This window comes from Egbenema bharatensis FJBBOT/2019 (assembly GCF_048077055.1).
GTDB lineage: Bacteria > Cyanobacteriota > Cyanobacteriia > Elainellales > Elainellaceae > Egbenema > Egbenema bharatensis.
The window spans coordinates 7,048,993-7,106,663 of the sequence record NZ_CP182236.1; the positions used below are offsets into that span (position 1 = coordinate 7,048,993).

Sequence of the window (57,671 nt, forward strand, 5' to 3'; positions counted from 1 at the left end):
GATTTTCCGTCCGGTTAAGCCAGAATCACCCTGAGGCCCCCCGATGACAAACTTCCCGGTAGGATTCACCAAGAACCGCGTGCGATCGTCTGGTTTCACCGAAATATCGGAGAAGATGGGAAGAACCACGTGCTCCCACAGATCCGCCTTGATTTTGTCCTGGACAGCTTGAGGATCCGTAATATCGCCGATCGTGGCAGTATGCTGAGTGGAAACCAGGATGGTGTCAATCCCAACGGGCTTACCATCTTCGTAGATCACGGTAACCTGAGTCTTACCGTCAGGACGCAGATAGGGCAATTGGGCTGTTTTACGGACAACGGACAACTGACGAGAAATCCGATGGGACAGGCTGATGGGAAGTGGCATCAATTCCGGCGTTTCATCGCAGGCAAATCCAAACATCAATCCCTGATCGCCTGCCCCAATCTTATCTAGTGCTTCATCACTGGATTGCTCACGTCTTTCGTAGGCTGAATCAACCCCCTGAGCAATATCAGGAGACTGTTGATCCAGGGCAAGCAGGACTGTACAACTGGTGGCAGAGAAACCATTATCAGAATCGGTGTAACCAATGTCTGCAATTTTGTTCCGTGCCAGATCAACATAGTTCACCTGGGCTTTGGAGGAAATTTCACCTGTAATCAGAACTAGACCCGTGTTCACTACGACTTCCGCCGCAACACGACTAGATGGATCTTGAGTGAGCAGTGCGTCCAGAATCGTATCTGAGATCTGATCGCAAATTTTGTCAGGATGGCCTTCCGTAACGGACTCAGAAGTGAAGAGGTAACGACGAGACAAGGATATTGACCTCTCTATACTAGATGGGCATTAAAAAATATTGGGGTTAAGAATGGAGATTAGCATATTTTTGCTCTCGATCGGTGAAATTCGATCGATTAAAGCAAGTCTTTACTCGGTTTTTACAGTCTAAGTCTCGCCGGATCAATTAACAGTTTGGCTAGCCATTGGTTTAGTTCAAATCACCCTCTCCCCGGCGCACTTTTTACCCTGACAGTGAATGAATGATTCAATCATCCTGGCATGAATCTTGAAACACCAATGAATATTCAAGGGGCAAAAATTTCGTTTTCAGAATAAATAAATGGCAGTCAGTCTAACACTTGAATCTCAGATAAATGACGGACGATCGCATCGGCATCGGAGACTTTAACCGATTGAGTCCAGCCACCCGTCACTGCAACACAGCCCGCCATGCCCGCTTGATGGGCAAGCTGAACATCTAATTGCGAATCTCCCACCATCAGTGTCGTCTCAGGAGTTGCTCCGAGGGAGGCAAAGAGCTGTTCGAGGAGGATTGGATCTGCCTTACTCGTGTATGCTTCGCTTCCCAGAGAGCAGTGAATCCATGACTCCAGACCATAGTGCTGGGCAAAGTCTTGCACATTGCTGGTGCTATCGGAGGACAAAATTCCCACTTTAAGACCCAGTTCAGACACATGCTGCAACAGGTCAACCACTCCTTCCAGGGGAGGGGTTTCTTCCGCTTTGCGAGGGACATACTGATCCGCTTCAGCGAAGGCCGATCGCGCAATTTCCAGGGACTCTACCCAGCCTCGACCCGTTTCAGCAATATAGGCGGCGGCGGCAATTTCATTGTCCAGGCGTGTCCCGACGGCCATCAGCCCAGCGGGATGGAGTTGATCCTGCTCGACCCCAAACGCCATTAATAACGGCTCCTGCACCCCTGGAATCTGAGCATCAATCAAGCGCGATCGACGTTGGGCTAAATTCCGAAGAAAAGCCTCAGAATTTGCCAGGGTGCCATCTTTATCAAAGACGATCGCCCAAATTTCATGAAATTTCTGATTTCCGCAGCAAACTGTTGCCAAGGGAAAACTCCTCGCTACTCACAACTTAGCCCATTTGCAGACAACCCTACCAACCGGAGACCCTCAGCTTACAGCAAAAAGGAGGGCAGCCCCTCCTTTCTACCTTACCGCCTCTGCAAGCGGTTCAATCCCATCAGGCGATCGCACAAATCAGGCTACTCGTCTTCTGCCGAGATATCTGCACCATCATCATCTGTTGCAGCGACTCCAACTTCAACCTCCTCAGTTGCCGAAATATCTTCGCCCTGAAGCTGTTGCAGCATTTTCTCCCGGTACTTCTCCGCCATCTCTTCCGCCTTGTCATAGACAACCTGCGGATTTTTGACCATATCACCCGGTTCCGGTTCCAACTGTTTAGTTGATAGCGAGATCCGACCTCGTTCTGCATCCAGATCGATGATCATCACCTTCACTTCATCATTAACATTGAAAACACTGTGGGGCGTATCGATATGATCGTGGGAAATTTCCGAAATGTGGAGCAGACCACTGACACCACCGATATCAATAAATGCACCGTAGGGCTTCAGTCCGCGCACGGTTCCAATCACAACCTCGCCCACCTCTAAGCGGTTCATCTTCCGCTCAACCAGAGCCCGACGATGACTCAAGACCAGTCGATTGCGATCTTCATCGACCTCCAAAAACTTCAACGGCAGTTCTTCGCCCACTAAGTCTTCCTTCGGTTTGCGAGTGCTAATGTGGGAACCCGGAATAAATCCTCTTAACCCTTCAATGCGAACTAAGGCACCACCTCGGTTGGTCGCAAACACATTCGAGCGAACCGTAGCATCCTCAGCTTGAAGCTGACGCACTCGTTCCCAAGCCCGCATATATTCAATGCGCCGGATCGAGAGGGTAAGCTGCCCATCTTCATTCTCATCCGTCAGGATGAAGAATTCACGGGTTTCATTGGACTGCAAAACCTCTTCAGGGCTATCAATCCGGTTGATTGACATTTCCTGAATGGGAATGTACGCCGCCGTTTTAGCGCCAATGTCAATCAGAGCACCCCTTGGTTCAATACTGAAAACTGTCCCGGCCACGATATCTCCGGGACTAAAGTGGTAGTCGTACTGATCAAGGAGAGCAGCGAAATCTTCGTGGGTAAAGCCAATGTCTTTTATTTCCTGATTGACCATGCGATGTGTTTCCTGGTGGTTATCTCCATAGTAGTAGTGGTCTGGTTGCAGCGCGTTAGCCCTGGACAAACCAATTAGCACCGCTAACTAGTGCATGACCAGATGCTTAACAAGTTCCATTGTAAGAGATATAAATCTCAGATAGTACTAGACCCTAAGAGAACTATCATAGCTCAATTCGGTTTTTGAGCCAATCTCCTCTAGGGAAGTTGCAAGATTGCTCAAATTAATTATGAGAAGTGGGGAATCGGGAAGAGGCTGCCGCTGTGAGCTTGGGCAGTAGGGAATGGGGGAAATGGGAGAAAAACTAAGATACTGGGAGTAGGGCATCTAGTAGAAGCGAGCGTGAATTGAGCAACCGTAGCGCGGGCATCTTGCCCGCGCAGGCTGGAAGCCTGCACTACGAAAGGTGGGCGTATTGCTGCCGAGGTCTACTAGCTTTATCTGCTGGGCAGATCACTGGGCTTGCCATCCCCTAATGATTGGACATGGAAGGAATCGCTTCTCGATCGCCACTCACCTGGCTGGTTACTCGATCGGTAGGAGGTTCTGTCCTCCCTTCATTAGAAGAACCGAGAGCAGACTCCTGGAGATGATTGAGGATTTCGACAAAATCTTTGATGCCTTTGAATTGCTTATGAACCGAGGCAAAGCGGATGTAGGCGACTTCATTCAAGGACTGTAGATGCTTCAGAACCAGTTCGCCAATTTCAGTGCTAAATACTTCCCGCACAGCCTGCTGTTGCAGTTCGGCTTCAATTTCTTCCGCAATATTTTCTAGCTGCGTTTGGGAAATCCCGGTTTTTTCACAGGCAATATTCAATCCCTTCAACAGTTTAGAACGATCAAATGATTCTCGATCGCCATCGCGTTTAATCACGGTAATCGGTACAAACTCGATCCGCTCGTAGGTTGTAAATCGACGACTACATCGGAGGCATTCGCGTCGCCGCCTAACACTTTGACCAGACTCAGCCGATCGTGACTCCAAAACCCGGTTATCGGGAAATTGGCAGAATGGACATCGCATAGCAAACGCCCTCCGGGTGAATTACTGTCCGCTGCAAATTGGCTTACCTGATGGCGAAATCCCTGACAAAGATAAAACTGAGTCACAGGAGAACAAAAGAACTGTGAAATCCCAATTCAGGCGAAACAAATCTTACGCATAAAGGAAACCTAATGTCATCATACTGCAATTACAAATGCAAAATTACAAATGCGAAAACCTGGGTGTCTAAAGAACTGGTTCGACAAAAAGCTGAAACCAGAAACAATAGGCTAACCCAGGCTTGATTATGATCTCATTTGATCGGTCTTGCTTTGATCAGTCTTTCTTGATCCGGGGGGGTTCCCGGAAAGCGATCGCAAAAAACAATACGCCGATCGCCAATGTTAAAACCAGAATGTAAGCAACGCTTTCCATGAATCGAGATTCCTCCTAATCTGGCACTCCTTAAGTTTACTGATAAAGGGAGGCACTGGTCTAACAGGGTTTTACTGCTGCCAGACCCTATGCCGCCACCGAGCAACCTATCCAAATCCGGGTTAGAGCTTTAGATAGGGTACAAAGCCAGGATGCTAGATTGCTTCAGATCGCCGAGTGGATCGGTCACCCACTTTCTGATAGAAGCCCCATTCCACCTGCTCCTCTGACAGATCGGGGTCAATCCCGGCAAACACATCACGGAACAGGGTTCGAGAACCATGCCAGATATGTCCAAAGAAGAAGAGCAGCGCGAACACCGCATGACCGTAAGTGAACCAACCCCGAGGGCTAGTGCGGAATACCCCATCTGACTCCAGCGTTTCCTGGTCAAATTCAAAGGGTTCACCCAACTGAGCCTTACGAGCGTACCGCTTCACCACGGCAGGGTCGGTAAAGGTTTGACCATCCAATGCTCCACCAAAGAAGGAGGCAGTCACGCCAACTTGCTCAAAGCTGTACTTCGATTCAGCCCGACGGAAAGGAATGTCAGCCCGAACAATGCCATCTTTGTCGGTAAGAACGACGGGGAAGGTTTCAAAGAAGTTAGGCATCCGACGAACGAATAGCTCGCGTCCCTCAGCATCCTTGAAGACAGGATGACCCAACCATTCCGTGGCAATGCCATCGCCGCTAACCATCGGACCGACGCGGAACAAACCACCTTTGGCAGGGTTATTGCCAATGTAGTCGTAGAAGGCCAGTTTCTCAGGAATGTTAGACCATGCTTCGGCGTAGCTGGCCCCATCAGCAACCTGAGACTGAACTCGACGTTCAATTTCCTGCTGGAAGTAGCTACTATCCCACTGGTAGCGGGTTGGCCCAAACAACTCGATCGGCGTTGCAGCACTACCGTACCACATGGTTCCGGCTACGACGAAGGCAGCAAAGAACACCGCCGCGATACTGCTGGAAAGAACTGTTTCAATGTTCCCCATCCGCAGGGCCCGATAGAGCCGTTCCGGTGGACGAACAGTGAGATGGAAAAGACCCGCAATAATTCCGACGATACCTGCCGCAATATGGTGAGCTACAATACCGCCCGGATTATACGGATCAAATCCTTCCGGACCCAGGCAGGAGCAACGGGTTGAACACTCCCGGTCAACCCATAGGGATCGGACACCCACATTCCAGGGCCAAATAGACCTGTCAGGTGGAATGCACCAAAACCGAAGCAGAGCAAACCAGACAAAAATAAATGGATTCCGAACATCTTGGGCAAATCTAGGGCAGGTTCGCCAGTCCGAGGATCTCTAAAGAGTTCCAGATCCCAGTAAACCCAGTGCCAGCAAGCTGCCAGAAATAGTAAACCAGACAGGATAATATGAGCGGCTGCAACACCCTCAAACGACCAGAATCCGGGGTCAACGCCAGTTTCACCCGTGACGCTCCAACCACCCCAAGAACCCGTTACGCCTAAACGTGCCATGAAGGGCAGAACGAACATACCCTGCCGCCACATGGGGTTTAAAACGGGGTCACTGGGGTCGTAAATGGCTAGCTCGTACAGTGCCATTGAGCCGGCCCAACCTGCTACAAGGGCAGTATGCATCAGGTGTACAGCGATCAGCCGTCCTGGGTCATTCAGAACTACTGTGTGTACTCGATACCAGGGTAGTCCCATCGACTACGCTCCTCCTATTTCGATATATTTCAACGCTTCCTTCAGCCTTTTCTAAAAGTGTCTGATACTGGTAAGCCTACCAGATTAGAGACACCGAGCAGTAGCTATCGTCTCCTGTCGTTCTTACCCCAGATTCCGATCGCACGAGGAATCAGAATTATGAGGAAAGAGCAAAGTATAGTTTAGACAGTTTGACAATAAGCTTGTAAAAATGAAAGTGTATAAAGAAGTGTAACCAGTGCAAGAATTGTTTGCAAGATGACTCAGACAGGCTCTCAGCAAGAATCTCAGATGGACACAAAGCCAGAAAACCAGGAAACCGAACAGGAGGCGACTCCTCAGCCCACTGCCTTCCCTTGTATTAAGTTTGTTAAAGAAGGTAAAGAAGTGTTTGCCGCTGATGGAGCAAACCTGCGGCTCAAAGCATTGGAAAATCAGATCGACCTGTATACGCTGGTCGGCAAAATGATGAACTGTGGCGGTTATGGGCAATGCGGCACCTGTATCGTCGAGGTAACCGAAGGGATGGACAATCTTTCTCCTCGAACCGATGCCGAAAACCGCAAACTGAAGAAAAAGCCTGACAACTATCGTCTGGCCTGTCAAACCTTAGTGCATGGGCCAGTCAGCGTTGTGACAAAGCCTGGATAGGTGCTTTTTGGGCAGCGATCGCATGAACTGTGTAGATTGGGGTGTATTCTTGATCCTGTGACTCGTTTCTGTGCCTGTGTTGAAGAGGTAGCTAATGGAAGTTAACAATCTGGGTTTTGTTGCAACAATTTTGTTTGTTCTTGTTCCTGCCGTATTCCTGCTAATTCTTTATATTCAGACTGCAAGCCGGGAAGGGGGCAGTAACTAGCTCACCCGTTCAGGACGTTCAAGCTTAAAATTCACGGGCTTAAAATTCCCAATGTGAAATTGAGTGCATAGCCTCGCGCTAGCACTCTTCATTATTTCAAAATTGTTTCAAACAATTTCAAGTTGATTGGATATCTAATCGGTCTTGAGTTGGTGAAATGAGAATTTGGATGAAAAGCTGAATAAGCTGATTCCCTGTAGGCTAGGGTTTCGGATGGGCGAACTAATTAGATGGGTAAATCAATTAGATCAGTTCATCAGAAGGCAACCCTGCTTCAGGGAATCTAAGTTATGGAGTGACTGAGTTACTATATGGCTGCTTCATACTTGGGAGCATAGGACTGGAGCAATGAACTCATTTGACTGAGTAATTCATCTCCGGTGTTTTTGCCGATCGCCTGTCGTTCGGGGAAGAAGTCGGGTTGATCCAGGTTCCGTCCGATCGCTTCGTTCACCTTTTGGGCAATCAATGCCTGGAGTTCCTCTTTTGCTTTGTTCCGCTGATACTCTGCTCCTTCCTCCGTAGTGGCATAGAGGGGAGGCAGGCGATTCAGAGCATAGGCAGCAATATCCCCCAAGTCCAGGGTGCAATCGCTCGTTGCTTCAATTTCAGCCGCGCGGGCGATCGACTCTGTCAGCACCAGTTCTTCCATGACGTTAATGAACTGCTTTCGGGGCACTGCGACGACTTCGCCAGTGAGTAAGGCTCCCATTAAGCGATCGAGTGCCATGTATTCTTCGATCGACAGTTCGGAAGCGGTATCGCAGATCCGCCCCACCTCAGCTTCCATTGCTGGCGTTAAGTAACCATCCTGAAGAGCTTGTTCAACAATTCTCTCAATACTCATAAGGCATCTCTATATCCGGGTCTTGTACCTCCCATAGTGAGATGGGAGTTGAGAAATTAGGATTACTAGCAAAGTGCTGAGGGCTGAGGACTGAGGACTGAGGACTGAGGACTGAGGACTGAGGACTAAGTTGGAAGGTTCTCAAAGCCTGCCGTTCAGCGTCAGATGGATTCAGGTTCAGCAGGCACCTGCTATATCTTGTCTCTAGTATTCCCACGATCGGGCAAAAATCACTCGATCGCTCCATATCGCCAGGGAACCGGATCAACACACTGTCCGTGAACGTATAGCCCCCAATGTAAATGGGCCCCCGTCACGCCGCCTGTGGCTCCTACGGCTCCAATGCGCTGCCCGGCCTGCACAAAATCTCCTTCCTGGACATCAATGCGGCTGAGATGCAGAAAGATGCTGGTGACTCCCTGACCATGATCAATGCCGATCGTATTGCCATGTAGCTCGAAGCCATTCTCCACTCGTCCCACCAATGCCACCCGACCTGCAGCGGGAGCTACGATCGGATCCCCGGTGGGTGCGGCATAGTCTACGCCCCGATGGAAATAGTCTTCGGCAAACTCACCGTTGTAGTAGCGTCGAACGCCATAGACGGTAGTAATTTCTCCAGGACTGGGCCGTAGAAAGGCTCCGTTCCAATGCCGTTCAGGAGTGACAATTTGCTTAAATTCATCCACCCGATCGAACTCATAGTCTGTTCCTAAACTGCCTACTCCGCTAATCCATAAGCTTTGAGTCGGAAAAGAGCGATCGCGCAGTTGGAGGGCAACGGTTTCTGAATGGCTGCCTGCATTCACCTGAAGATTAATCCCTCCGGCCCGATCGAGTGGCGTAGTGGGAACCAGGGCCCGATAGCGGTTTGGACTGAGGGAAAAGGCGGGATAAGTGGTTTGGTTCAGGGTGACAGAGGGACTGTCTCCGGTGGTTCCATCTGTTTGAATCAGAACGGTGATCGTATCGCCCAATTGGGGGTTGGTCGGCTGGACTTGTACCTGAAAGGCGTGAGCCGGAGTACTTAAAACGGTCAGTAGGGTTGCAATGGCCAGACAAACACTGAGCAATATTGAAGAAATTCCTAAGCGACGACGCATTCCTTTCCTGATCTGAGCCAGCTGGAAAAATGGAGAGCGATTGGACGATCGAAACGGGTGTAGTTTAACCATGAGCAGTCACCATGCCATGAACCAGGTCATCAATAAGGATCAACTTGAAGGATCAACTTGGTCAGCTAGAGTAACACTGATGGGCTGAAAAGCCAAATTTTCCAGGGAGAGCATCATGATGTCCAACGAGGTGAACAGGGATTCAGCAGGTTCTCCGGTGGTCATTGACTACACCCATGACCCCGATATTTTGCAAATTTTTCCGCAGGGTTCCCATCTATACAGCCATCGGGTAGTGGGAGAAGATTGGCAATTTGGTGACTACTATGAGCCGCCATTTGCCATTCCTGAAAGTTGTGCGAAACAACATCTTGTCATCATCTACACCGAAGTTCCAGAAAATACGCAGTTAGAGGAAATTACAGAAGGACACCGAGCCGTTACTCAGCCCCAACCAGGAGATGTGAGCCTGATTCCTGCGATGGTCAGGCAGAGTGCTTGCTGGAATCAACCCCACCGCTACATCACACTGAGTCTTAACCCCGATGGCTTTGCTCGGCGATCGCCTGAGTTGGTTGCATCCCACAGGATTGAACTTCTGCCTCACTCGATCGCTCCTGATCCACTGATTCACCACATTGGTCTTGCGCTGAAAAATGAATTTGAGTCAGAGAGATCCGGTGGGCAACTTTATATTGATTCGCTGATGACGACACTCTTCATGCATCTCCTGCGACACTATTCCCAACAAACGGGTAGACCTCCGGCACTCTCAGAAAAATATTCCAGAGGTTTGTCTGCCCGAAACCTTCAGCAGGTGGTGGACTACATTCATCATCATCTGAGCCAAGATTTAAGCCTGGCTGAACTGGCAGCCCTTGTGCATCTAAGCCCCAGCTATTTTGCCAGCCAGTTTAAACAAGCAACCGGACTAGCTCCCCATCAATACGTGATTCAAACCAGGGTCGCCCAGGCTAGACAACTGCTGCTGACAAGGGAATTGTCGATCGCCGAAATTGCTCATAGCCTGGGTTTTGCCCACCAGAGCCACCTCAATCTTCACTTCAAACGAACCTTTGGCGTAACACCCAAAAGATTTTTGCAAGAACAGTAAGAATTTGCCAAAAATCAAAATTTTCTGCAAGAAACAACTGGGTTGAATCCGGTTTGATGAGTGTTGTTCTACTCCAGACATCCAGTTGAGCAAGATATGCACACGATCGCAATTGTTTATTTCTCCGGGTTTGGTCATACCCACCTCATGGCTCAATCCATTGCAGCAGGCGCAAAGCAATTAACCAACACGATCGCCAAACTGATCCGAATCACGGGCGAACAAATTATTGAAGGTCGATGGCACGACGACACCATTCTGATGACCCTCAATGAAGCAGACGCAATCATTTTTGGTTCCCCCACTTACATGGGAGGTGTGGCTGGTGAATTTAAGGCATTTTTAGACGGAGCCAGCCAGGTTTGGCTCCAGCAAGGTTGGAAAGATAAGTTGGCGGGTGGTTTCACTCACTCTGGTTCCCCCGCGGGCGATAACCAGAGTACGTTACTTTACCTGGCGATCAACGCAGCCCAGCATGGCATGATCTGGGTCAGTTCGGGCGAACTGCCGATGCAGTCAAACGGGGTAAACCGCTTGGGATCTTCTCTGGGGGCGATCGGTCAAACCACACCGGACTTTACTCAGGAAGCCAGCCTTGACTCAGGCGATCGGCTTACTGCTCACCATTACGGTCATCGGATTGCCACTGCTGCCCATCGATGGCACAACCGCTAATATCCATTCTCCAAGAAAGGGCGTTTTGCAAAACGCCCCTACAAGATTTTCGTTCTAATTTTGGGGACTGATATAAGGGGACTGATATAAATTGTCATCTTGATTGGGCCACCATACTTTTTCCCACAGCTCCTCCATACTTCAGATCCATACTTTCCTGCAAAGACAAACACAAAGTTGCGCTCTATGGTTGGTATGGGTTAACAAAATTGTTGATTCAGCTCAAATTCAACTACTTGCAATCTAAAAATCTTTCTACATTTTTCGTAAAGTGAGGCTTGAACTATGCGGTTTTTTAATGCTGTTAGCATTACTGGAGCTATTCTATCGACTGCTCTCATGGGAGGGCATTTACTGGCAGAGGAAATTTGGTTGGAAAGAGAAGCTTTCTTTAATTGGGAAGAGGTTTCCGATGCTTTAAGTCATCCTGAAGTGAGAAATTCTGTGGCATTAGAACCCTGGTACATTAACACCTATCCCATTATCCGCAGAGGCGATCTGGTTACTTTTGAAGCTGCCAGCCCCGATGGGCAATATGTACAGTTTTTTGGAAATTGTGAAACCACTCATATCACACCGCAGTTTATCGGAGAGTTTCTGAGTCCCACTCGCATTCGTTATTACCCTTCTCAATTGGATTGGCGACTGGCAACCGATTGGCGATCGGGCTTACTCAATTTTGCTTGCAATGCAACACAACAACCTTATTAATTGTTGAATTTAATTGTTGAAATATTCGTGTATTTCGTTAGTTAAACCTCGCATTTTGGAGCATTGATATGGACATTGAAGCGATCGCTCAACAACATCATTTAGGTCAGTTAGTTAGCACCCATTCCTGGCATAAACGATCTAACCGAAACCTATTAATTTTAGTGATTTTGTTCTTTCCGTTCGTTCTCATTGGCTCTGTTATGTTTCTTGGCATTCCACTCTTTATCTCTCTCTACCTGCTAATTCGGCAAATTCGTCGGCTGACAACTTCCAAGCAGGTCATTTACCTATTTGAACACGGATTAATTGATCATCGTCACCGCCAACCCACTGTAATTCGGTACAGCGATGTGGACACATTACAGTTTGCGATCGAGCAGCTTCGGGCAAGTTATCGGGAAGAATACAGCATCAAAACGCAGCAGGGAAAAACCTGGCAAGTCTTCCATACAGTTGACGGGATTCGCACCATTGGTGATGTCTTGCAGCAGAAGGTGTTAGAAGCACAACTCCCACGAGCGATCGCCCAACTCCGCCAGGGTGAACTCATCAAATTTCAGAAGGTGCAACTCAGCCACCAGGGAATTCACAGGGGTCGTCGTTTCTTGTCCTGGTCAGAGGTTGAACAGATCGGTATTCAAACTGTGCAACTCCGCAAAGGCCAGCGCACATCTTACTTTTCCCGGCTCTGCATCTGGAAAAAAGATCAATCCCGCCTGTGGGACTACTTTTTGCGAAATCGCTTTCCTAACCTTGCTTTGTTTCTAACGCTGGCAAACGTTGCTCAAAAAGGTCAGGTTCCAACCGATCTGTTAAAAGATCACCTACCCGATTATCCCGTCCCTACTGAATTACCGCCTATTGACAGTCATTCAGCCCTTTAGTTAGGTTCAGCAGAACGATCGCATATTCCCATCACCCATTACCCATCACCCATTACCTATTACCTAATTACCCATCCCCCATCCCTCATCCCCCCATCCCCCCAATTTCCCCCCAGAACTCAAAAACTCGATATGCTAAAGATTACGAGAGTTTAAATTTTTTCTCATTTTTTCCACTCTTCATTAAGAATCGCTGTGCAAGAAGACTTTCGGTTAATCGTTGATTTGGTGATTGTCCTGGCCGCAGCCGCTGGGGGAGGATTTCTGGCCGCTCTGCTGAAGCAGCCTGTTTTGTTGGGCTACCTGCTGGGTGGGGCGATCGTTGGCCCTACGGGGTTGGGGTTGGTGAAGGAACTGGTGCAGGTGGAAACCCTGGCGCAGTTAGGGGCTGCCTTTTTGCTGTTTGCCCTGGGGGTGGAGTTTTCCTTTGCTGAACTGAAGAAAGTGCAGCGGATTAGCTTGGGGGGTGGGTCACTTCAAATTCTCTCAACCATTTTAATTACGGCCCTGGTTTCGATCGCCGTTGGTTGGGTTCTATCTCCGGCACAGGGGGTATTTTTGGGAGCGATTCTGTCCCTCTCCTCTACGGCAGTGGTACTGAAGTGCTTGATGGAGCGCAACGAAACTGAAACTTCCCACGGTCGGGTGATGCTCGGTATTTTGATTGTGCAGGATCTGGCCCTGGGGTTAATGCTGGCGGTGTTACCGGCGCTGGATCGTCCCTCAGAGGAAATTGGGATTGCGATCGGGTTAGCCCTACTGAAAACGGCATTATTGGCTGTCGGGGCGATCGTTGTGGGGATTTGGGTGATTCCCCATTTGCTGCGATCATTAGCCCGAACGGAAAGCCGAGAGCTATTTTTGTTAGGTGTGGTGGCTCTATGTCTGGGAATTGCCCTCCTGACCGAGCATTTGGGATTGTCGATTGAAATGGGGGCGTTCATCGCGGGTTTAATGATCTCCGAGGTGGAATACGCAGATCAAACCCTGACCTATGTAGAGCCAATTCGGGATATTTTTGCCAGTTTATTTTTTGCAGCGATCGGAATGCTGATCGATCCAGGCTTCATCTGGAATAATTTAGAGCTGATTTTAGGATTAGTGGCGATCGTCTTTATTGGTAAGTTTTTATTAATTACCCCCTTAGTGCGACTGTTTGGCTACCCCCTGAAAACCTCGCTGATTGTGGGATTGGGGTTGGCGCAGATTGGGGAATTTTCCTTTGTGTTGGCGAGTAAGGGGCAGGTTTTGGGGCTGGTTTCCCGGCGGGTCTACTTGCTGATTTTGGGTACCACCGCTGTGACGCTGGTGGTCACGCCCTTTGTTCTCCGCTTTATTCCTCAGTTTTTCACCTGGGCCGATACAGTTCCCTGGTTAAAGAGTGTCCTGGAAGGATCAGACTTACCCCAGGAAATGGCAGAGAATTTGCCGTCTAAAAATCATTTTGTGGTTTGCGGCTATGGTCGGGTTGGGCGAAATATTGTGCAGTTACTCCAGGCACATGGACAACCCTTAGTGGTCATCGATCAGTCTGAGCAGACCATTCAACAACTCCGCGAGTCAGGCATTCCTTATGTTTATGGCAATGCTGCCAGTTTACACGTCATGGAAGCAGCGGGTGTTCCTGAAGCTAAAGGGTTGGCCATTGCCCTGCCAGACCCAATGAGTACCCGACTTTGCCTGAAGCGGGCCCTGGAACTGGCTCCTGATCTGGATACCGTGGTGCGGGCGATGCAGGATCGGGATATTGAGCTGCTGTATCAGTTGGGGGCGCGGGAGGTTGTACAGCCAGAGTTTGAAGCGAGCCTGGAGTTATCGACCCATTTGTTGGCGGGTTTGGGGGTTCCTCTGCCCATCATTCACCGAGAAGTCCAGCAAATTCGCAATTCTCGCTATCAAGATCTCCGGCCCGAACGCTTACCGGCTCAGGTGTCACGGGAACTGGCGGCTGCGGCTCAGGATATGAACAGCAAGTGGTTCAACCTGCCGGATGGATCGCCCTTAGTTGGCATGACCCTGGAAGAAACGGATCTGCGTCGCCTCACGGGGGTTAGCTTGATGGCGATCAAACGATCGGCAGGGGAAGAAATTGACTATCCCGACTCGCAGAGATTCCTGGAAGCAGGCGATCGACTGCTGATTGTGGGGGAACCCGATGAGCTTTCAGCCTTCAAGGAATTAGCGAAGGGTGAGGCAGCGGTTCCTACGGAAAATGCCTCCTGTCAATGGCTGCTGGTGCCCGAACATAGCCCGGTCAGCGGTAAAACCCTGGCCGAGTTACATATTCGCCGTCAGTTTGGAGTCCTGATTCAAGCCATCCGCCGGGAAGGTAAGTTCATCCGATTCCCGGATGGCAATAGTGACCTCCAGGCAGGCGATCGGCTGTTGCTGTGCGGTAATTTTCATGCCCTGAACCAGGCCAGCCAATGGATTGCGCCAGAAGTGCGTCCAGAAGTGCGTCCAGAAATGTCAGGGATCGCATCAGTCGTTTCAACCGTTGGATCAGGGGTTCCAGAACTGGGATCGGATTTATCTGAGGCGAAAATATCAGTGAATCGGGATACCAGAGAGGAGCATGGAATTGAGGCTAGTGGAGTTGAAACCAGTGGAGAAGCAAACACCAGGACTGCGATCGGTATACATCACGGACTCGCTAACGGTCATGGATTGACCAACGGCAACGGGAATTCATCCCAGCATTGACAGACTGAGCCACCAAATTCAGGATTGTGGATCAAATAACCTTTAATCATTTTGGTTGACTGGGCGGGCAAGATGCCCACCCCACAAGAATTTCAGGTTATTACATTTGTATTGCTAAGGATCGTGGATCAAATAGCCTGTAATTATCCTAGTTGACTGGGCGGGCAAGATGCCCACCCCACAAGAGTTTTAGGTTGTTAAATGTGCATGCTTGAGCAAACAGACTGAGCCAGTTTGATTATCCCAACGTCACATCCAGAAACATCATCAGCACAAATCCAGACATTACGCCGATCGTCCCTGCTTTTTCATAGCCCAGCCGATTTGATTCCGGGATAATTTCATCACAGATGACGAATAGCATAGCTCCCGCCGCAAATCCCATGGCGATCGGCAGAACGGGTTGAGCGATGGTAATGGCAATTGCGCCAGTGATCCCCCCCACCAGTTCCACCAAACCCGTCAGCGCGCTGATGGTAATGGACTGCCGTCTGGAATAACCCTCAGAAAGCAGAGAAAGGGATACCACCAGCCCTTCGGGAATGTTCTGTAAAAAAATGCCTGCGGTTAAAGCAATGCCATTGGCAATATTTTCTCCCCCAAAGCCAACCCCAACCGCTAACCCCTCTGGGAAATTATGGATGGCGATCGCAATCACAAACAGCCAGACCCGCTTCAGGTTGATTACATCAGACCCTTCTCTGCCCTTGAAAAAATGTTCGTGGGGAAAATACTGGTGACTGAGCCAGAGAAATACCCCACCCAAAATAATCCCCGTAGTGACGATCAGCGCGGCGGTCACCGTATTTCCCAACGCATCATCTGCGGCTTCAAGTCCTGGAATAATCAGGGAAAAGGCAGTGGCCGCCAGCATCACCCCCGCACCAAACCCCAACATTACCCCTTGAACATTCTGAGTAATGCGCTTAATAAATAACGTGGGAAGTGCCCCTAAGCCTGTGCCAAGGCTGGCAATCAGACTGCCGAGAATGCCAAGGTAAATACTGGAAGCAGGCATAGGATGAAATCAGAGAAAAGGTAGGTAGAAACTATAGAAAACCGATCGTGGCAGGAAACTGGACGGGATGCAATAAGAAAACTATCCGGGAAAATGCTCGCTGTTACTCCGGCTGTTACTCCGAAGGACTGGCTGAGAGCGGTTGATACTGCCGACCACGCCATTGGGTTGGGGTACGGAGGGAAGAGAGAAAAATTCGGTAAACCGCCAGTGGATCAGCAAACAGAGCCAGCCAGAATGTCCATGCCGATCGGGCTTGGGTGAAGTCATAGGAAGAGGCGATCGCCCACTGTAAAGCAAACCGAATCAACACCAGGAAGCCATTCAAGCCTAGCGCCAGGCGGATGGGTAAAGTGGCCGCTCCCCCCAGGATCAGGTAAACGGCAATCCCCAGGGTTACGAGCAAAGGCAGTCCCTGCACGGCGATCAAAAATCCCAGATCACCCCACTTCTGAGGAGTCGAACAGGCATCTTTTAAATCCAGCGATCGTCCCCACTCCTGCCAGGTTTCTTTCATGCCTTCATACATCCGCACCTTCAACAGGTTTGCCCCATCCAGAAAGCCCACCTTCGCCCCTGAGCGGGCTGCATTTCGAGCCAGCGTCACATCATCACAAAAGGAACGGCGCGCACTGGTGTAACCGTCCAACTGGGTTAACAGCGATCGACGGCAGAGAAAACACTGCCCATTGGCCATAACGCGATCGGCTCCATCGGCAGCACTGCCCGCTGCGCCAAACCGATAAATCAGGGTAATTAACAAGGCTGGCTGCAACCAGAATTCACCCAACTCCTTAAGAATAAATTGAGGAGCCAGGGAGATCAGATCATAGCCACCCTGCTGGGCGGTTTGGATTAAACTGGCCACCAAACCTGGTTGGGGCTGGGTATCGGCATCAATTCCTAGAATCCACTCACTGTCCGGTGAACTGTGTAAAAATCCAGTGTGTAAGGCCCAGGGACGACCCACCCATCCCGAAGGCAGGGGATCATCGGTCAGAACCCGAAAGCGGGGATCGTGGGTTTGCATCGCCTTGACCCGATCCACCGTACCATCCTGCGATCGGCTGTCTACAATGATGATTTCTCGCACTTCATAGCCCTGCCGACTTAAACCCTCCAGACAAGGAGAAATGCGAGCCGCCTCATTTAGCGTAGGCACAATTACGCTGACCCTGCCGAGTAGATCCGGGGTAGGCGATCGAGTCTGTAAAGGAGGCTGACGACCAGGTGCTTGCAGCAACCGGGATAGCAAAATTGCCGTAGCCGGTAATTGAACCAATAGCAGCAGCAGTGCGACCTCCTCCATCCCGTTGCATTTCTCCTAACCTGTTTTGTGAGTTAACCTATTTTGCGAGTTTTTAAATTCCGTCAGTTTCAGCCCTGGTAAGGCTCAAAACGAGTTGCGGAACGATCGGCACAACTAACTTTTTGTGACCACCACGGGCGCAGCAGGATTTGGCGTTTCTATCGCTGCACCATTATTCCCATGCGCCAAACCATCCTGCACCGAGGAGTCAAATGGCTCCAGCGTCTGAGATTGCTTAAGTTTCCAGCAAACGATCGCCGGAATCACTCCTAACACAATTCCTAAGGCAATCGGCACCCAGAAGCCGGCACCGATGCTCATCACCATTGCGAAAGTAAAATTGCCCAAATAGACAATCAGGGGGAAGTTCAGTTGATCCGGCCGCAGGACGATGGGTTGTCCTCGCCATAACAGAGCCGCAACCGTCATAAATACCATGCCCGTCCCCAACCATCCAGCAAAATTTTGATAGGGCATGCCGAAGAAAGCACCGGGCTGATGCCAGTACCAGAAGGGTAGGGCCGTCTGACTCATGGCTGGATCCAAGACAAAATCCCAGGAAGTTAAAAGCAACGCGCCCAAACCGATCGCCCCAACGTGCCACAAGCCGCCCCGCCGGGAAAACACCGCTCCTAAGCCTGCCCTGGCCAGTAAGTAGGAGGACAATCCCAGGTAAAACCACGATAGGGGAATTGTGAAGGGAACCAGTCCCGCAATTTTATAACCCAGTCCACTGAGATAGTTATAGTGCCCAAAGGGAAAACCCGTACTTGTTCCCAGCAGTTCGCTACTCAGGGAGATCAGCACCGCAGGCAGCATGAACGCCAGCCAGTTGCGTATCCCCAGGGTTCGATAGGCGTAGATCGCCACTGCCACAGTTCCCAGGACAATGTAGACGACTCCACCACCCGCCATACTCCAGCGAAAGAGAGTTTGCCCAGCCGGTACGAACGACAAAAACTCAGGGTGAGGCATGACTAGCAATAGCCCTGCCAATCCGAACGCCATGGATACTAAATGTCCAATCAAGCAAAAGCGTTCTATTTTTTCCAACCGCTCCATCACAAACTCTCCAGAGTGCCTAAGTGCCAGAAATCAGCGCAGGATGCAGAGTTACTCGATCCCAATCAGTAACTCGATCCCACTACAGACTACTGCAAAATTATAAGTTTTGTAAACGCAGGCGTGGGGCTTCGGTCTGCACCAAACTGCCCCAAATGTGACGCAGTTCTATAGACTATAGACTGCTACTGGATACACACATTAACGCAACAAACTAGAACTGTGGCGATCGTATATACCGTTGTTGGCTGGATTGGACTGCTGCTGCTCCTGGCTGGAGCGATTTTCCTGGTCTTGGAAATGCAGTTTCGTCGTCGTCCAGGGAATCGATTAGAGTTAACCCTCGGCGAGTGGGATCTGGCAACCTATGAGCCGGATCACTATTTGCTGGTGGGTGAATTGGAGCTAATCAACCAGACCAAACGTCTGGAGGTGATGGTTCCTGAACTGTGGGCGGAGGTCACGCTCCTCTCTAAAGCCAGCCTGGATCAGGTGCAAACTACCGTCCAGGTTACGCCCCGCCATCCGGATGCCCCGGCCGGCCAGATGGCTACTGGTTTGGCTATATCGTTAAACGCAAACCCACCCGCCTGGAAATTTCGGTCAACATTACTGGAAAAGACCTATCGCCCCTGGAGTCTGCCTGGCTGCGAGTGCACTACATCACCTACGGCCCCCAGGGACGCATTCCCAAGGTACGGCACATCATCGTGCCCTTAAAGTTCCCAGTTCCAGAGGAAACCCATCGCTGGCGACCCGCCATTAAGGCAGATGTGCTGCCCGTGCGGACGCATTTACTGACTCATCTGGATAATCCCGTTGAGGTCGTAAAACGCTATGCCCTGCCCCAATCCCAACCCGGAGACATTATCACGATCGGTGAAACGCCCGTCGCCCTGATGCAGGGTCGCTTCCGCCATCCCACGGATATCCGTCCCGGCTGGTTGGCCCGGCGGCTGTGCTACTACTTCATGCCCACTTCTAGCCTGGCGACGGCCTGCGGACTCCAGGCATTAGTGGATGTCGTTGGGGCCTGGCGCGTGCTGTTTGCCTTTCTGGGAGGGGCGGTGGGCAAAAAGCTGTTGGGAAAACCGGGAATGTTTTATGTGCTGGCGGGAGAACAGGCTCGTCTGATTGATGATGTCACCGGAACCCTACCGCCCTATGATCAATTTATTGTCTTAGGGCCGGAAAATCCGCAGCAGGTGGTGGATGAAATTTATCAAGAAACGGGGTTAGCCGCAGCGATCGTAGACGCAAACGATCTGAAAGCAGTTAAGATATTGGCAGCGACTCCAGGCACATCCCTGGAGCTTTTAGAGCAGGCACTGATTAGCAACCCAGCAGGCAATGCTGATGAGCAAACCCCCCTTGTGCTGATTCGCCCAACTCCCACAGCGTAGTTCAACCGTGAGTTCTATGACCTCAGTGTCCCCGCAAACCTCAACGACCGTCACCGTTCGTCCTGTGCAATATCGGGATCTCGATGAACTGGCTCGCCTGACCGCAACCGACGCAGGCTCGGAAGAGAGTGGAAATTTGGTAGACCTGGGGCGGCAAATTCGCCAGATTCGACGCTGGTACCGGCCATTCCGAGTCCTGAGTATTTTCCCCAACCCCCTTCAGCATTTCTTCGGCACCTACGTGGCGGAGCAGGCGGGACGACTTTGTGGACTGATTCAAGTCTCCCCCTTTAACCGGACTCGGAGTACCTGGCGAGTGGATCATGTGCTCGTGGGTGATCCCTTGGCAACCAATCCGGAGCAGCCCCTATCAATGGATATTGGGTCACAGCTCCTGCGTTACTGCTTTCAAGCCATCTGGGAAGCGCGAACCTGGCTGATTGAAGTCAATGTCAACGATAAGGCGACCCTGGCCCTATATCGGCACAACGGCTTCCAGACCCTGGCTAAAATGACCTATTGGGAAATTGCTCCAGAGCAGTTGCAGAACCTGGCGGAGCGAGAGCCAGATTTACCGAACCTGTTGCCCGTGAGTAATGCGGATGCCAGTTTGTTGCACCAGCTAGATACGGTGTCTATGCCGCCCCTGGTTCGGCAGGTTTTCGATCGCCATGTGATTGACTTTAAAACCAATCTGCTTGGCTCGATGATGGGCAGCCTGAAGCGATGGGTCAGCCATACGGATGTTGCCTGTGGCTATGTGTTTGAACCCCAGCGTAAAGCGGCGATCGGCTACTTTCGAATTGCCCTGAACCGCAACAGCGCGAAACCGCACACGGCTCAACTCACCGTACATCCAGCCTATACCTGGCTCTATCCCGAACTGCTGGCCCAAATGGCCCGAGCTGCCAAAGACTATCCCAGCCAATCCTTGCAACTGCTCTCAGCCGACTATCAACCTGAGCGGGAAGAATATTTAGAGCAAATTGGTGCGACTCGGATTGAACATACGCTGATGATGTCTCGCTCAGTGTGGCACAAGCTTCGAGAGTCGAAGTTTGCCCTGGATGGACTCCAACTTTCGGAGGTATTGCAGGGACTTCAGCCTGCCCGCAAGCCCGTTCCGGGTCGCTTTACCCTGCATCCGCCTCTGGAGAACCGCAATGGAGTCACAAAACTCCCACCCCCCGAAAATGAGGATAGCTGATTTTTACCCTGATCCTGACCTCAGCCTATGACTTCATCTCGCATTTCCGCCCTCGGTTTAGATATTGGCAGAAAGCGGATTGGAGTCGCTGGCTGTGATGGGACGGGCTTAATTGCTACGGGCTTAATGACGCTGGAACGCCGATCGTTTGCTCAGGATGTGGAAATCTTGCGCCAACTGGTGGAGGAACGCCAGGTTGAACTGCTGGTGGTGGGATTACCGTATACCATGGGTGGCGAACTGGGATCTCAGGCAAAACAGGTGCAGAAATTGGCCAATCGCTTGAGCCACGCCTTGCAACTTCCGCTAGAGTACGTGGATGAGCGATTGACTTCAGTTCAAGCCGAGCAATTGATCCAATCCGAGCGGCGTTCTCCCTCCCGCCACAAGTCTTTAATCGATCGCAAGGCAGCAGCGATCATTTTGCAGCGGTGGCTAGATGAGCGACGGTTAGAGGCGCAGCGTCGGGAAACTTTGACCGATTGCCATTAAAATCTGCCTTAAGGCAGACTCAGGCTGAAAAATGCGCAGTGCAAGTCGCAGAGTGAAGTATGATTGGCAGTGGTATATCGGTAGTAGGTTATTTTGCCATTAATATAGAGCCGATTGTGCCTGCATAGAGGCATTCCGAAAGAGTGTAGGAAAAAAGCGTAGGAAAAACGTAGGAATATTTGGGAATGGATAGGACAACAATGGAAGGTGATGCACAAACCGTTAGCTTGATTGACGAAGAGGGACGATCGCTGCTTTGTTACGTTGAGCAAACCATCCGGGCCAAAGGCAAAGAATATGTCCTTCTGCTTCCGGTCGATACACCGATCGAAATTTTTGCCTGGGCGGAAGATGATGAAAGTGATGACGAATTGCTAATGGACATTGACGAAGGCGAGTTGGAGGAAGTATTCTCCACAGCCAGAGCTGTCCTGGCAGAGCAGGATTTGATGTTGCACCATACCGCCCTCACGCTGACGGCAAGCGGTGACTTACCGGAAATTAACGAGGACGATATCATTTCCCTGGACATTGAAGAGGGGGATGATGAACCCATGAACATGGAGCAATTTCAGCAACTCGCCTCTTTTTTCCATGAAGAGCAAGAATACGTCGTTTGTACTCCCCTGGATCCGCTTTTGTTTTTTGCCCAGATGACTCCTAGCGGTCAGCCTGAACTGCTTTCGCCTGAAGATTTCCAAGTCTTGATGGCACTGGACGAATTTCAAGAAGTGCGGGCGCAGTTGGAACAGCAGGCAGAACTGATGGATGACGAACTAGAGTAATCTCAAAATCCCTCTAGCCCCCTTATTCAGCAATGACAGCATTTTCACGTATTTCTAAGTGGTTTTTCTACCTGATCCTGCTTCCTGCCACCATCGGCGTTTGTGGTTGGCAGGGTTGGGCCTGGTGGAGTTGGGCCAGTGCTCCGGTTGCTTCGGAGCAAGAAGTTAGCCCGACCGCAGACGGAACTGTACAGCTCCAAATTCCCCCTGGCAGCACGGCCCAGGAAATTGGCGAAAACCTGAAGGCGATCGGCCTAATTCGCTCCACGACGGCCTGGAACCTGTGGACACGCTGGGAAACCTTACGCGATCGCAACGGCAGTTTCCAGGCGGGAACCTACGAGATCTCGCCAACGGAGGCATTGTCTGACATTGCCGGTAAGATTTGGAGCGGTTCGATCGTCGAGCGCAGCTTCACCATCCCAGAAGGGTGGTCAATTCGGGAAATGGCAATCTATTTTGAAAACCAGGGCTTCTTCTCGGCTGAGGAGTTTGTCGCGGCAACTGAGCAAATTCCAACCGAAGCATTTCCCTGGCTCTCGCCCGACTTACCTCATTTAGAAGGCTTTCTTTATCCTGACACCTACAAAGTTGCAGAAGACACCAGCCCCACTGCGATCGTGAATCAGATGCTGGCCCGGTTTGAGCAGGTGGCACTCCCGATTTATGAACAGGGACAGGCACAAACGCCCTATAGCTTCCTGGAGTGGGTGACGTTGGCCAGCATCGTCGAAAAAGAAACCGTGATTGACGATGAACGCCCAGAAATTGCAGGGGTGTTTGCCCGGAGGTTAAGGGATGGCATTCCCCTTGGGGCTGATCCGACCGTGGAATATGCCCTGGGGATTCGTCAGACCGAGGATCAACCCCTGACCTTTGCCCAGGTGCGAATCCCGTCACCGTACAATACATATATCAATGCAGGGTTGCCCCCTACCCCGATCGCCAGTCCAGGCGTTTCCAGTCTGGAGGTTTCGCTGGAACCACCGGATACAGATTATCTTTACTTTGTGGCCCGGTACGATGGCACCCATGTGTTTAGCCGCACCCTGGCAGAACACGAAGCAGCGCAAGCCGCCATCCATGATGGACGATCGGCCCAAAGTGAATCCCGATCGGAAACCACAAACTAGCTACTTCCAGGCTGCCAGAACCGGATAGCTGTTGGATGATTTCTGGAAAACAGCACTGAGTTGAGTTGATTCGCTAGATTAGAGTTAGTTTCCACTATTAAGAAGGGAAAAATCATAACAGACCTCAGGCAGATTGAATGTGCTGCCTCCTTTCGTTTTTTTTACCCATACCACCAAATTGCTATGCCTTGGGCAAACTTGCTGCAACCCGACCTGATCTTAGGTAGTTCAATTCTCGACCTGACTCCAGAGCGACTTCAGGAAAACAACCTGAAGGGACTGGTGTTAGATGTAGATGACACTCTAGTTCCGGTTTCTATGACTGAAGCCTCACCAGAACTGCGGGAATGGGTGAACGCCGTCCGACCAACGGTTAATCTGTGGCTAGTGAGTAACAACATTAGCCAAGTGCGGATCAGTCGGATTGCCAAGTCACTCAATGCCCCCTACATTCTGGGGGCTGGAAAACCATCCCGGCGAAAGCTCCGGCAAGCGGTGACGGCAATGGGGCTGCCAGCGCATCAAGTCGCAATGGTGGGCGATCGATTGTTCACGGACGTTTTAGCTGGCAATCGGCTGGGTATGTTTACCATCCTGGTGGAGCCGATGGTGAATCCCGCCAGGGTCAGTCATCGCCATGTACTGCGAGATTTTGAAGTTTGGCTCTCCCAAAGTCTGGGGGCAACGTTACCCTTCGAGCAACAAAACGCAACAAATCCAGACAAACTTTAACCCGGAGCAATAAATATAAAAAAAGAATTAAGGAAACCAATGCATTTGTTTTTTGTGGATAGGATTGAGTTTAGATTGAATGGGGTCAGCCAATATAAAGACCCTAGACGTTAAATCACGATAGACACATGGCAAAGTGCTAGTTCTCACCAATAGAGGGCTGGCATTTTGCTTTTAAAGAAGAATTTGCCTTTGAAGAAGAATAAGGATCTGCGCTTCCTATGTCCCAAACGATCGTGGTCAAAATTGGTACTTCGAGTCTGACGAAATCAGATACAGGTTTTCTGGCGTTGGCGACGATCGCTCAACTGGTAGAAACCCTCAGCCAGCTTCGTCAGCAGGGACATCATGTGGTTCTGGTGTCTTCCGGGGCGGTAGGGGTGGGTTGTGCCCGGTTGGGACTGACGGAACGCCCCCGAACCATTTCTATGAAGCAGGCGGTGGCGGCGGTGGGGCAGGGACGGCTGATGCGTGTGTATGACGACCTGTTTAGCTCCCTCCAACAACCGATCGCCCAGGTACTCCTGACCCGCAGTGACTTAGTTCAGCGCAGTCGCTACGTCAATGCCTATCGCACCTTTCGGCAATTGCTCCATCTGGGGGTAATTCCCATCGTGAACGAGAACGATACCCTGGCAGTGGATGAGCTGAAGTTTGGGGATAATGACACCCTCTCAGCGATGGTGGCCAGCCTGGTCGAGGCGGACTGGCTGTTTTTGCTCACAGATGTCGATCGGCTCTATTCCGCAGACCCGCGCTACAATCCCGATGCCCAACCGATTCTGGAAGTCGAAAAGATTGAACACCTAGCGGAACTGAATATTGAAGTGGGCGATCGGGGTACTGCCTGGGGGACGGGGGGCATGGTGACAAAAATTGCAGCGGCTCGGATTGCCACTACTGCCGGAATTCGCACTGTGATTACTGAGGGTAAATCACCGCAGAATATGCTCAAAATTCTGCAAGGGGAATCCCTGGGCACTCAGTTTGCGCCACTGCCCCATGCTGTTAATGCACGCAAACGCTGGATCGCTCACGGCTTGGTTCCCGCTGGAAAGCTGTATCTGGATCAGGGAGCTGTTAAAGCAATTCGGCAAGCCGGGCGATCGTTGCTGGCCGCAGGCATTACCGAAATTGAAGGAGAATTTCAAAGCCAGGATGCGGTGCAACTATGCGATGAACGGGGGCAGGAAATTGCGCGGGGAATTGTCAACTATAACAGTCTGGATTTGCAAAAAATCCTGGGCTGTCATTCAGACAAGATTCCTGAAATCCTGGGTCATGCCGGAGCTGATACCGTGGTTCACCGAGATAATCTGGTTTTGAGCAGTTGATTTCCCTGCTATGCTTAGATTCTCAGTCGTTGGACAAACGCCTCGTGTTCTGGTGAACGGATCCCCTCCTGCACCGTAGCCAGCACCTTTGTCATATCTCCATCTAGCAGTGCTGTTACTGCCAGCCATAAACCCGGAAATCCTTCACTCCGAATAATGTCCACATTGGTTTCCTGTGCAATGTATTCCCCCCCTCGCAGCACAAACCAGTCGAGTTTCTGGTCAAGCACCTGCCAAACAATGTATTCTTGCACTCCATTGCGGCGGTAAGCGTTTTTCTTGTCATACAAATCATAGGCAGCACTGCTAGCCGCCACCTCTGCCACCAATTCAGGTGCCCCTTCAATATAGCCATCACTGCTCAGACGGGATTGCCCCCCTACTGCATCACTAATCAACAGGACGGCATCCGGTTGGGGTTCGTTATCCAGATCAAGCCGCACTGTTGGGTTATCTCCCATCCGCACCCCCCCGGTCATAGCCTGGTAAACTCCGAGCCAAGTGATGAGTTGTCCGTGCGGTTCAGCATGGGGTTCAAAACGCAGCGGCGATGGCACGTAAACCACTCCTTCAATCAGTTCAGCTTTCTTAAGATGGGGCATAGCATGATAGCGCCGCTCAAACTCTTGCCGTGTCAGCCGATCGCCGCTTTCCAGAGGAGGCAGTGACCCATTTGCAGAACTAGATTGTGCATGACTCGATCGTGCCTTCACCATCGCCACATTCCTGGAATCACCAGATACTGTTATTGTAACAAACCTGATCTTTAATTTCGATCGATTAGAATTGATGGGGGATTGCAGTCCAAGCTGAACAAAATGAGAGCAGATCAGGGGGAGAATACCCAGAATGAGAGCAGGATTTTTGCTGCATAGGGACGAATATCCCGAAAAATCAGGAAATGGGCTGCGATCGACTCAACCTAACGCGATAGAGCGTAAGAATTTTTAACAAAAACGCTCATCAAATCAGTCTACTGTAACAATTTAGGTGCATTTTTTGCTGTTTGTAAGCACTGCTTCACTCGATCGGTTCTTTTATCTGAGCTACCCCTCAGAAGTACCTCAGTGAACGGTCTGCGCCATGCAATTGTACGTTGTGTGACAGTGCGCCATGTAACGATCGGCTGGTTTTTAAATCCGGTTGACTTTCAAATAACGAAACAAGTGTTGGGACGTTAAGTAGGACTTTTAGTATGACCAGTAATCTAGCAACCAAGCTGCGAGAGGGCACCAAGAAAGCTCACACTGCTGCTGAAAATATGGGTTTCATCAAATGCTTCCTGAAGGGCGTGGTTGAAAAGACCTCCTATCGGAAGCTGGCTTCCAACTTCTATTTCGTTTATTCCGCAATGGAAGAGGAAATGGAGCGTCACAAGCAGCACCCTGTTGTTTCTAAAATTTACTTTCCTGAGTTGCATCGCAAAGGGACTCTAGAACAGGATTTGGCTTACTACTATGGCAGCAACTGGCGGGAACAGATTGCGCCTTCTCCTGCCTGCGAACTCTATGTCAATCGGATTCGGGAGATTTCTAATACAGCTCCTGAACTACTAAGTGGCCCATTCCTATACGCGCTACATTGGCGATCTGTCCGGCGGACAAATTCTCAAGAACATTGCGCAACGGGCGATGAACCTGTCTGAGGGTGAAGGGACTGCCTTCTATGAGTTTGACGCGATTCCCGATGAGAAAGCCTTTAAGGTAAAGTATCGGCAAAACCTGGATGAAATGCCGATCGACGATGCCACTGCCGATCGGATTGTGGATGAAGCCAATGATGCCTTTGGGTTGAACATGAAGATGTTCCAGGAGTTAGAAGGCAACTTAATCAAGGCGATCGGTCAAATGCTGTTCAACACGCTGACGCGGCGGCGGGTACGGGGCAGCACGGATACTGGATTGGCGGCGACGGCTGAATAGGAGACGCGGATTTTTTCGAGGGCTGGGATTTGGGGTTGTTGGTCTACCGTTTAATGGCTGCAAGATGCGGTGATTAAAGCGTAAGGCTGGCGATCGGAAATCCTGGCCCTCGTTGTTTTTTATAGGAACAAAAGCCTGGGTAGAAATAGAAAGGGTGGGCAGTGCCCACCCTTCTTTCGTAGTGCAGGCTTCCAGCCTGCGCGGGCAAGATGCCCGCTCTACGGTTGCTATGGGTCGTGGATTAAATAACCTGTGATCATTCTGCCTTGTTGACTGGGCGGGCAAGACTTCGGCTTGAGCTCAGTCGAAACGCTGCCCACCCCACAAGAATTCTAAATGATTAAATTCGTATTCCTGAATTCATGCCCGCTTCTATTACGCGAACGCTTCTACTACGCGAAGTAGATCACCATTGCTATGGTAAAAATCACCAATACGATCGCCTGAATTCGGTAGTTCAGCCACCAGGGAGTGCCTTCCAGCTCTTCCGACTCTTCCCGCCAGGTTCGGTCTGACCAGGTAATATCAGCGATCGCCTGACGATCGGGAGCCGGGGTCATGAGGGTGACTCCCACCAGCAGGGCAACGCTAAACAGCAGGATCAATCCGGTGGCATAGAGAAACTGGAGATCGTAAAGTTCCATAATTTCGCCAACTACGAACATGGCAATGCTTACCGGAATCCCAACTGCCAGGGTGACAAATGCGGCATGGCGAGTCGTGCGTCGCCAGAGTAAGCCACCCAGGAAGACGGTGACGACGGGCATGGTGATGTGACCCAGGAAGGACTGGAAGTATTCTACGATCGTCGGGAAATTGGCGATTTGGGGAGCCCAGATCACGGCCAACACCATAAACACACCGATCGTGACTCGTCCGTAAAACAGGAGTCGGCGTTCGCTCAGGTCGGGTTTGAGTTGGCGGACAAAATCATTGGTGACGAGGGATGATGCACCGTTGAGGGCAGAGTCTAAGGTAGACATCAGAGCTGCTACTAATGCCGCCAGTACCAGTCCCCGTAGTCCCACGGGCAACAGGTCAAAGGCCATCACCGCCAGACCATATCGGGATCGGGGAGATCAGGATAGAGCGATCGACCCATTGTGCCAGGTAAAATCAGCAGGAACAGGAGCGGCAGTTGCAATAGTCCGCAGAACAAAGCACCCCATCGTCCGTGATTAACGTTACGGGCAGACAGGACTTTTTGTACCACCACATGGTTGGTAATCCAGTAGTAAATCCCTAACCACAACACGCCGCTAAAGATGCCGGGCCAGGGCAAGAAATCATCATCCGCTGGCTTGAATACCGTGAAACCATCGGGGGGAGCTGCATCAACGATCGCCTGCCAGGAACCCAACTGAGCCATCCCAACAAAAAAGATAACGCCGCCTGCAGTCAGCAATAGAATTCCCTGGATGGTATCTGTCACCATGACAGCAGACAGCCCGCCCAGAAGCACATAAATACCACCCAAAACTGCGATCGTCACAATTAACCAGAAAAGAGCAATATCGGGAAACAACAGTTGCAGTGTGATTGCTCCGGCATACATTGCTCCCGCAGAGTCAATGAACATAGCCGTGAATATAGTAAATGCCGAGAATAGAACCCGCGATCGACCGTCATATCGCTTTTCTAAAAACTCCGGCATTGTTGAAACTTTAGAATGCAAATAGTATGGCAAGATGAATACAGCAAAGAAACACAGTACTAATGTTGCCATCCATTCATAGTTCCAGACGCTAATCCCGTCATCGTATCCGGCTCCTGCCAGTCCTACATAAGATGTACCGGATAGATTCGCTGCCATTAACGCGAACCCAATTAAGAACCAATTACTACCCCTTCCTCCTAAGAAAAAACTCTCCTGATCTTCTTTTTTTCGCCCAATCCAGAACCCGATCGCCAACACGCCAATCACATAGGCAATCAAAATTCCCAGATCTAAGCCTGTTAGTTCAAATTGAATATTTGCCTCTTCCATTTTTTAAAAACCATGATGGGAATAAAAAAAACTGCAAAGCCAGACGATCGCTGACTTGCTGCAAATGACAAGACGATCGCCTTCTGTTATGTGTGATACATAAGCTGGATATTGGGTATCCTATTAGCCTAGCTAATACCTCTACATCCCCCTCTCGAAGGAGTGTCTCCTTAGCTTCATCTACCTATGGAAAGAATCTAGAGTTTTAAGTACGCAAATTACTTTTTTCCATCATTATTTGCCGAACCTTCAGCTTTTGTTAAGCCACGCCCCCCAAACAGCCTTGATATAATTTGGGCAACCTATAGAGTAGGGCAGCATTAATCATGGCAACTGTAGCAGTACTAGAGTTCATGCAAAAGACCGCTGAAAATGAAGCTTTACGGCAGCAGCTAGAAGCCCTATTAGGGGTTGGTGATGGCAATATTAGCAGTGAAGCTGAATTGGATGCAGAAGAGTCAGTGGCGCTGGAAGAACGTGCTCCACTGGTAGCAGAATTTGCAGCAAAGAATGGTTACGATTTTTCGGTAGACGATTTACTCACCGTTGTGAATGCGTTTCAAAAGCATCAGTCTGGTGAAATGTCGGATGAGGATTTTGCTGAGTTAATTGGCACGGCGATCGTCGATGAAGGGGGGGATATGAATCCCAAAGTCGCCAATCCGTTGAACCGGTTGGGTCGGTATTTGTCGAAGACGTATTTGGGATATTGAGTTAAAGGGGGTCGGGGGTTTGGGATCACGAATCCGGACTTCTCACCTGAAATGGCGAACAGGGATCATGGTGGATGGCGATCGGTCTGTATGGATCCCCGTTGAGTTAAGGGCGATTCGCGATTCGCCCCTACTGACCTGATGATCCCCCGACCGCTCCTATCCCCATCCCGCTTGTTTCACCAACTTCATGAAGTTTCGCTTGGCTTTGTAGGTGCGTTGCAGATGGGCAACCCACTGTTCAAACTCCTGGGCGCGATCGAGTCGTACCATCAGCTCGCGGGACTTGCGGAGGAATTCAACGGCATCCGCGTAGGCCTGATTATTGGTTTGTTGAATCAGGGGTTCAACCTGTTTCTGATAGATCGGCAGAACCTCTTCAGGATGATCTGCTTTACGCAGTTCGGCCAGTTTGAACCACAGTTTTTGACTACATCCGCCTGCCTGCGCTTCAATCCATGCCTGTTCTGGGTTCCCTTCCCACAGGAAAATTTCCACCAGGGTGGAGTGGTCGTGCAAGGAGTATCCGTAACTGGTTCGCTGCTGTTTACCGGAAGCAACCTGTTCTCGGACATAGGACAAGGCCCGATCGCGCCACTCAGCCCAATCATGGTGCTTTTCAGCCTGTTCTTTAAGCCGTTGATAGCTTCCCAGGTGAGCCATCTGTTTAAAGGCATTCCAGATTAAATCGATCGCTTGATCAAACCGTCCGCGTCGTTCGTATTCTTCAACCAGAAATTCTCGGAGTTGGGCATCGGGGCGATCGGGAAACGTCTGCATTCCCTGCTCTGCCCATTCCAGCGCCTGATCCGGCTCTCCGGTTTGCTGATAGAGTTTGGCGATCGCCAGATAATTGGCAGGGCGGGAGAGATCGCGTTTTTTGATGGCAATCAAAGCTTCCAGATCCTGAGACTGTTGCGCCAAATTTTCCATCATCCGCGTCAACTGCCACCGGGCACTGGAAAAGCTGGCGCGAGACTGACTGGCATTAAGCGGCGGGAGTTTTTCCCATTCTGCCTCTACCAATTGACGGTAGCGATCGATGCCCCGTTTGCCCAGGACTGCGGCATAGGTGTTGATAGCACTATCAAACATTCCAAAACCGGATTGCATCTCCCCCTCAAACAAGCGTTCTGCCAGGGTTTCGGGATCGGGTTTTACCTCCAGACAAGCCCTATAGTGTAACTCCTGCAACTGCTCCATCAGGGGAGTCATATGTCCATCGGAATCGTCCACTGAGTTGAGGGACTCTTCAAACAGCGGGAAGGTATACTCGCACAGCTCCATCACCTCCTGAGCATAGCCTGCTTCTAGCAAGTCTTCCAGGGAGTCGAAGGCAGTTGAAACGCCCTCGGCATAGCTGTAGGCTTCGTAATAACCAATAAAACTCCCCGGACGAATTGCATTGCGGAGGGCCCGTTCAAAGGTTTTGATATTAATGCGCTCAGCCCGAGTGGCTGCTTTCATAATCAACGCTTCCTGCCACTGGGCATCGTCCATTGCCCGATCGATCACCATTTTGACCAGATCGTCTTTATTTAACCCCTTGAGATAGGTTGCCACATCCTCCATCGTGGTCATACGAGACGATCGCTTTCGGGGAACGGGTGCCGCCACATCCCCTTCTGCTAAATCAGCAATGACCTCTGGATTTCGCAACCAGGTTAAACCCACTGCCACACAATGCTTACAGCAGGCTCCTTCCGCTCCCAGGGGACAGGTGCAATCATAGTCCAGCTCCTCCCCTTCCACCCAGAGTTGCACCCGATACTCCTCAGTTCCCGCCACCTGAGCCGTCAGCACCCCATCGTATTCTGCCAGTGAGCCAACTTGTCCTCGGCGGAAATAGTCCTCACCGCGCTGGAAGTAGAGATCACCCGCCAGATCCAGCAATCGATCGCGGGTCAGAATGTCAGCCAGTGGTGATGCCATACGCCAATCTGGAGAGGGACTGCATAGAATAGGGAAATGATAGCAACTCTTTGGATAGGTGAAGGCAATTTGCCCTTGCCCTGATCCTGGAACGGGCGAATCGCAATTCGCCCCTACCCCCCCTCGATCGCCTACAATCAACCTTGTCGTATCTCTATTTGAACTAACCCACTCTTACGAACCCATGTCTCAGTCAGCACCCGCCGAAAAAATCCACCTGCCGAAGACCAGCGAATCTGAGCAACTCAAAAAGATCCGCCACACCACCTCCCATGTCATGGCGATGGCGGTTCAGAAGCTATTTCCCAAGGCGCAAGTGACGATCGGCCCCTGGATTGAGAATGGCTTCTACTATGACTTTGATAGCCCAGAACCCTTTACCGAGAAGGATCTGAAAGCCATTAAGAAAGAAATGGCGAAGATTATCCGGCGGAAGTTGCCCGTGGTTCGGGAAGAGGTGACGCGGCAGGAAGCAGAGCACCGGATTCAGTCGATCAAAGAGCCGTATAAGCTGGAAATTCTCTCAGACATTAAGGGCGATCCCATCACGATCTACCACCTGGGGGAAGAATGGTGGGATCTGTGTGCCGGGCCGCACCTGGAAAATACGAGCGAGCTGAACCCCGATGCGATCGACCTGGAAAATGTCGCCGGAGCCTACTGGCGCGGGGATGAAACCAAGGCCCAACTCCAGCGAATTTATGGCACGGCCTGGGAAACTCCGGAGCAATTAGCGGAATACAAACGCCGTAAGGAAGAAGCCCTGCGTCGGGATCATCGTCGCCTGGGGAAAGAGTTGGGGCTGTTCATTTTTGCGGATCCGGTGGGCCGGGGTTGCCCCTGTGGACTCCTAAAGGAACGGTGCTGCGATCGACCCTGGAGGATTTCCTGAAGCAGGAACAGCTAAAGCGGGGCTATCTTCCTGTGGTTACGCCGCATATTGCCCGGATTGATTTGTTTAAGATTTCTGGCCACTGGCAGAAGTATCAGGAAGATATGTTTCCGATGATGGCGGAGGATGATCAGTCCCGTCTATCGGAGCAGGGCTTTGTCTTGAAGCCGATGAACTGCCCATTCCACATCCAGATCTACAAGAGTCAGTTGCGCTCCTACCGCGAGTTACCGATTCGATTAGCGGAATTCGGCACCGTTTATCGCTATGAGCAATCGGGCGAGTTGGGCGGCTTAACGCGCGTGCGGGGCTTCACCGTGGATGACTCCCACCTGTTCGTGACACCAGAGCAGTTGGAGACGGAATTCCTTAAGGTGGTAGACCTGATCCTGTCGGTCTTCAACAGCCTGCGACTAAAGAACTTTAAGGCCCGTCTCAGCTTCCGCGATCCAGACTCCGACAAATACATTGGCTCCGATGAGGCCTGGAACAAGGCGGAGGCAGCCATCCGTAATGCAGTGGAAACCCTGGAGATGGAACACTTCCTCGGTATTGGGGAAGCCGCTTTCTACGCCCCAAGCTGGACTTCATCTTCCAGGATGCCCTGGAGCGGGAATGGCAACTGGGAACGGTGCAGGTGGATTACAACTTGCCCGAACGGTTTGAGCTGGAGTATGTTGCAGAAGGCGGTAGCCGCGAACGACCCGTGATGATCCATCGGGCCCCCTTTGGCTCCCTGGAACGGTTGATCGGGATTCTGATCGAAGAATATGCCGGAGATTTCCCGCTGTGGCTGGCTCCCGTCCAGATTCGGCTGCTGTGCGTCACGGAGGATCAAATGTCCTTTGCGATGCAAACCGCAGAAAAAATGCGGCTTCTAGGGATTCGGGTGGAGGTCGATCGCAGTGGAGAACGCCTCGGTAAAATGATCCGCAACGCTGAGAAGGAAAAAATCCCGGTGATGGCGGTGATTGGGCCAAAGAGCTGGAGGCAAACGCTCTGAGCATTCGGACGCGGGCTTCTGGTGAACTGGGAGCGATTCCAGTCGATGAAGTGATCAACCGCATGCAGGAAGCGGTGACAAATTACGCTGACTTTTAATGGGGCAGGGCGGGGCACTAAAGCCTTTGAACCCACCCCTACCCCTCCCAGGAGGGGATTTTCGGACAGTTTGGAGGGGGCTGGAGTCCCCTAAAACCCTTCCAGGGGATTTCGGACATTCCCCTCTTGGGAGGGGCAAGGGGTGGGTCGCTCGCCCAACATGGCGTTATAAGTTCCTGAATCGTTATGAAACTAAAAATATTTTGCCTGGGCGGAGTGCTGGTGCTCTTGCTGGCGGGGTGTGGCACCCTTAACCGCTCCCAACCCACTGCCTCCCCCCAATCTACCGCCGATGTCCTGTCTGATCCGATCGCCCAGGAGTCTCTCAGGGCTTTAGACACAAATGAATCTCCTGGGTTTTCTACCCATGCTGAGTCTTCTGAGTCTCAACCCTCACCGAATCCAACCACTCCGGCAGTCATTGATACGGATCTGAACCCAACCCCGCGATCGAACGATGAAGCCCTGACCCTGGAGCGCGATTACGAACCGACTTCACCGCTGCCCAGCACGGGACAGGTGACCATCCGCGACAACATTCGGAATGTCTCCCTCGATCGCCTGATTGCCGACTGTCCCACGGATACTGGCCCCTATGCCCTGGCAGAAAGTACGAATTACATCGTGCAAATCTGTTCCGCTGAATTTGATCCCTGGATGCCGAAATACTATCTGGGACGCACCAAAGCAGACGGCAGTGAGATTTGGCTGACGAACGAGGATCAGGACACCGCTCGCCAACTGATCTTCCCCAACGGCGACTACACCTATGTGCTCTACCGCGATAGTGCCCGGCCCGATGAAACGAACGCCTACCTGGAGATTCATACACCAGAGGGTAAGGTTTACGCCGAAGCATTAATCTATTTGTACGAACGCAGCGATCGACCTTTTTGAGAGAATTTTGGATTTTAGATTTCCCTTTTCATACTTCCCTCTTCCCTCTTCCCTCTTCCCTCTTCCCTCTTCCCTCTTCCCTCTTCCCTCTTCCCTTGCCGATCCAGTAGACAACTTGAAATTTTGCCTCGGTTCAGAGGGGGAAAGTCATAATAATGGCGAGTTCTCTCCAAAATTGTTGGTTCTTCGTGCTTGGACTTTCATCCTGCCCTTGTTGTGATTTTTTCTAAACCATGCAGACTTCATCTCCCCGGATAACTGATCCCGTCAATGATATTCTGCGCCAGGGTGCTCGATCGTTAGATGCCATTTTTGCGCCCCAAACCGTTGCTGTGATTGGAGCGACGGAGCGATCGGGCAGTGTGGGGCGAACCGTGTTATGGAATTTAATTCAAAGTCCTTTTGGTGGAACGGTCTATCCCGTCAATCCCCACCGGCATAGCGTGTTGGGCATCAAAGCCTATCCCCGCATTAGCGATGTACCAGAGTTAGTTGACCTGGCGATCGTAGTGACACCTGCCGCAACGGTGCCGAATGTGATCCGCGATTGTGTGGAGGCGGGGGTGAAGGGGGCCATTATTATTTCGGCTGGATTTAGGGAAATTGGCGCGGCAGGCATTGCCCTGGAACAACAGGTTTTAGCTGAAGCGCGACGGGGCAGGATGCGGATTATTGGCCCAACTGCCTGGGGATCATGAGTCCTCACACCGGGTTAAATGCCACCTTTGCCAGTACCACGGCCCAACCGGGAAACGTTGCCTTTATCAGTCAGAGTGGGGCCCTTTGTACTTCCATTCTGGACTGGAGTTTGCGAGAAAACGTCGGCTTCAGTGCCTTTGTCTCGATCGGTTCCATGCTGGATGTGAACTGGGGAGATTTGATTGACTACCTGGGAGCTGATCCCCACACCCAGAGCATTGTGATTTATATGGAGTCGATCGGGGAGGCGCGATCGTTTCTCTCGGCGGCGCGGGAGGTGGCTCTGACGAAGCCGATTATTGTGATTAAAGCCGGACGAACGGCGGCGGCCGCCCAGGCCGCAGCGTCCCATACAGGGGCACTGGCCAGTAGCGATGATGTCCTGGATGCCGCCTTCCGGCGATGCGGCGTGTTGCGGGTGAATCGGATCGACGACCTGTTCAACATGGCAGAGGTGTTGTCCAAGGAACCCCGACCCAGGGGACGACGGTTGACCATCTTAACCAACGCGGGTGGTCCCGGTGTGATTGCTACGGATGCCTTGATGGGCGGTGGCGGTGAACTGGCTGAACTTTCAGAACCCACGATCGCTGCCCTAAATGAAATTCTGCCGCCCCACTGGAGTCACCATAACCCGGTGGATATTTTGGGGGATGCCGACCCCGATCGCTATGCCCAGGCGATCGACATCATCGCCCAAGATCCCAATAGTGATGGCTTGCTGGTGATCCTTACCCCCCAGTCCATGACCGATCCCACTGCCACGGCTATGAAACTGACGGATTGGGTTCAGTCTCAGGCAGCCGCAAAGGCTAAAAATCCTCAGTTCGTGTCCTTTACGGCCTCAACCCCTCGTGTTCAACCCCACACCAAGACCCTGCTGGCCAGTTGGATGGGGGGGCGGGAAGTGGCAGAGGGGGAAGCGGTTTTGAACCAGGCGGGAATCTTCACCTTTCCCTTTCCAGACACTGCCGCTCAGGTCTTCAACTATATGTGGCACTATAGCTACAACCTGCGGGGATTGTATGAAACACCGTCCTTATCGGGCGTAGAAGACCAGGAAAATCGCCAACTGGCCGAGCAGTTGATTCAGTCGGTGCGATCGGCGGGGCGAACCCTCCTGACAGAGTACGAATCCAAGCGGTTGTTGTCTGCCTACGGTATTCCAGTGGTGGATACGCGAGTGGCGGTGACTGAGGATCGGGCGGTGGAATTGGCGGATGAAATTGGCTATCCAGTCGTCTTAAAGCTGTTCTCCCAAACCATTACTCATAAGACCGATGTGGGGGGAGTGCGACTGAACCTGCCGGATCCGGAAACGGTGCGAAAAGCCTATCGGGCGATCGAAGGTTCAGTGTCTCAAAAGGTTGGCGTGGAGCATTTTGGCGGAGTCACGGTGCAACCCATGCTGAAGTTGGCAGGCTATGAGCTAATCATCGGCAGCAGTTTTGATCCGCAATTTGGCTCGGTGCTGCTGTTTGGGACAGGGGGACAACTGCCTGTCGGGGGTCAAGCCCAACTCGCGCCTGCAATTCCTGCACTCGTGCCGTTGCTTCAACCAACTGCGACTGAGCTTGGGCAATTTGCTGTTCCAGGGTTGCAATGATATTGACCGCCGCAGAAGCCTCCTCCTCCAGAACAATAATATTGTTTTGCTCCCGAAAGCGTCGCAGTGCCCGATCTGCTTCCTGAACCGCGGACTCAGTTCGGGGTAGTTGAGAAGCGATGAATTCCCGTGCCGCTGCGGTTTCCGCCCGGTTAGACTGCACATTCTCCTGGAGATAAATCTCCATCAAGCGATTCACGACTGAAGCAGCTAACTCAGGATCCTCCGATTTGTAAGCAATTCTTAGAACATCTGTTCCCGGTATTCCCCGAACTTCAAGGTTTCGATTTAAGTCTTCCGGTTTTAACAAAGCCCCCTCATCATCCCGCAAACTCAGAGAATTAATGGTTTCCTGAAGGATTGGCGTAGAACTAACGATCTGGGCCTGGGTGTCCAGAGGATTGTTGTTAAGCCCTAAAGCTTCAAGTCGTCCGATTTCTTCTGCTAATCCTGTCAATGCAGAAGTCCGGTTTGATCTGAACAACAGTTGCCCAGCCGCTTGATAAGTTGGCCTGCGAGAAAGTGCATAGAGTGATGCAAGCGTCAAAACAGCTCCAAAGACACCCAATGCTGGCAGCCAGCGACGCTTAATGACTAACCAATATTTTTGCAGATCAATTTCTTCAATGTAGTCTCTAGACTCCATAGATACCGACCTCAATTCAGAGGGTAACTAAATATACTGATTTCGGAGTCAAACTCAGTTCAACTCACATAAGCTCTGAGAGCAAGCATTGACCTGCTGCAAACAACTCTTGCCTGTCAACGAAACGAAAGAGCTAGTCAAATAACCGCACTTTGCATAACACACCTGATTTAATCAGCAGTATAGGGGCAGCCTCGACATAAACTCAATTAAAATCGTGATAGATTCTGTAAATTTTGTGTGAATTTCTCCGTGTAATCCGCGAACTTTCCCTTATGTCATCTTCATCCTCATCCACCTCCTGTTCACCCTTGAATGTCCCCCAAACCTGGACGTGGCGCGGTTTTCCCATCTGCTACCAACACCAAGGAGAAACAGGAACACCGATCGTCTTAATCCACGGTTTTGGGGCATCCTGGGGTCATTGGCGCAAAAATATTCCCGGCTTGTCAGAGAATTTTCGGGTGTATGCGATCGATCTAATTGGCTTCGGTGGATCAGCAAAGCCTGTGCCTGGAAAAAGTAGCATAAGTTACACCTTTGAAACCTGGGGACAGCAAATTAGTGATTTTTGTCGAGAGGTGGTGGGGGAACCCGTCTTTTTAGTGGGAAATTCGATCGGCTGTATCGCGGCGATGCAGGCGGCGGTGGATTCTCCTGAGGGGGTGCAGGGTGTTGTATTGATTAATTGTTCCTTGCGGTTGTTGCATGATCGAAGACGCAGTCAGTTACCGTGGTATCGCAGTGCAGGTGCGCCAGTCTTGCAGAGTCTTTTGGGTATTCGCTGGCTGGGACATACGTTTTTCAAAATGATCGCCAAACCGAAGACTGTGCGGAAGATTCTACTTCAAGCTTATAAAAATCCGGAAGCTGTGACGGATGAGCTGGTCAATCTGATTCTCAATCCTGCTGCGGATCCCGGTGCAGTGGATGTCTTTTTGGCATTCACCCGGTATTCCCAGGGGCCCTTACCTGAAGATTTACTGGAGCAACTGACCTGTCCAGTCCTCATCCTCTGGGGGACGGATGATCCGTGGGAACCGATCGCCCTGGGACGAGAGTTGGCAGAGTTTTCCTGTGTGCAAGACTTTGTTCCGTTGGCAGGGGCGGGTCATTGTCCGCAGGATGAAATCCCCGATCAGGTCAATGCGCTAGTACAAAACTGGATCGTCCAACAAGTCCACTCCCGTTCTCAATCCTAGCTGTCCTGCACATCACTGCTAAAATTTTGCAAAATATGTACAGGCTAAACTGTTCTTAACGATCAGACTGTATATCTTGACGATGAGGAACTTTTTACGGTGACTTGCGTATGCAGCTTTACACCCACCGCACTAAGATTGTCGCTACTATTGGCCCCGCCAGTCGATCGCCCGATATATTGAAGCAAATGGTGCGGGCTGGCATGAACGTCGCCCGGCTCAACTTTTCCCACGGCAGCTACGAGGATCATGCCCAAACTGTTGCCATGATTCGTCAGGTGTCTGAAGAGTTAGCCATGCCTGTGACAATTCTGCAAGACTTGCAAGGACCAAGATCCGCGTTGGCGAAATGCTGAACGGTGGACTGCCCTTGGATGAAGGAGATGTACTGTCTCTCGTCCCCACCCATGCGTTTGATCATCAGCCGAATACGGTTTCGATCGACTACCCCTATCTATCGGAGGAAGCGATTCCGGGTACGCAAATTCTGTTAGATGATGGCTTGCTGGAGCTAAATGTCAAGGAAGTGGAAGGCGACACAGTGCATTGCCAGGTGGTCAAGGGGGGGCTGTTAAAGAGCCGGAAGGGAGTCAATTTGCCGACGCTGAACTTGCGATTACCCTCCATGACGGAAAAGGATGTGGATGATCTGAAGTTCGGATTGGCGCAGGGGGTGGATTGGATTTCCTTGAGCTTTGTCCGACGCGGTGAAGATGTGCGGGCCCTGCGAGCATTGCTGGCGGAACAGGGTAAATCGGAAACGCCCGTGCTGGCAAAAATTGAAAAACCCCAGGCGATCGAAAACCTGGAGGAGATTCTACCCGAATGCGATGGAATCATGGTGGCCCGGGGGGATTTAGGTGTGGAGTTGCCCCCAGAGCGGGTTCCTATGCTGCAAAAGCACATCATTCGTCGCTGTAATCAGATCGGCATTCCCGTCATTACCGCCACTCAAATGCTGGAGAGCATGATCCAGAATTCTCGTCCGACGCGGGCAGAAGCCAGTGATGTGGCCAATGCGATCGTTGATGGAACGGATGCCATTATGCTGTCGGGAGAATCAGCAGTGGGCGGTTATCCAGTGCAGTCCGTCGCCATGATGGCCCGAATTGCGACTGAAGTAGAGAAGGGACTACGGTTTGTTAATAATCCGCCGGCCAAATCCGACGAAACCCATGCCCTCAGCGAGGCTCTGAATGCGATCGACGACACGCTCAATTTGCGCTTAATTGTTGCCTTTACCAGTACGGGATACACTGCTCGCCTGGCTGCGGCAGAACGCCCCAGAGCAACGGTCGTTGCCATTACGCCGAATCCAAAGGTGTATCACCAACTGAACCTGGTTTGGGGAGTCAAGCCCTTACTGATCGAGCGCGAAGTGGATACCTTTGAGGAAGCCGTCCAGCAAGCAGAACTCTACTTAGTTGAACATCAGCTTGCCATCCCCGGCGATCGCATTTTAATTATGGGAGGAATCCCGATGCGAACCGCAGGCGGAACTAACTTTTTGAAAGTTCATACGATGGGGTAGACCCCGGATGGAAAACCGAATGGCACTGACATCAGCAATTATGAATCCTGAACCCTTGATTGCTCGGAGGGCGGGCATTGTCCACCCGCCTTAGGATCGTGGATCAAATAACCTGTAATCATTCTGCCTTGTTGACTGGGCGGGCAAGATGCCCACCCCACAAGAATTTCAGGTTATTAAATTTGCATTCCTTAATATAGTGCCATTCGGAGCAAGTCTATTGGTGCATCAAGTCTATCCCTTCACCTGTCCACTCGTCGCCAGCACCCGCGCACTCACACCGAACACACGCAGTAACCCTTCAGAATCTGAGTGGTTATAATCGCCCACCCCTTCCATCGAAGCATTCTCTTCAGAATAGAGAATGTGGGGCACATCCGTTGCGCCAACAAAGGAGAGGGTTCCCTTGTAGAGCGAAATGGTAATAGTTCCCGTGGCCAGTTCTGCCGTACAGTCGATCGCCTGCCGGGCCATGTGGGTTGCCAGATCGTACCAGTAGCCCTGGTAAATTTGCTTGGCGATCAGCAGAGAAAGCTGATCATAAAACTCGCGGGCGCGGCGATCGAGAATCAGTTGCAGCAGGTAAGCATAGCAGGTTCCCAGGATTTCTACCCCCGGACTTTCGTAAACTCCGCGAGACTTGATCCCCACAAAACGGTTCTCCACCAGATGCGTCCCAATTCCAATCCCGTACTCTCCGCCGATCGCATTTACCTGCTCGAAGACTGCCACCAGATCTAACGGTTGACCATTCACCGCCACCGGACGACCCTTTTCAAACCGAATGGATAATTCCTTTGCCTGATCCGGCGCATCGGCTGGATAGCAGCCCATGATCGGTTTAACAAATTGGGCTGGAGTGGTGAGGGATTCCAGCATCCCAGATTCGTGGGTCAGTCCCAGCAGGTTGGCATCGGTGGAGTAGGGCTTATCCTTGGAGGCGGTAATCGATAGCCCTTTCTCCTGGCAAAAGTCAATCATTTCCGTCCGTCCAGGGAACCGCGCTAAAAAGGATTCATCTCGCCAGGGGGCATAGACCTCAAACTCAGGGGCCAGCATGTTGGTGATCAGTTGGAACCGCACCTGATCATTACCGCGACCCGTGGCTCCATGACTGAAGATAGTCAGTCCTCGCTCCTGCATCGCTGCAATCATGGCTTTGGACAGCACACAGCGCGCAATCCCCGTCGTATTCCAGTAGCGACCTTCGTAGCACGCCTGCGCTTGAATCACATCCACGCCAATCTCCGCGATCGCCTCCCGACAGGGCAACAGGACAAAATCCACTGCTCCCGCCTGCAACATCCGTTCTCGGATCGCCTCCACATCGTCCTCATCGGGCTGCCCCAAATCTGCCGTGAAGCAGACCACATTCACCCCCTGATCCGTCAACCATCGGGTAATGGTGCAGCTATCCAACCCCCCCGACCCGGCAAAGGCGATCGTTTTTCCCTTGAGATCTTGCGCTTTCATAGGCCAATTCTCCTGTAACCGTCCGCTGGCTTTTCTGATGTCAAAGCTTCATTATCTAACCAAACTTGAACCAATCCTGTTGGCAGTTCTACAGATTTTGTTCAAGCTTCGTGAGAATGCGGAGTAGACAGGTTTTGCAGTTTTGTAGGTGGGCATTGCCCACCTTACCCATCGAATCATCCAGCCGTCAGGCTCATATCCGTATCCAGGCTCATATCCGCATCCACATCGGCTTTCATGCCCTCCACAAACTGCTCTGTAGAAAGAATCTCCCACCGATTCTCACTCTCCAACTTCAGGACATGCTCGTGGTAGCGCAGCAGGCTGGCCCGATGGCCGACGCTGACATAGATGGCAGCCGTTTCTCTAATTTTCTGGTAGACCAGTAGCTCGTTTTTCAGATCTAACGCGCTCGTTGCTTCATCCAAAATCGCGTAGCGGGGACGGGTCAGCAGCATCCGGGCGATCGCCAACCGCTGTTGTTCTCCCAGGGAGAGAAGATTACTCCAGTCCAGTTCCGTATCAAAGCCAGAAACGCGATCGGGTAGATCGGCCAGGTTGACCTGCTCCAGAACCTGCATGAAGGTATCATTATCCACTTGAGCATCCGTATTGGGATATAGCAACTGTTCCCGCAGGGTTCCCAGAATCATGTAGGGCCGCTGGGGCAAAAACAGCATTTCGCTTGATTCAGGACAAACAATTTTGCCAGTTCCCGCTTTCCAGAGTCCGGCGATCGCCCGCAGCAGGGAGCTTTTCCCTACGCCACTTTGACCCACAATTAGCAGCCCCTCTCCCGGTTGCAGAGACATGGACAGGTCTTGAACCAGGGTACGCTGGCGGTTGGGAGTCAGCAGGGTCAGGTTTTCGATCGCCAGGCGAGAGTCAGTTTCAGCATCGATCGTGGGGAGAGCAGTATCGGTGACGGGATCGCGCTGGGGTTGTTCGTCCGCCAGAGTATCGAGAGCCTCAGAGAAAGCAGCCAGTCGGCGAATGCCTGCCGCGAAGGCACTGAGGGATTCAAACTGCACCACGATCACCGATACGGCACTCAAGACCTGGCTAAAGGCACTGTTCGCCTGGGTGACTACTCCAAACTCCACCTGTTCGGCAAAGTATAGGGGAGCCATCACCAGAAACGGCAGGACGATAATCAGATAGTCGTAGCCCGTGGTGAAGAAATTCAGGTTTCGCTGCCAGCCAATCAAGAAATCAAAGTTGCGAATCGCCTCAGAAAAGCGACGTTTCACCTGATTAGATTCCTGTCCTTCCCCTCGGTAAAAGGCGATCGACTCGGCATTGTCCCGGACATGAACCAGTCCGTAGCGGAAGTCGGCTTCTCGTCGTAGCTGGTTGTAGTTCAAGCCAATCAACCGTTTCCCAAACCAGACTGTCCCGATGGTTCCCACGGCTGCGTAGGCAATCAGCACCAGCACCAATGGCACCGAAATCGACCAGAGAATGCCCGAAAAGGCGATCAGTTGACTGGTGGAAAACACAATCAACGTCAGAAACCGCAGACTGTCTACCGTGAAGGCGCGAATATCTTCGGAAATCCGCTGGTCGGGGTTGTCGATCGCACTGATGGCATTCACATCATAATAGGCGCGGTTGTGGAAATAGCGATCGAGAAAGTATTTCGTCAACCATTGTCGCCAGTACAGTCCCAGCTTGTCGCGCACATAGACATAAAATACGCTGACTGGAATTGCCACCACAAACACGCCAAAATAAATCCAGACCATCCGGTAAAACTCTGGCACGTTGCGCTCAGACAGGGCAGTGAAAAAATCGCGTCCAACGAAATTCAGTACCGCGTTCATGGCGGTAAAGGAGATGAGCAAAACCAGCAGCAGGGCCAACACTCCCCGCGCTTTCCACCGTTCCTCCGAAAACCAGTACAGCTTGGCGATCGCCCAGAATTGCCTCAACAGGCGGCGATCGACACGGCTAAAACGTTCAACAACAGGACGATCGGCTCGACTCATGGCAGCATGAAGTTAAAGAAAATAAAAATCATGGTGCAATGGTAACAGAGCCAGCAGGGGGCAGTGGTTGCGATTCCTCCAGACGTAACCCGGGATACCTTCCGCCTTCCGCTTTCTAGCTTTAAACTGCTTCATCCAGGACTCGAATTCGCAATACCTCATTCCTCATCAATGGTTCAATCTGAGATTCAGAGACAACTAAAACTGCGATCGTCTCCCCAATGGCATTGAACACTTCCAGGCTATATCCATCCTCCCCCTGAGTCACAGGATGGTGCTCCACAACGGTAGCAATATCCCCGCGATGTAGGTGATATTTTGGAAAATCTTCCTGCAAAGCTACTTTTGTAAACAACTCGAACGCCATCACTCCCTCTCCTTGTCTGGTCATTAAGCCTGAATCAATGACTTGCGAGCCTTGATTTCCAAATACACCAATAGCGCATTCACATCAGCAGGGTTAACCCCCCCCGTACGAGCTGCCTGACCGATCGTCAGAGGTCTAACCTTGGCTAACTTCTCGCGGGCTTCCTTGGAAAGGGTATCGATCGCAGCATAGTCCAGATCAGATGGAAGGGGACGATTGGCATGGCGGGCAATTTGATCGATCTGATTTTGCTGCCGTTGCAGATAGCCAGCGTACTTGATGTCGATTTCCGCACCTTCCCGCTCGGCTCGGTTTAAATCGGGTTGACCTAACCCGTGGCGATCGAGGTGTTCGTAGTGGAATCCTGGACGACGGAGTAAATCCGCCAGGGTAATGGATCCCTTAATGGCTTGATTCGTTTCCGCCGCAATCTGAACGCCGATCGGATCTCGTTCTTTAATGCGTGTCGTATGCAATCGCTCTTTTTCTGCTGCAATATTCGCCTGCTTGTGTTGGAACAACTCCCAACGGCGATCGTCAATCAATCCGATTTCTCGCCCCAGGGGAGTCAATCGCTGATCGGCATTATCCGATCGCAAGAGCAATCGGTATTCCGATCGAGAGGTCAGCATACGGTAGGGTTCCCGCAGATCTTTGGTGCAGAGATCATCCAAGAGCGTTCCGATATAACTCTGCTCTCGTGGAAAAATAATCATCTCCTGACTCTTCGCCAACCGTGCCGCATTGATTCCGGCGACAATCCCCTGGGCTGCGGCTTCCTCATATCCCGTTGTGCCGTTAATCTGTCCAGCACAGAATAGCCCTTCAATCTTTTTGGTCATCATCGTCGGATAACACTGGGTCGCAGGCAAATAATCATACTCCACGGCATAGGCAGGACGCAGCATGACGCAGTTCTCCATCCCTGGCAGCGATCGCAGCATTTGCAGTTGTAGATTTTCAGGCAAACCCGTAGAGAACCCCTGAATGTAAAGCTCAGGAATATCTCGTCCTTCTGGTTCAATAAAAATTTGGTGGGATTCCTTATCGGCAAACCGGACAATCTTATCTTCAATGCTGGGGCAGTAGCGCGGCCCCTTGGCATCCACCCAGCCACCATAGACTGGAGACAAATGCAAATTTTCCCGTATGAGCCGATGGGTTTCTGCCGTAGTGCGAGTGAGATAACAGGGCATCTGTTCCCGCTCCACCCAAACCTCTGGATCAAAACTAAACCAGCGAGTGTCTACATCCCCAGGCTGTTCCTCCATCTGACTGTAATCCACCGATCGCCGATCTACCCTGGCTGGCGTTCCCGTCTTCAGGCGACCCGTTTCAAAGCCCAGGCGGTTTAGCGTTTCAGTTAATCCCACCGCTGCAAACTCACCGGCTCGACCCGCCGCCATTGACTTGTTGCCCACCCAGATAATTCCACCCAGGAAGGTTCCTGTGGTCAACACCACCGCCTTACAGCCAAAGGCCACGCCAAAATAGGTCTGAACCCCAATCACCTCATCGTTTTTGCCCAGAACCAGATCCGTCGCCATGCCTTCCCGCACCGACAGATGCTCCTGATTTTCCACGATCCGCCGCATCACGGCTGCATATTCCCGTTTGTCCGTCTGGGCCCGCAACGCCCACACCGCCGGGCCACGGGAGATGTTGAGTACCCGCTTCTGCAAATAGGTGCGATCGGCCATCTTGCCAATTTCACCCCCCAGGGCATCCACTTCATGGGTCAACTGCGATTTGGCCGGGCCACCTACGGCTGGATTGCAGGGTTGCCAGGCGATTTTGTCCAGATTCAGGGTTAGCATCAGCGTCTTACAGCCCAACCGAGCCGCCGCCAAAGCCGCCTCACAGCCGGAGTGCCCTGCACCTACGACAATGACATCAAACTCATCCTGGAACTCGACAGACTGGAAATTGACAGACGATCGCAACGTCATAACTCTCTATTGCAGCAGCTTCATACCTAATACCTATATTAGAGCGTGGCAGCCAGAGACTAAGGATCATGGATTAAATCACCTGTACAGTGCTCTACTGTGTTGATAGGGCAGGCAAGACTTCGGCTTGAGCTCAGTCGAAACGCTGCCCACCCCACAAGAACTTCAGGTGATTAAATTTGCTTTCCTAACGGGGATCAGCCTTCGTCACAAAGCGTTCATTCGGGGCAACGGTTAATTCCAACGGTCGCTGGTCTGCATGGGCCCTGACCACCTGCCGATAGACGGAGTGGTTGGTTGGAGCAGTCACCCTCTGCCCATTGGCATCATAGGTAATGGTATAGTCCACACTGCGGATCAACTGAGGCGATCGCATTTCCTCATCGGAGGATCGTCTGCGGTCTTCCATTTCATCGATCGTTGGCCGGGGTGGAACGGCTGGCCACCACAAGCCCTGGTTATCGGGCCCACTCACCGCATCCAGCGGCCGCACCCCATTGCGATTGGCCAGCGAAGTGGAGGCAAACTGCTCGCGGCGATTGCGAATCGGTTTATCGGGATTGGGCGCGTATTCCACCTGCCAGGTATAGGTGACTAAAGCCGTTGCTTCATAGTCGGTGGTGATCACATTTGAGCAGCCACCCAGGATCATGCCCAGAGAAACGCTGGTGAATGTGATTGCGCGATGGAGCGATCGCCGCCATTGAGGAGAAGTCATCACCATAGAACTCAACCCGATAGAACTTAAATCCAGGAGTACTACTGTATTGATAACACCTTTGCGCTGGGATTCAGGGCGATCGAGTGCCAATCGCTAGAGCGGATCGGGTGTGCCATCTTTCTCTCCTCCCGCTTGTCCTGTATCTTGAATGGGAGATTCGGACGGTTCACATCTCCTAATAAATTCCTAATAAATCTATGCGTTTAAGCCTCTGCATAATCGTCAAAGATGAGGCCAAAAGCCTGCCTCAGTGTTTAGAAAGCGTCAAAGATGTTGTAGACGAAATGATTGTGCTGGATACGGGTTCCAGCGATGAAACAGTGGCGATCGCCCAGTCCCTGGGTGCTCAGGTTGAGCATTTTGCCTGGAATAACGACTTTTCAGCCGCCCGCAATGAGAGCTTAAAGTACGCCAGCGGGGATTGGATCCTGGTGCTGGATGCGGATGAGCGACTTGCCAAAGATGTGGTTCCCTTCATGCAGCAGGCGATGCAGGAGCCAAATGCCCTGGTGGTGAATCTTGTCCGCAAGGAAATTGGAGCCGTTCAATCTCCCTATTCCCTGGTGTCGCGGCTGTTTCGCAAACACGATCGAATTCACTTTACCCGCCCCTACCACGCGATCGTCGATGACAGCGTTACCGACCTGCTGAAGCAAGAATCTCAATGGCGAATTATTGAACTGCCCAAGGTGGCCATTCTCCACTACGGCTATCAACCTGGGACGATCGCCAGCCGCAACAAGTTAGAAATGGCGGAGACGTCCATGACGACTTTTCTTAAAGCTCACCCCACGGATCCCTACGCCTGTAGCAAGTTGGGGGCATTGTATGTGCAAAAGGGAGACTGCGATCGCGGCATCAAGCTGTTAGAACAAGGTCTGCAAACCGTCCTGACCCCCGACAGTTCCCCCCGCGCCCTTTACACTGGACTGTTCAGCACCGCCAACGCGCCCCTGCTGTTTGAACTGCACTATCACCTGGGACTGGCCTACAGCCGGATTCGCCAACCCGCCCAGGCGGAGCAGCACTATCGATTAGCTGTACAGCAGCCCGTGTTGAATCAACTCAAGCTGGGAGCCTACAACAATCTGGGAACCCTCCTGCAAACGAAGGGTGATCTAAATGGTGCGAAGGGAGCCTATGAAGCTTGCTTAGAAATTGATCCAACCTTTGTCACCGTTCACTACAACCTGGGCATGGTGCTGAAAGCAATGGGGCAACTGACGGCAGCGGCAGGGCAATACCAAAAGGCGATCGACTTCAATCCCAACTATGCAGAAGCCTACCAAAACCTGGGGGTCGTTTTGTTAAAGCTGGAACAATCGGCTGAAGGGATGCAGGCATTTAAACGGGCGATCGATCTCCATCAGCAGCACAATCCCCAGGAAGCGGCCCGCCTGCGGCAAGGATTGCGGGAACTGGGATTTCAGGATATTTAAGTTATGTTAAAATTCTCGTGTGCCAGTGAGCCAAATTGTCCAAGTATGCGTATCTAATTCAGGGGATATGTATCTGAACCTGTTGAGATAAACCGTGCCCATTTTGTGCTGATGTAAACGGAGGGAATACCAGGTGAATGAAAGTAAATTTTGTAAGCCTTATCACTCTTTATTAGGCTGAGTTCAGTCATAATTACGGGTAGAAGTATCATCAATTTCACCAGCTCTCCGTAGCTTGCTAATAGTTTGCTAACCATTGCGAGATATCTTCTTTTATTAAGAGAACGCTGATCTTTGTCATGAAGTCTTTAGTATAGGTAACATTCAGGATGTACCGCTTTAAAGGCGTATTTCTTTTTACATTCCGGGTGCATCTTGTTGAAATTGTCCTGTAGGGTGAAGATCTACCAGTGATTGGGTGCACTACCGTTGGATTGCTTGAAGCCTGAATGTTTACTGTTTGGAGTAATAAGGTTACTACTGGTTAACAGCTCTTTGTTAACAGTTCTCATTGGCGCATTTCAAACCGATTCACATCAACACGGATCGAGCAATCGACAGGCATTTTCCTGAGATTTGCTGAGGAGTGTTCTAGGAAAGGATTGAACGGTTTGCTAACAAGAGGTCGTATCTTCAGGTACGTATTGCCGTACCTCGATGTATCATTTCCCAGAAGCCTTGTCCATTCGCTAGACGAGAGTTGGACTGATTGGCGTTCTGAACACCATTCTGCTCTTAATTCCATGTAGAATGAATAGCCCGACCTTCTTGTTTCTGATTCTGTGACTGTCGATCGCCTGTACGCGACTCAGTCCATTGATTTAGACATTTGAAGGAGGCGTTCCTGAAAATTTTTCGTTGTGTCTTTAATGCTCCACTTTTGAGTTAATCCACCGAGGTACCGATTGTTGTACTTCTTTGGATAGATTTCTCTAGACTTTCCGTTGTGGATGACCTGACTTTGGGTCATCTTTTAGAGGAGTGATACGCTCATCAGCTCAGTTGATTTGCAGGAAAGGAAGCGGTAGGATCCTGACCTGCCCAGGGGTCTATTCCAGAGACTGACCTGAGTTTTGAGATGCCAAAACCCTGGAGTCTTCTGGATAGGCTTTGAAAGCATTACCATTGATGCTGACTGTGGTTTAGCTCAAATGACTTAGCTCAATGACTTAGCTCAAATGACTTAGCTCAAACGGATAGTGAGGGGTGAAAGGCAGTTTTGCTGCTTTAGAAGAACATTTAACCATCAAGGAACGTGCATCATCTATCTATGGCAGAGTCACTACAAACTTCGGCTTATCCAACTTCAACGTTTCGTCAGGCTGGCGATCGGCGTGAAGCCTGGAAAACATTTGCAGAACCCCCTCCCCTACCCTTACCCATCCAGGGCTTGGAGGTTGAGCGGGGGGAACTGGCCACTCGTCTTTCAAGCTGTGTCCGATTGGACTGGGAAGACCTACAGTGCTTTGAAATTGTCCATCGCCAGTTTCATGAGTATGGGGTAGAGTTTGCCAATGCGATCGCCCTGCGTCCTTCCAACTCGGCTTATCCTGCCTATTCTGGGGTCATGGTGGTCATGGGCGCGCCCAAAGATGGCTGGCTGGAGGCCACGTTTTTGCGTCCAGTCCAGTTCGTGAGCAGCTTTATCACCAGTTCTCGCCGAACGATAGTTACTGCTTTTGATGGCGATAACATTCGGCTGGCCGAAATTGAAAGTCCGGGGGCAAACCTGGCAACCCACACGCAGCATCTTCCCAACGTTTGTCTGAGCCTCAGTGTTCCCAATATTCATCGAGTCACTTTCCATACTTTTAATGGACACTTGACCCTGGATGATTTTTGCTTCAGCTATTGAGGCTACTTCCTGATTACACAACGGTCAGGGCTTGCGCGATCGATGGGCATACTGTCCGTGAATGTTAACCAGATAAGGCATCAGATAGGTCAATCCCACAGAAGTCCAGCGTTCTGGGGTCATCTCGCGCCGCAGGACTGCCGTCCCATGATTAATTGCAAATAGCATTGTCCCAACCACCACTGCCACCCTCAATCCTGTAGGCATGAGTCTGGGATCGACTAAACACAGCAGATAAGCTCTGACTGATTTGACCATCACTCCCTCACTTCAACATTCGCCTCTTTGAGAAGTAGCAAAAAACGGCCCTGCAATCCGTAACAACTGCATCCCTGGCAAAGGAACCTTTGAGGATTTAGCGGATTAGGTTTGAGTCAGCCTGTATCAACAGAGTAAGCTGTGGGTATGTTGTGCTACGGGCCAATGTTGTGGGTAAGCCCTTTGGACAGAGAATTATGGCAAGATGGCAACTTCCTAAACAACTGAAACCCTACCGCTGGGTGCTGTTATCGCTGTTGGGAATCCTCTCGCTGACGATCGCCATTGTTCTGGGTCAAATGGCCTGGCACCAGGGTGAACCGGGTGCAGCGTTCTCAGAGTCTGCTCCAATCGAATCTCCTTTGCCCGCAGTTACCCCAGAGGTTCCGCTGGAATCCCCTGCATCCAGTCCTTTGCCAGCGAAGGAATCTGCCGTGGGCAAACTGGAAGCGGATACCACTTCCGAGCCATCGAGCCTGACCCCAGAGCAGCAGGCGATCCAGGAAGCAGCAATTGTGGAACTGGAATCTGCCATTCCCACCGTAGATTCCCTGGTTGAGATGAAGGTGGCGATCGCCGTTTCAGTCCCCTCGGTAACGGTAGGAACATCAGCAGAAGCCTATGTGCTGGATAAAACCGGGCAGCAGGTGGATTCCCTCACCGCTGGAAATACCTACACGGCTCAAATCAGCGGGGATGCAGTGGTGTTCAACGGTTCGCCCCTCACTCAAGTCATTTGGGTAGAACCCTCTCCCGATGGCGTATTTTACCTGAATAACCGGGCCTATCGAGGTCGTTTGCTGCTGGCGGCGGCGAATGGCTCATTGTGGGCAGTGAACTACGTCAGTATGCGAAATTATCTATACAGCGTGATTCCCAGCGAAGTCTCCCCTAGCTGGAATATGGCAGCCCTGAAAGCGCAGTCGGTGGCGGCCCGTTCCTATGCCCTCCACTACTACTTCCAGCCAATTAACGATCTGTATGACATGGGCAATGATGAGTACTTCCAGGTTTATAGCGGCATTCGTACAGAAGCCGATCGCACCAAACAGGCAGTGAATGAAACCGCTGGAGAGTATGTCAGCTATAAGGGGGGTGTAGTGGAATCGCTGTATGCCGCTTCAGATGATATTGTGGCTGAAGTGTTTCAGGGGCAGGGCATGAGTCAACTGGGAGCCTTACGCCTGGCTAATCAGGGCTATACCTACGAGCAAATTTTGGCGAATTATTACCCCGGTACAAAGGTCGCGCGGATTGTCCAGGATTTTTAAGAAAAGGAATCAAACAAGCTGAAATTCTGGTGGGGTGGGCAGCTTGCCCGCCCAGTCAACAAAGCAGAACCACTCCATAGAGAATTGAATCCCCAATCCTTAAGAATTAACCTGGGAAACAACCTCATGGTCGGGTAACTTTGCCTGCATCACCAGACAATTCCCCCCATTGACCTGCAAGCGATATTCCACCCGATCCATTAATCGGTTCAAAATCAGCCAGCCATAGCCTCCCTCTTGTTGTTCTTCCGGCGCAGGGGGTAGGTAGGTAGACAAATCAAACCCTTTACCATGATCCCAAATTTCCAGTTGCAGATCGCGGTCTTTTAGCTCCATGCGAATCAGCACTGGCAAGTTGGGTTGATTACGATGGGCGTGGCGCACCACATTGGAATAGGCTTCCACCAGCACCAGACGCAGACGGTTCGACTGACGTGACCAGTCCACCTGGTCTTGTAATTCCACCTCCAGCGATCCCAGCAGCCAATTTTCAACGATCGTCAGAAACCTCAGATCACTTGGTACGTGAAGCTCAGTCCTCATTGTCTACAGAACCTCCAGAGAGAGTATAGTTTGGTCATCCTCCTGAACGGGAGTACAGGCGCGGATGTGCGCTAATAAATCGCTCAAGTTCAGTGTTCCCTGTTGTTGCCTCAGAAGTTGCCAAAGTCCCGATTGTTGCAGCATGGACTGGACAGGAGTTGTTCTACCGTCTGATGGCATCACCGTTGCCTCAGTAATGCCATCACTGGTGAGTAGCAACACATCACCCGAATCGAGATTTAATGTCCCCGCATTGGCTCGCCACAGGGGAAGAATGCCCAACGGCACTCCCCGCACTTTTAAGTAGTTGGGTTCGATCGCCTCATCATCACCGGATTGACCAACGATCACCGCCACCCGTTCCCGTGACCACACCATAGGATAAATATGCCCCGCATTGGCATAGGTCAAAATGCCCGTACTGGGTTGATACCGTGCCAGCACCATTGTGATAAAGCAGTTACTCCCCACCAGATCCTCGGATAGGGCACTGTTGAGATTTTGCAAAATTTGATTGGGTTCCGGCGGCGTTTCCAAAGAAAGTTCTCGGCGGAGAAGGGAAATTGCACTAGCCATAAACAACGCAGCAGGGACTCCCTTGCCAGACACATCCCCCACGGCCAACCAGACATCCCCCTGAGGATGGACATACACCTCAAAAAAATCTCCCCCCACCTCGCGGGCGGGATGGCACTCTGCCTGCACCCGTACGGATTCTGAGGTAGACCAGCTTTGCCGCAGCAGGTTCATCTGAATTTGCCGGGCGACTGCCAGTTCAGTCCGCATCTGCTCTGTTTGCTGCTGAATCCGCTGGTATAGTTTCGCCTGGGAAATTGCCAGGGCGGCCTGTTCTGCAACTCCTTGAATCAGTTGAATTTCCCCCGTTGTCCAGGAATGCCCCGGCCCAAACTGGAACAGCACCAGAACAGCTAAAACTTCCTGCTGATAGGTCAACGGCACAATCAATTGAGTGAATGGCTCGGCTGAAGTGTCCTGATGGATCTGAATCTGTCGTTGTTCCAGGGCGGCCAGCAGTAGCTCTGGCGCGAGGTTTTGCGGTATTGCCTGGTCGATCGCCTCGCAGATGGTATGGGTATAAATCTCTGTTGGAGAGAATACAGATTCTACCCCTCTAGTATCGTCGATCGGATATAGAACGCAGCGATCGCTGCCAAAGGCCTGTCCGATGGCATTAGCCACAGTTTGGAGCATACTGTAATAATCCAGCGACTCCCGAATGGCTGTCATTACCGTATTAAGAATCGATTCCCGTCGGAGAGCACTGTGCAGCTCATTGGTGCGCTGTTTAACCACACGATAGGTTTCGGCCGCCTGCCGGACAACTGTTTCCAGGTCTTGAGGATTCCAAGGTTTGGTGATGTATTTAAACACCTTGCCCTGATTGATGGCTCCCACCAGATCCTCCAAGTCGGTATAGCCCGTCAGCAAAATCCGGATGGTGTCGGGATATAGGGCAACCGTGTGGCTTAAAAATTCGGTGCCATTCATGCGGGGCATTCGCTGGTCTGAGATGATGATGCCCATCTCACCCACCTGCTCCAGCAGTTGCAAGGCCTTCATGCCACTCTCGGCCCGAAACACTTCAAAGTCTCGACGAAAGCTGCGATACAGCAGATCCAGGTTGTCTGATTCATCATCAACCACCATCAACCGCAACTTGCTTTGATCCCCTTCAGCCGGTTCAACCATGACTTCCCCGTACTCCTCCAACCCGATAGGACGCACTCCAGCCTTTGATTAGCGTACCCAGAATGGGAGGGGAGGTAACGGGGGTGGGAGTCGGGTTCTAGATTCGAGTTCTCTCTGCGTTATTGTGGAGCGTATTCTGACGCATACCGTTCAGCTAATCCCTTAAGTATCATATTTTCTGCGATCGCATCGTTAGGACAACATAGCACCCGTCATAAGCGGTAATGCCGTGTTTTAGGGCAATTTCTGCTGCTTCTACCATTAAGGTCTGAGTAGGAGTTACCTGAAGGCGCAATGCTTTTAGATCGTTATAGATCAGCTGTGACTTGTCTAGTTGGCAAGACCACAAATACTTCAACCTCTTCACCTTCTGTTAGGGCAGGAAGCTGAATCTCAATCCGGTTTCCGGGAAGAACTTTAGTCGTGATGTGTAGGGCAGATTGCATAGGTTGAACTCCATTTCTCTTAAACGATACACATGGATTGTCAAGGCTTTGGTGGACAGTGCCCACTCTCCTTTTGATCTTATAGATCTAACTCCATCTGGTTAGGCTGAGGTTCTGGGGAGGGAGCTTTGGGGAGGTTTTCGACCTGAAGGCTGTAATCATCGTGATCCCACTCGCAGCGGTCGAGGACGTGTTTGGGGTTTTGACTGTGAGGTTGGAGAAGTCGGGTTTGCCGCGAAATACCATGCAGAGAACCAGTAGGGTGCAGTCTGTGCCGACTTCATCGGAGAGTTGGGCAAGTTGGGCGTGGCTAAGGTTTTGGGTGGTGACGTAGATGAAGTCGCGCTCGGTGGAGTAGCCGTGTTGCCAGTAGAAGGTATCGGAGGGGACATAGGTAAAGCCTTCAAAGGCGAGTGCCAGTTTATCTTTCGCCTTTTTCCAGAGTCAGGTTTCGTCCCAGATAGGAAGTTCCATCATTTCCTCAAACATTCGATCGAGATAGGTTTCGTCACTATTTTCGATCGGATCTTCGCCAAAGTAGCCCCGATCGCCATCATGTTCGTGAGGGCCGCTGATGATGGCAGTGTAGCGACCCTCGTCACGGGCTTGATTGAAGGAGGAACCAAAATTCCAGAGCCATCGGGAAGGAAAGAGGATGCCACCAAGGTTTTCCACCCAGTCTGCTTCACCCCGGAAGTGGTAGACCTGTTCTGCGGCATCAAAGCCTTCCTGTCCGTCAAACACCCCCCCGAAGGAAAGCAGGGTAATTTCAGCATTGAGCCAATCCTTCAGGTAAGGGGTAGCCGAAAGCCCCACCTGTGCCCCACCGCTAGTTCCCATCAGGATCAGTTGAATCGGTTCATCTGAATGGGATGGAACGGAATGCTGTTTGTTCATCTGTTCCAGAATACTGAGGGCGAGTGCTGGATTGTAAATCTGTCCATAGCGGTTATCGGCAGAAATGGCCAGCCGCCAGAGATTGCGAATTTGAAGTAAATAACGGGTTGCTTCCAGCCAGCCGTCGGCATTTTCAGCAATCTCCCACAAAAAAGCAAACACTTCCTGCCCACCAATGTTTTGATTGGCTGCTGAGTAGGGAAACACATCTCGCACCATGACACAGTGGGGCTGGGCTTGTTCGAGGCGATCGAGAAATATTTCTTCGCCAGAAGCCAGGTTATCGGCTGAAAAATCCCCAACTCCTGTGAGAAACACAATGTAGCAAGTGGGTTCAGTGTCTACTGCTTCTGCATCATCTTCTGACAAAATCCATCTGGCTTGTTCCCCAAAATCCTCATCTTCACTATCCAACCACCAGACCATCGTGCCCACTGGAGCTAATGTACCCCAGGCTAAAATCAAGAAAACTGTAAAGGACAACAGCCCAAGCCAGCCATTGTGTAAGCCCTGAAAAAGTTTTCTGAGAAAGTTTGCCATCGGAAACAGATTGGACAGTTTGAATAGGGCAGCGTAGACTGTGTACTCTAAGCGTTACCGGGTTGAGGTATCGTCGTTGCAGTCGTTGAATTGGGCTGAATGACTAAAACAATTGTATTTTAGAATACAGCAGCGATCGAGCGAACCCTGACTCAATCGATCGCTAGTTTTGATTTTCCCCTGTTCAGGTGTCGTTCGCAAATTTCGCAAATAAGGATAATCATTCCGGTGAGTCAGTCAGCGAAAACCGCATCTCAGCGCGGAGTCCGAAAAATTCTTTGGGATGCGTTGACATTAGATGAACACCTCTATGATGATGCTCACGAACATCCGCGTTATCGTCGCATTGCCCAGGGGATTGTCCTCATTGCCGCCATTTCCCATGCGATCGGCAGTACTGTAATTTTGTTGGTCTATCGCGCCTCGATTCCTGCGTTGCTGCTGGGTTTGGTGATTAATGGACTGAGCGTGTTCGTGGGGTACTACTTCTGGACGTTTACCATCTGGAAAATTGGTCATTGGCTGTATCGCCCATCCCAAAACAAAAGGGAAGGTTTCCCCGTTCCAAACTATCAAGATCTGCTCGCTCCCATCGGGTTTGCCCATGCACCGCAGGTCTTTAACTTTTTGACGGTGATTCCTCTGCTGGGACGACCGATCGAGATTGGTCTGGCCCTCTGGAGTTTGCTGGCGGTGATTGTGGCAGTGCGGTATGCGCTGGAGATTCGGATGTGGCGATCGATCTTGATCTGCGTCATTGGCTGGCCGATTGTGCAGGTAGCGATCGGAGTGATTCAGATTTTGTTGCAAGAGTTGGCCCGGTAGGGAGCTGGATGATGAAACGATGACGTACGATCGCCTCACGTTAGAGCAACTGCTTCAAAAGACGTAAAGGTTTGAGTGCCGTAAATACTCATGTGTGATAATTCTAGACAGTCTCAACCGCGATCCGAAGACCTCGGAGGGGTTTTGGATTCAAAAACTAGTTTAATCACTATAGACAAGTACCCAAGGGGGGCGTGTAATGCACAACTTTTTGCCGATCGCATACTTTCAAAATCAATTTGTTCCCTTCGAAAACGCTACGGTTTCGATCGCTACCCACGCCTTACACTATGGCACTGGAGCATTTGGAGGATTGCGCGGCATTCCTGATCCCCAAAATCCAAATCAAGCTCTGCTGTTTCGCCTCGATCGCCACTGCAAACGGTTAAGTAACAGTGCGCGCTTCTTGCACTTTGACCTACCCGCCGACAAAATTCAAAGTGTCATTGTCGATTTTGTCCGGAAAAACCAGCCCAAGTCTTCTTTCTATATCCGCCCCTTCGTCTATACCTCCGATCTGGGCATTGCGCCTCGCCTCCACAAAATTGAAAAGGACTTTTTTGTCTATGGTTTAGAACTGGGGGATTACCTATCGCCAGAGGGTGTATCCTGTCGCATTAGCTCCTGGTATCGGCAGGAAGACCGCAGCCTCCCCCTGCGTGGCAAAATCAGTGGAGCCTACATCACCTCATCTCTGGCAAAAACGGAGGCAGTGGAGTCCGGGTTCGATGAAGCCATTTTGATGAATGCTCACGGTAAAGTCA

At 51.2% G+C, this 57,671-nt stretch carries 47 protein-coding genes and 7 pseudogenes (2 of these 54 only partly in view); 26 read left to right on the forward strand and 28 right to left on the reverse strand.

Annotated elements, in window-relative coordinates; genetic code table 11:
* The 6 genes and pseudogenes from metK to psbB form a co-directional block, all read right to left on the reverse strand.
* Positions 1–804: the 5' portion of a methionine adenosyltransferase gene (metK, locus tag ACM1PF_RS32800; RefSeq protein ID WP_416670624.1), read on the reverse strand. Its footprint begins 459 nt before the window's first position; the window shows 804 of its 1,263 coding nt (coding positions 1–804); the start codon lies at positions 802–804; its stop codon lies off the left edge, out of view.
* 311 nt (positions 805–1,115) lie between these two features.
* Entirely contained in the window at positions 1,116–1,856 is a 741-nt protein-coding gene (locus ACM1PF_RS32805; protein ID WP_416670625.1) for an HAD family hydrolase, read from the reverse strand.
* A 155-nt stretch (positions 1,857–2,011) separates the two neighbouring features.
* Positions 2,012–2,998, reverse strand: a complete 987-nt coding sequence (locus tag ACM1PF_RS32810) for a 30S ribosomal protein S1 (protein WP_416676908.1) — start codon at positions 2,996–2,998, stop codon at positions 2,012–2,014.
* 475 nt (positions 2,999–3,473) lie between these two features.
* Positions 3,474–4,028: a transcriptional regulator NrdR gene (gene nrdR, locus ACM1PF_RS32815; RefSeq protein ID WP_416670626.1), complete on the reverse strand. Its 555-nt coding sequence runs from the start codon at positions 4,026–4,028 to the stop codon at positions 3,474–3,476.
* 297 nt (positions 4,029–4,325) lie between these two features.
* Positions 4,326–4,424 (reverse strand): photosystem II reaction center protein T, encoded by a 99-nt coding sequence (locus ACM1PF_RS32820; RefSeq protein ID WP_416670627.1) that lies wholly within the window; start codon positions 4,422–4,424, stop codon positions 4,326–4,328.
* Between the two features lie 155 nt (positions 4,425–4,579).
* Positions 4,580–6,111: pseudogene (gene psbB, locus ACM1PF_RS32825) on the reverse strand (photosystem II chlorophyll-binding protein CP47).
* Positions 6,112–6,471: 360 nt separating this feature from the next.
* On the opposite strand from psbB, the gene ACM1PF_RS32830 reads away from it, so the two are divergent.
* Positions 6,472–6,762: a 2Fe-2S iron-sulfur cluster-binding protein gene (locus ACM1PF_RS32830; RefSeq protein WP_416676909.1), complete on the forward strand. Its 291-nt coding sequence runs from the start codon at positions 6,472–6,474 to the stop codon at positions 6,760–6,762.
* 94 nt (positions 6,763–6,856) lie between these two features.
* The gene (gene psbM, locus ACM1PF_RS32835; protein WP_416670628.1) at positions 6,857–6,970 is read left to right on the forward strand and encodes a photosystem II reaction center protein PsbM; all 114 of its coding nucleotides are present in this window, start codon (positions 6,857–6,859) and stop codon (positions 6,968–6,970) included.
* A 307-nt stretch (positions 6,971–7,277) separates the two neighbouring features.
* Here psbM and ACM1PF_RS32840 read toward each other — a convergent pair whose 3' ends face one another.
* Both ACM1PF_RS32840 and ACM1PF_RS32845 read right to left on the reverse strand, forming a co-directional pair.
* Entirely contained in the window at positions 7,278–7,817 is a 540-nt protein-coding gene (locus tag ACM1PF_RS32840) for a late competence development ComFB family protein (RefSeq protein ID WP_416670630.1), read from the reverse strand.
* A 230-nt stretch (positions 7,818–8,047) separates the two neighbouring features.
* Positions 8,048–8,920: a M23 family metallopeptidase gene (locus ACM1PF_RS32845; protein ID WP_416676911.1), complete on the reverse strand. Its 873-nt coding sequence runs from the start codon at positions 8,918–8,920 to the stop codon at positions 8,048–8,050.
* A gap of 187 nt (positions 8,921–9,107) precedes the next feature.
* On the opposite strand from ACM1PF_RS32845, the gene ACM1PF_RS32850 reads away from it, so the two are divergent.
* The 5 genes from ACM1PF_RS32850 (at position 9,108) to ACM1PF_RS32870 (ending at position 15,022) form a co-directional block, all read left to right on the forward strand.
* On the forward strand, positions 9,108–10,046 hold the full coding sequence (locus tag ACM1PF_RS32850) for a helix-turn-helix transcriptional regulator (RefSeq protein WP_416670631.1): 939 nt from the start codon (positions 9,108–9,110) through the stop codon (positions 10,044–10,046).
* Positions 10,047–10,142: 96 nt separating this feature from the next.
* Positions 10,143–10,721, forward strand: a complete 579-nt coding sequence (locus tag ACM1PF_RS32855) for a flavodoxin family protein (protein ID WP_416670632.1) — start codon at positions 10,143–10,145, stop codon at positions 10,719–10,721.
* Between the two features lie 285 nt (positions 10,722–11,006).
* Positions 11,007–11,432 carry a hypothetical protein gene (locus ACM1PF_RS32860; protein WP_416670633.1) on the forward strand — a complete coding sequence of 142 codons (426 nt, stop codon included), beginning with the start codon at positions 11,007–11,009 and terminating at the stop codon, positions 11,430–11,432.
* Between the two features lie 68 nt (positions 11,433–11,500).
* Positions 11,501–12,319, forward strand: coding sequence for a DUF6585 family protein (locus ACM1PF_RS32865; protein WP_416670635.1), 819 nt, complete (start codon positions 11,501–11,503; stop codon positions 12,317–12,319).
* Between the two features lie 195 nt (positions 12,320–12,514).
* A complete protein-coding gene (locus tag ACM1PF_RS32870; protein ID WP_416670636.1) occupies positions 12,515–15,022 on the forward strand; it encodes a cation:proton antiporter domain-containing protein in 2,508 nt (835 codons plus the stop codon).
* Positions 15,023–15,260: 238 nt separating this feature from the next.
* Here the strand turns inward: ACM1PF_RS32870 and ACM1PF_RS32875 are convergent, their stop codons facing one another.
* From ACM1PF_RS32875 to cruF, 3 genes are all read right to left on the reverse strand, one after another.
* A complete protein-coding gene (locus ACM1PF_RS32875) occupies positions 15,261–16,040 on the reverse strand; it encodes a ZIP family metal transporter (protein ID WP_416670638.1) in 780 nt (259 codons plus the stop codon).
* 115 nt (positions 16,041–16,155) lie between these two features.
* Entirely contained in the window at positions 16,156–17,349 is a 1,194-nt protein-coding gene (gene cruG, locus ACM1PF_RS32880) for a 2'-O-glycosyltransferase CruG (RefSeq protein ID WP_416670640.1), read from the reverse strand.
* Positions 17,350–17,463: 114 nt separating this feature from the next.
* A complete protein-coding gene (gene cruF, locus ACM1PF_RS32885) occupies positions 17,464–18,411 on the reverse strand; it encodes a gamma-carotene 1'-hydroxylase CruF (RefSeq protein ID WP_416670642.1) in 948 nt (315 codons plus the stop codon).
* Between the two features lie 222 nt (positions 18,412–18,633).
* Here cruF and ACM1PF_RS32890 point away from each other — a divergent pair.
* The 7 genes and pseudogenes from ACM1PF_RS32890 (at position 18,634) to proB (ending at position 25,497) form a co-directional block, all read left to right on the forward strand.
* A pseudogene (locus ACM1PF_RS32890) lies at positions 18,634–19,814 on the forward strand (F420-0:Gamma-glutamyl ligase).
* A gap of 16 nt (positions 19,815–19,830) precedes the next feature.
* Positions 19,831–21,021 (forward strand): GNAT family N-acetyltransferase, encoded by a 1,191-nt coding sequence (locus ACM1PF_RS32895; RefSeq protein ID WP_416670643.1) that lies wholly within the window; start codon positions 19,831–19,833, stop codon positions 21,019–21,021.
* 27 nt (positions 21,022–21,048) lie between these two features.
* Complete coding sequence (ruvX, locus tag ACM1PF_RS32900; protein WP_416670645.1) at positions 21,049–21,513, forward strand: Holliday junction resolvase RuvX; 465 nt, start codon at positions 21,049–21,051, stop codon at positions 21,511–21,513.
* A 185-nt stretch (positions 21,514–21,698) separates the two neighbouring features.
* Entirely contained in the window at positions 21,699–22,298 is a 600-nt protein-coding gene (locus tag ACM1PF_RS32905; protein ID WP_416670646.1) for a DUF3727 domain-containing protein, read from the forward strand.
* A 32-nt stretch (positions 22,299–22,330) separates the two neighbouring features.
* A complete protein-coding gene (gene mltG / locus ACM1PF_RS32910; protein WP_416670647.1) occupies positions 22,331–23,431 on the forward strand; it encodes an endolytic transglycosylase MltG in 1,101 nt (366 codons plus the stop codon).
* Between the two features lie 183 nt (positions 23,432–23,614).
* Positions 23,615–24,163 (forward strand): YqeG family HAD IIIA-type phosphatase, encoded by a 549-nt coding sequence (locus tag ACM1PF_RS32915; RefSeq protein WP_416670648.1) that lies wholly within the window; start codon positions 23,615–23,617, stop codon positions 24,161–24,163.
* Positions 24,164–24,384: 221 nt separating this feature from the next.
* The gene (proB, locus tag ACM1PF_RS32920) at positions 24,385–25,497 is read left to right on the forward strand and encodes a glutamate 5-kinase (RefSeq protein ID WP_416670649.1); all 1,113 of its coding nucleotides are present in this window, start codon (positions 24,385–24,387) and stop codon (positions 25,495–25,497) included.
* A gap of 14 nt (positions 25,498–25,511) precedes the next feature.
* On the opposite strand, the gene ACM1PF_RS32925 is transcribed toward proB, so the two are convergent.
* Complete coding sequence (locus ACM1PF_RS32925; protein ID WP_416670650.1) at positions 25,512–26,213, reverse strand: Uma2 family endonuclease; 702 nt, start codon at positions 26,211–26,213, stop codon at positions 25,512–25,514.
* Positions 26,214–26,692: 479 nt separating this feature from the next.
* Between ACM1PF_RS32925 and ACM1PF_RS32930 the strand changes: the two are divergent.
* A pseudogene (locus tag ACM1PF_RS32930) lies at positions 26,693–27,419 on the forward strand (heme oxygenase (biliverdin-producing)).
* 392 nt (positions 27,420–27,811) lie between these two features.
* Here the strand turns inward: ACM1PF_RS32930 and ACM1PF_RS32935 are convergent.
* Entirely contained in the window at positions 27,812–28,468 is a 657-nt protein-coding gene (locus ACM1PF_RS32935; RefSeq protein WP_416670651.1) for a sodium:solute symporter family transporter, read from the reverse strand.
* On the reverse strand, positions 28,468–29,406 hold the full coding sequence (locus ACM1PF_RS32940) for an SLC5 family protein (RefSeq protein ID WP_416670652.1): 939 nt from the start codon (positions 29,404–29,406) through the stop codon (positions 28,468–28,470). Before ACM1PF_RS32940 ends, ACM1PF_RS32935 begins: the two co-directional genes overlap by 1 nt.
* Positions 29,407–29,732: 326 nt before the next feature.
* Between ACM1PF_RS32940 and ACM1PF_RS32945 the strand changes: the two genes are divergently transcribed.
* Positions 29,733–30,119, forward strand: a complete 387-nt coding sequence (locus ACM1PF_RS32945) for a hypothetical protein (RefSeq protein WP_416670653.1) — start codon at positions 29,733–29,735, stop codon at positions 30,117–30,119.
* A gap of 159 nt (positions 30,120–30,278) precedes the next feature.
* On the opposite strand, the gene ACM1PF_RS32950 is transcribed toward ACM1PF_RS32945, so the two are convergent.
* Positions 30,279–32,051: an SWIM zinc finger family protein gene (locus tag ACM1PF_RS32950; protein WP_416670654.1), complete on the reverse strand. Its 1,773-nt coding sequence runs from the start codon at positions 32,049–32,051 to the stop codon at positions 30,279–30,281.
* A gap of 184 nt (positions 32,052–32,235) precedes the next feature.
* Between ACM1PF_RS32950 and thrS the strand changes: the two are divergent.
* The 3 genes and pseudogenes from thrS to ACM1PF_RS32965 form a co-directional block, all read left to right on the forward strand.
* Positions 32,236–34,044 (forward strand): annotated as a pseudogene (gene thrS / locus ACM1PF_RS32955) (threonine--tRNA ligase).
* 186 nt (positions 34,045–34,230) lie between these two features.
* Positions 34,231–34,941 (forward strand): hypothetical protein, encoded by a 711-nt coding sequence (locus tag ACM1PF_RS32960; RefSeq protein WP_416670655.1) that lies wholly within the window; start codon positions 34,231–34,233, stop codon positions 34,939–34,941.
* A gap of 233 nt (positions 34,942–35,174) precedes the next feature.
* A pseudogene (locus ACM1PF_RS32965) lies at positions 35,175–37,138 on the forward strand (acetate--CoA ligase family protein); the annotation flags it as partial.
* Here ACM1PF_RS32965 and ACM1PF_RS32970 read toward each other — a convergent pair.
* Positions 37,074–37,892 (reverse strand): GumC family protein, encoded by an 819-nt coding sequence (locus ACM1PF_RS32970; protein ID WP_416670656.1) that lies wholly within the window; start codon positions 37,890–37,892, stop codon positions 37,074–37,076. The pseudogene ACM1PF_RS32965 and the gene ACM1PF_RS32970 sit on opposite strands and share 65 nt — an antisense overlap.
* A 275-nt stretch (positions 37,893–38,167) precedes the next feature.
* Between ACM1PF_RS32970 and ACM1PF_RS32975 the strand changes: the two genes are divergently transcribed.
* Together ACM1PF_RS32975 and pyk are read left to right on the forward strand one after the other, a co-directional pair.
* Complete coding sequence (locus ACM1PF_RS32975; RefSeq protein ID WP_416670657.1) at positions 38,168–39,094, forward strand: alpha/beta fold hydrolase; 927 nt, start codon at positions 38,168–38,170, stop codon at positions 39,092–39,094.
* A gap of 110 nt (positions 39,095–39,204) precedes the next feature.
* A pseudogene (gene pyk / locus ACM1PF_RS32980) lies at positions 39,205–40,625 on the forward strand (pyruvate kinase).
* A 234-nt stretch (positions 40,626–40,859) separates the two neighbouring features.
* On the opposite strand, the gene argG reads toward pyk, so the two are convergent.
* The 5 genes from argG to ACM1PF_RS33005 all read right to left on the reverse strand — a co-directional run bounded on the left by argG (position 40,860) and on the right by ACM1PF_RS33005 (position 47,120).
* Positions 40,860–42,098: an argininosuccinate synthase gene (gene argG / locus ACM1PF_RS32985; RefSeq protein WP_416670658.1), complete on the reverse strand. Its 1,239-nt coding sequence runs from the start codon at positions 42,096–42,098 to the stop codon at positions 40,860–40,862.
* 176 nt (positions 42,099–42,274) lie between these two features.
* Positions 42,275–44,086 (reverse strand): ABC transporter ATP-binding protein/permease, encoded by a 1,812-nt coding sequence (locus tag ACM1PF_RS32990; RefSeq protein ID WP_416670660.1) that lies wholly within the window; start codon positions 44,084–44,086, stop codon positions 42,275–42,277.
* 121 nt (positions 44,087–44,207) lie between these two features.
* Positions 44,208–44,453, reverse strand: coding sequence for a DUF4926 domain-containing protein (locus tag ACM1PF_RS32995; RefSeq protein ID WP_416670661.1), 246 nt, complete (start codon positions 44,451–44,453; stop codon positions 44,208–44,210).
* 23 nt (positions 44,454–44,476) lie between these two features.
* Positions 44,477–46,402, reverse strand: a complete 1,926-nt coding sequence (gene mnmG / locus ACM1PF_RS33000) for a tRNA uridine-5-carboxymethylaminomethyl(34) synthesis enzyme MnmG (RefSeq protein ID WP_416670663.1) — start codon at positions 46,400–46,402, stop codon at positions 44,477–44,479.
* 187 nt (positions 46,403–46,589) lie between these two features.
* Positions 46,590–47,120, reverse strand: a complete 531-nt coding sequence (locus ACM1PF_RS33005; RefSeq protein ID WP_416670665.1) for a hypothetical protein — start codon at positions 47,118–47,120, stop codon at positions 46,590–46,592.
* Between the two features lie 200 nt (positions 47,121–47,320).
* Between ACM1PF_RS33005 and ACM1PF_RS33010 the strand changes: the two genes are divergently transcribed.
* Both ACM1PF_RS33010 and ACM1PF_RS33015 read left to right on the forward strand, forming a co-directional pair.
* On the forward strand, positions 47,321–48,562 hold the full coding sequence (locus ACM1PF_RS33010) for a glycosyltransferase (protein ID WP_416670666.1): 1,242 nt from the start codon (positions 47,321–47,323) through the stop codon (positions 48,560–48,562).
* A gap of 1,270 nt (positions 48,563–49,832) precedes the next feature.
* Positions 49,833–50,417: a hypothetical protein gene (locus tag ACM1PF_RS33015; protein WP_416670667.1), complete on the forward strand. Its 585-nt coding sequence runs from the start codon at positions 49,833–49,835 to the stop codon at positions 50,415–50,417.
* Between the two features lie 24 nt (positions 50,418–50,441).
* On the opposite strand, the gene nrtS is transcribed toward ACM1PF_RS33015, so the two are convergent.
* The gene (nrtS, locus tag ACM1PF_RS33020) at positions 50,442–50,675 is read right to left on the reverse strand and encodes a nitrate/nitrite transporter NrtS (protein ID WP_416670669.1); all 234 of its coding nucleotides are present in this window, start codon (positions 50,673–50,675) and stop codon (positions 50,442–50,444) included.
* 197 nt (positions 50,676–50,872) lie between these two features.
* Here nrtS and ACM1PF_RS33025 point away from each other — a divergent pair, with 197 nt between their 5' ends.
* A complete protein-coding gene (locus tag ACM1PF_RS33025) occupies positions 50,873–51,946 on the forward strand; it encodes a SpoIID/LytB domain-containing protein (protein WP_416670671.1) in 1,074 nt (357 codons plus the stop codon).
* A gap of 99 nt (positions 51,947–52,045) precedes the next feature.
* On the opposite strand, the gene ACM1PF_RS33030 is transcribed toward ACM1PF_RS33025, so the two are convergent.
* The 6 genes and pseudogenes from ACM1PF_RS33030 to ACM1PF_RS33055 form a co-directional block, all read right to left on the reverse strand.
* Positions 52,046–52,489, reverse strand: coding sequence for an ATP-binding protein (locus ACM1PF_RS33030; protein WP_416670672.1), 444 nt, complete (start codon positions 52,487–52,489; stop codon positions 52,046–52,048).
* 3 nt (positions 52,490–52,492) lie between these two features.
* Positions 52,493–54,199, reverse strand: coding sequence for a SpoIIE family protein phosphatase (locus ACM1PF_RS33035; protein ID WP_416670673.1), 1,707 nt, complete (start codon positions 54,197–54,199; stop codon positions 52,493–52,495).
* 169 nt (positions 54,200–54,368) lie between these two features.
* The gene (locus tag ACM1PF_RS33040) at positions 54,369–54,494 is read right to left on the reverse strand and encodes a hypothetical protein (protein WP_416670674.1); all 126 of its coding nucleotides are present in this window, start codon (positions 54,492–54,494) and stop codon (positions 54,369–54,371) included.
* A 13-nt stretch (positions 54,495–54,507) separates the two neighbouring features.
* The gene (locus ACM1PF_RS33045) at positions 54,508–54,645 is read right to left on the reverse strand and encodes a hypothetical protein (RefSeq protein ID WP_416670676.1); all 138 of its coding nucleotides are present in this window, start codon (positions 54,643–54,645) and stop codon (positions 54,508–54,510) included.
* Positions 54,646–54,724: 79 nt separating this feature from the next.
* Positions 54,725–55,050, reverse strand: a pseudogene (locus ACM1PF_RS33050) (site-specific DNA-methyltransferase); the annotation flags it as partial.
* 39 nt (positions 55,051–55,089) lie between these two features.
* Positions 55,090–56,082: a hypothetical protein gene (locus ACM1PF_RS33055; RefSeq protein ID WP_416670677.1), complete on the reverse strand. Its 993-nt coding sequence runs from the start codon at positions 56,080–56,082 to the stop codon at positions 55,090–55,092.
* A 228-nt stretch (positions 56,083–56,310) separates the two neighbouring features.
* Here ACM1PF_RS33055 and ACM1PF_RS33060 point away from each other — a divergent pair, with 228 nt between their 5' ends.
* Positions 56,311–56,907 carry a hypothetical protein gene (locus ACM1PF_RS33060; protein WP_416670678.1) on the forward strand — a complete coding sequence of 199 codons (597 nt, stop codon included), beginning with the start codon at positions 56,311–56,313 and terminating at the stop codon, positions 56,905–56,907.
* A gap of 199 nt (positions 56,908–57,106) precedes the next feature.
* Positions 57,107–57,671 carry the 5' portion of a branched-chain amino acid transaminase gene (locus ACM1PF_RS33065; protein ID WP_416670679.1) on the forward strand. The gene runs 350 nt beyond the window's last position, so only the first 565 of its 915 coding nucleotides appear in the window; it begins with the start codon at positions 57,107–57,109; its stop codon lies beyond the right edge, outside the window.

What these genes read in the sequence shown, in the direction of transcription:
- argG (WP_416670658.1), bottom strand. Translation starts at nt 42,098, where the DNA reads ATGAAAGCGCAAGATCTCAAGGGAAAAACGATCGCCTTTGCCGGGTCG.
- ACM1PF_RS32970 (WP_416670656.1), bottom strand. Translation starts at nt 37,892, where the DNA reads ATGGAGTCTAGAGACTACATTGAAGAAATTGATCTGCAAAAATATTGG.
- ACM1PF_RS32855 (WP_416670632.1), top strand. Translation starts at nt 10,143, where the DNA reads ATGCACACGATCGCAATTGTTTATTTCTCCGGGTTTGGTCATACCCAC.
- ACM1PF_RS32945 (WP_416670653.1), top strand. Translation starts at nt 29,733, where the DNA reads ATGGCAACTGTAGCAGTACTAGAGTTCATGCAAAAGACCGCTGAAAAT.
- ACM1PF_RS32810 (WP_416676908.1), bottom strand. Translation starts at nt 2,998, where the DNA reads ATGGTCAATCAGGAAATAAAAGACATTGGCTTTACCCACGAAGATTTC.
- ACM1PF_RS33045 (WP_416670676.1), bottom strand. Translation starts at nt 54,645, where the DNA reads ATGCAATCTGCCCTACACATCACGACTAAAGTTCTTCCCGGAAACCGG.
- ruvX (WP_416670645.1), top strand. Translation starts at nt 21,049, where the DNA reads ATGACTTCATCTCGCATTTCCGCCCTCGGTTTAGATATTGGCAGAAAG.
- ACM1PF_RS33005 (WP_416670665.1), bottom strand. Translation starts at nt 47,120, where the DNA reads ATGACTTCTCCTCAATGGCGGCGATCGCTCCATCGCGCAATCACATTC.
- ACM1PF_RS33055 (WP_416670677.1), bottom strand. Translation starts at nt 56,082, where the DNA reads ATGGCAAACTTTCTCAGAAAACTTTTTCAGGGCTTACACAATGGCTGG.
- ACM1PF_RS32935 (WP_416670651.1), bottom strand. Translation starts at nt 28,468, where the DNA reads ATGGCCTTTGACCTGTTGCCCGTGGGACTACGGGGACTGGTACTGGCG.
- ACM1PF_RS32865 (WP_416670635.1), top strand. Translation starts at nt 11,501, where the DNA reads ATGGACATTGAAGCGATCGCTCAACAACATCATTTAGGTCAGTTAGTT.
- mnmG (WP_416670663.1), bottom strand. Translation starts at nt 46,402, where the DNA reads ATGACGTTGCGATCGTCTGTCAATTTCCAGTCTGTCGAGTTCCAGGAT.
- ACM1PF_RS33015 (WP_416670667.1), top strand. Translation starts at nt 49,833, where the DNA reads ATGGCAGAGTCACTACAAACTTCGGCTTATCCAACTTCAACGTTTCGT.
- ACM1PF_RS32995 (WP_416670661.1), bottom strand. Translation starts at nt 44,453, where the DNA reads ATGGCGTTCGAGTTGTTTACAAAAGTAGCTTTGCAGGAAGATTTTCCA.
- nrdR (WP_416670626.1), bottom strand. Translation starts at nt 4,028, where the DNA reads ATGCGATGTCCATTCTGCCAATTTCCCGATAACCGGGTTTTGGAGTCA.
- proB (WP_416670649.1), top strand. Translation starts at nt 24,385, where the DNA reads ATGTCCCAAACGATCGTGGTCAAAATTGGTACTTCGAGTCTGACGAAA.
- ACM1PF_RS32850 (WP_416670631.1), top strand. Translation starts at nt 9,108, where the DNA reads ATGATGTCCAACGAGGTGAACAGGGATTCAGCAGGTTCTCCGGTGGTC.
- ACM1PF_RS33030 (WP_416670672.1), bottom strand. Translation starts at nt 52,489, where the DNA reads ATGAGGACTGAGCTTCACGTACCAAGTGATCTGAGGTTTCTGACGATC.
- ACM1PF_RS32925 (WP_416670650.1), bottom strand. Translation starts at nt 26,213, where the DNA reads ATGGTGAAGGCACGATCGAGTCATGCACAATCTAGTTCTGCAAATGGG.
- mltG (WP_416670647.1), top strand. Translation starts at nt 22,331, where the DNA reads ATGACAGCATTTTCACGTATTTCTAAGTGGTTTTTCTACCTGATCCTG.
- ACM1PF_RS32820 (WP_416670627.1), bottom strand. Translation starts at nt 4,424, where the DNA reads ATGGAAAGCGTTGCTTACATTCTGGTTTTAACATTGGCGATCGGCGTA.
- psbM (WP_416670628.1), top strand. Translation starts at nt 6,857, where the DNA reads ATGGAAGTTAACAATCTGGGTTTTGTTGCAACAATTTTGTTTGTTCTT.
- ACM1PF_RS32895 (WP_416670643.1), top strand. Translation starts at nt 19,831, where the DNA reads ATGACCTCAGTGTCCCCGCAAACCTCAACGACCGTCACCGTTCGTCCT.
- ACM1PF_RS33035 (WP_416670673.1), bottom strand. Translation starts at nt 54,199, where the DNA reads ATGGTTGAACCGGCTGAAGGGGATCAAAGCAAGTTGCGGTTGATGGTG.
- ACM1PF_RS33010 (WP_416670666.1), top strand. Translation starts at nt 47,321, where the DNA reads ATGCGTTTAAGCCTCTGCATAATCGTCAAAGATGAGGCCAAAAGCCTG.
- ACM1PF_RS32840 (WP_416670630.1), bottom strand. Translation starts at nt 7,817, where the DNA reads ATGAGTATTGAGAGAATTGTTGAACAAGCTCTTCAGGATGGTTACTTA.
- ACM1PF_RS32990 (WP_416670660.1), bottom strand. Translation starts at nt 44,086, where the DNA reads ATGAGTCGAGCCGATCGTCCTGTTGTTGAACGTTTTAGCCGTGTCGAT.
- ACM1PF_RS32915 (WP_416670648.1), top strand. Translation starts at nt 23,615, where the DNA reads ATGCCTTGGGCAAACTTGCTGCAACCCGACCTGATCTTAGGTAGTTCA.
- cruF (WP_416670642.1), bottom strand. Translation starts at nt 18,411, where the DNA reads ATGGAGCGGTTGGAAAAAATAGAACGCTTTTGCTTGATTGGACATTTA.
- ACM1PF_RS32845 (WP_416676911.1), bottom strand. Translation starts at nt 8,920, where the DNA reads ATGCGTCGTCGCTTAGGAATTTCTTCAATATTGCTCAGTGTTTGTCTG.
- ACM1PF_RS32940 (WP_416670652.1), bottom strand. Translation starts at nt 29,406, where the DNA reads ATGGAAGAGGCAAATATTCAATTTGAACTAACAGGCTTAGATCTGGGA.
- ACM1PF_RS32875 (WP_416670638.1), bottom strand. Translation starts at nt 16,040, where the DNA reads ATGCCTGCTTCCAGTATTTACCTTGGCATTCTCGGCAGTCTGATTGCC.
- ACM1PF_RS32950 (WP_416670654.1), bottom strand. Translation starts at nt 32,051, where the DNA reads ATGGCATCACCACTGGCTGACATTCTGACCCGCGATCGATTGCTGGAT.
- ACM1PF_RS32905 (WP_416670646.1), top strand. Translation starts at nt 21,699, where the DNA reads ATGGATAGGACAACAATGGAAGGTGATGCACAAACCGTTAGCTTGATT.
- ACM1PF_RS32960 (WP_416670655.1), top strand. Translation starts at nt 34,231, where the DNA reads ATGAAACTAAAAATATTTTGCCTGGGCGGAGTGCTGGTGCTCTTGCTG.
- ACM1PF_RS32860 (WP_416670633.1), top strand. Translation starts at nt 11,007, where the DNA reads ATGCGGTTTTTTAATGCTGTTAGCATTACTGGAGCTATTCTATCGACT.
- cruG (WP_416670640.1), bottom strand. Translation starts at nt 17,349, where the DNA reads ATGGAGGAGGTCGCACTGCTGCTGCTATTGGTTCAATTACCGGCTACG.
- ACM1PF_RS32975 (WP_416670657.1), top strand. Translation starts at nt 38,168, where the DNA reads ATGTCATCTTCATCCTCATCCACCTCCTGTTCACCCTTGAATGTCCCC.
- nrtS (WP_416670669.1), bottom strand. Translation starts at nt 50,675, where the DNA reads ATGGTCAAATCAGTCAGAGCTTATCTGCTGTGTTTAGTCGATCCCAGA.
- ACM1PF_RS33025 (WP_416670671.1), top strand. Translation starts at nt 50,873, where the DNA reads ATGGCAAGATGGCAACTTCCTAAACAACTGAAACCCTACCGCTGGGTG.